Source organism: Levilinea saccharolytica (assembly GCF_001306035.1).
GTDB classification, from domain to species: Bacteria; Chloroflexota; Anaerolineae; order Anaerolineales; family Anaerolineaceae; genus Levilinea; species Levilinea saccharolytica.
This window is the reverse complement of the sequence record NZ_LGCM01000042.1, coordinates 1-57,671: the sequence shown is the minus strand read 5'-3', so window position 1 is coordinate 57,671 and position 57,671 is coordinate 1. Positions and strand designations below refer to the sequence as shown.

Annotated in this window: 51 protein-coding genes (1 of these 51 running past the window's edge); 37 read left to right on the top strand and 14 right to left on the bottom strand. The window is 62.0% G+C overall.

What is annotated here, in order from left to right; genetic code table 11:
- A protein-coding gene (locus tag ADN01_RS12330) for a helicase-associated domain-containing protein (RefSeq protein WP_062417583.1) crosses the window boundary here: on the bottom strand, positions 1-965 show its 5' portion. The gene continues 661 nt to the left of window position 1, outside the view; the window shows 965 of its 1,626 coding nt (coding positions 1-965); its start codon is at positions 963-965; its stop codon lies beyond the left edge, outside the window.
- 180 nt (positions 966-1,145) lie between these two features.
- Between ADN01_RS12330 and ADN01_RS12325 the strand changes: the two genes are divergently transcribed.
- The 12 genes from ADN01_RS12325 to ltaE all read left to right on the top strand — a co-directional run bounded on the left by ADN01_RS12325 (position 1,146) and on the right by ltaE (position 17,152).
- On the top strand, positions 1,146-1,961 hold the full coding sequence (locus tag ADN01_RS12325; protein WP_062417584.1) for a DUF4388 domain-containing protein: 816 nt from the start codon (positions 1,146-1,148) through the stop codon (positions 1,959-1,961).
- A 27-nt stretch (positions 1,962-1,988) separates the two neighbouring features.
- Positions 1,989-2,528, top strand: a complete 540-nt coding sequence (locus ADN01_RS12320) for a GTP-binding protein (protein WP_062417585.1) — start codon at positions 1,989-1,991, stop codon at positions 2,526-2,528.
- Positions 2,529-2,549: 21 nt separating this feature from the next.
- Entirely contained in the window at positions 2,550-3,347 is a 798-nt protein-coding gene (locus tag ADN01_RS12315; protein ID WP_075071173.1) for an alpha/beta fold hydrolase, read from the top strand.
- Entirely contained in the window at positions 3,344-3,952 is a 609-nt protein-coding gene (locus ADN01_RS12310; protein ID WP_082142678.1) for a 4-vinyl reductase, read from the top strand. Before ADN01_RS12315 ends, ADN01_RS12310 begins: the two co-directional genes overlap by 4 nt.
- Positions 3,953-3,960: 8 nt before the next feature.
- The gene (locus ADN01_RS12305) at positions 3,961-5,238 is read left to right on the top strand and encodes a DapH/DapD/GlmU-related protein (RefSeq protein WP_062417588.1); all 1,278 of its coding nucleotides are present in this window, start codon (positions 3,961-3,963) and stop codon (positions 5,236-5,238) included.
- Positions 5,239-5,418: 180 nt separating this feature from the next.
- A complete protein-coding gene (locus ADN01_RS12300; RefSeq protein ID WP_062417589.1) occupies positions 5,419-6,321 on the top strand; it encodes a GGDEF domain-containing response regulator in 903 nt (300 codons plus the stop codon).
- A 9-nt stretch (positions 6,322-6,330) separates the two neighbouring features.
- Entirely contained in the window at positions 6,331-13,263 is a 6,933-nt protein-coding gene (locus ADN01_RS12295) for a GAF domain-containing protein (protein WP_062417590.1), read from the top strand.
- Positions 13,264-13,266: 3 nt separating this feature from the next.
- Positions 13,267-13,641 (top strand): response regulator transcription factor, encoded by a 375-nt coding sequence (locus tag ADN01_RS12290; protein WP_062417591.1) that lies wholly within the window; start codon positions 13,267-13,269, stop codon positions 13,639-13,641.
- Between the two features lie 11 nt (positions 13,642-13,652).
- Positions 13,653-14,441: an alpha/beta fold hydrolase gene (locus ADN01_RS12285; protein ID WP_062417592.1), complete on the top strand. Its 789-nt coding sequence runs from the start codon at positions 13,653-13,655 to the stop codon at positions 14,439-14,441.
- Positions 14,442-14,589: 148 nt separating this feature from the next.
- Positions 14,590-15,165, top strand: a complete 576-nt coding sequence (gene lspA / locus ADN01_RS12280; protein WP_062417593.1) for a signal peptidase II — start codon at positions 14,590-14,592, stop codon at positions 15,163-15,165.
- 2 nt (positions 15,166-15,167) lie between these two features.
- Positions 15,168-16,085, top strand: coding sequence for an RluA family pseudouridine synthase (locus tag ADN01_RS12275; protein ID WP_062417594.1), 918 nt, complete (start codon positions 15,168-15,170; stop codon positions 16,083-16,085).
- A gap of 32 nt (positions 16,086-16,117) precedes the next feature.
- Entirely contained in the window at positions 16,118-17,152 is a 1,035-nt protein-coding gene (gene ltaE, locus ADN01_RS12270; RefSeq protein WP_062417595.1) for a low-specificity L-threonine aldolase, read from the top strand.
- On the opposite strand, the gene ADN01_RS12265 is transcribed toward ltaE, so the two are convergent.
- A complete protein-coding gene (locus ADN01_RS12265; protein WP_062417596.1) occupies positions 17,149-18,711 on the bottom strand; it encodes a GGDEF domain-containing protein in 1,563 nt (520 codons plus the stop codon). The two genes, ltaE and ADN01_RS12265, sit on opposite strands and share 4 nt — an antisense overlap.
- A gap of 326 nt (positions 18,712-19,037) precedes the next feature.
- On the opposite strand from ADN01_RS12265, the gene ADN01_RS12260 reads away from it, so the two are divergent.
- The 11 genes from ADN01_RS12260 (at position 19,038) to ADN01_RS12210 (ending at position 31,205) form a co-directional block, all read left to right on the top strand.
- Positions 19,038-19,874, top strand: a complete 837-nt coding sequence (locus ADN01_RS12260; protein WP_062417597.1) for a purine-nucleoside phosphorylase — start codon at positions 19,038-19,040, stop codon at positions 19,872-19,874.
- 51 nt (positions 19,875-19,925) lie between these two features.
- On the top strand, positions 19,926-20,636 hold the full coding sequence (locus ADN01_RS12255; RefSeq protein ID WP_147239000.1) for a hypothetical protein: 711 nt from the start codon (positions 19,926-19,928) through the stop codon (positions 20,634-20,636).
- Between the two features lie 9 nt (positions 20,637-20,645).
- On the top strand, positions 20,646-21,185 hold the full coding sequence (locus ADN01_RS12250) for a GNAT family N-acetyltransferase (RefSeq protein WP_062417599.1): 540 nt from the start codon (positions 20,646-20,648) through the stop codon (positions 21,183-21,185).
- 20 nt (positions 21,186-21,205) lie between these two features.
- A complete protein-coding gene (locus tag ADN01_RS12245; protein WP_062417600.1) occupies positions 21,206-23,137 on the top strand; it encodes a histidine kinase N-terminal 7TM domain-containing protein in 1,932 nt (643 codons plus the stop codon).
- A gap of 112 nt (positions 23,138-23,249) precedes the next feature.
- Positions 23,250-24,197 carry a 30S ribosomal protein S1 gene (locus ADN01_RS12240; protein ID WP_062417601.1) on the top strand — a complete coding sequence of 316 codons (948 nt, stop codon included), beginning with the start codon at positions 23,250-23,252 and terminating at the stop codon, positions 24,195-24,197.
- An 8-nt stretch (positions 24,198-24,205) separates the two neighbouring features.
- Entirely contained in the window at positions 24,206-26,428 is a 2,223-nt protein-coding gene (locus ADN01_RS12235) for a DNA translocase FtsK (protein WP_062417602.1), read from the top strand.
- A 103-nt stretch (positions 26,429-26,531) separates the two neighbouring features.
- On the top strand, positions 26,532-27,155 hold the full coding sequence (locus ADN01_RS12230; RefSeq protein ID WP_062417603.1) for a CDP-alcohol phosphatidyltransferase family protein: 624 nt from the start codon (positions 26,532-26,534) through the stop codon (positions 27,153-27,155).
- Positions 27,156-27,179: 24 nt separating this feature from the next.
- Positions 27,180-28,049 (top strand): prolipoprotein diacylglyceryl transferase, encoded by an 870-nt coding sequence (gene lgt / locus ADN01_RS12225; RefSeq protein ID WP_062417604.1) that lies wholly within the window; start codon positions 27,180-27,182, stop codon positions 28,047-28,049.
- A gap of 42 nt (positions 28,050-28,091) precedes the next feature.
- Positions 28,092-29,033, top strand: coding sequence for an ABC transporter ATP-binding protein (locus ADN01_RS12220; protein WP_062417605.1), 942 nt, complete (start codon positions 28,092-28,094; stop codon positions 29,031-29,033).
- Positions 29,026-30,441: a stage II sporulation protein M gene (locus ADN01_RS12215; protein ID WP_062417606.1), complete on the top strand. Its 1,416-nt coding sequence runs from the start codon at positions 29,026-29,028 to the stop codon at positions 30,439-30,441. The genes ADN01_RS12220 and ADN01_RS12215 overlap by 8 nt, the downstream gene beginning before the upstream one ends.
- An 11-nt stretch (positions 30,442-30,452) precedes the next feature.
- The gene (locus ADN01_RS12210) at positions 30,453-31,205 is read left to right on the top strand and encodes an MBL fold metallo-hydrolase (RefSeq protein WP_062417607.1); all 753 of its coding nucleotides are present in this window, start codon (positions 30,453-30,455) and stop codon (positions 31,203-31,205) included.
- 12 nt (positions 31,206-31,217) lie between these two features.
- On the opposite strand, the gene ADN01_RS12205 is transcribed toward ADN01_RS12210, so the two are convergent.
- Positions 31,218-31,721 (bottom strand): HNH endonuclease, encoded by a 504-nt coding sequence (locus ADN01_RS12205; RefSeq protein ID WP_062417608.1) that lies wholly within the window; start codon positions 31,719-31,721, stop codon positions 31,218-31,220.
- Positions 31,722-31,887: 166 nt separating this feature from the next.
- On the opposite strand from ADN01_RS12205, the gene ADN01_RS12200 reads away from it, so the two are divergent.
- Both ADN01_RS12200 and ADN01_RS12195 read left to right on the top strand, forming a co-directional pair.
- Positions 31,888-32,793, top strand: a complete 906-nt coding sequence (locus ADN01_RS12200; protein ID WP_062417629.1) for a TIGR01777 family oxidoreductase — start codon at positions 31,888-31,890, stop codon at positions 32,791-32,793.
- A gap of 91 nt (positions 32,794-32,884) precedes the next feature.
- Complete coding sequence (locus tag ADN01_RS12195) at positions 32,885-34,153, top strand: DUF3488 domain-containing protein (RefSeq protein WP_062417609.1); 1,269 nt, start codon at positions 32,885-32,887, stop codon at positions 34,151-34,153.
- 16 nt (positions 34,154-34,169) lie between these two features.
- Here the strand turns inward: ADN01_RS12195 and ADN01_RS12190 are convergent, their stop codons facing one another.
- The 6 genes from ADN01_RS12190 to ADN01_RS12165 all read right to left on the bottom strand — a co-directional run bounded on the left by ADN01_RS12190 (position 34,170) and on the right by ADN01_RS12165 (position 40,419).
- On the bottom strand, positions 34,170-36,806 hold the full coding sequence (locus tag ADN01_RS12190; RefSeq protein ID WP_062417610.1) for an FtsW/RodA/SpoVE family cell cycle protein: 2,637 nt from the start codon (positions 36,804-36,806) through the stop codon (positions 34,170-34,172).
- Positions 36,803-37,675 (bottom strand): S-methyl-5'-thioadenosine phosphorylase, encoded by an 873-nt coding sequence (mtnP, locus tag ADN01_RS12185; RefSeq protein ID WP_062417611.1) that lies wholly within the window; start codon positions 37,673-37,675, stop codon positions 36,803-36,805. The genes ADN01_RS12190 and mtnP overlap by 4 nt, the downstream gene beginning before the upstream one ends.
- A gap of 124 nt (positions 37,676-37,799) precedes the next feature.
- Positions 37,800-38,207, bottom strand: coding sequence for a helix-hairpin-helix domain-containing protein (locus ADN01_RS12180; RefSeq protein WP_062417612.1), 408 nt, complete (start codon positions 38,205-38,207; stop codon positions 37,800-37,802).
- Positions 38,208-38,288: 81 nt separating this feature from the next.
- Positions 38,289-38,714, bottom strand: coding sequence for an FHA domain-containing protein (locus ADN01_RS12175; RefSeq protein WP_062417613.1), 426 nt, complete (start codon positions 38,712-38,714; stop codon positions 38,289-38,291).
- Between the two features lie 6 nt (positions 38,715-38,720).
- Positions 38,721-39,503, bottom strand: a complete 783-nt coding sequence (locus ADN01_RS12170) for an FhaA domain-containing protein (protein WP_160318423.1) — start codon at positions 39,501-39,503, stop codon at positions 38,721-38,723.
- A gap of 118 nt (positions 39,504-39,621) precedes the next feature.
- Complete coding sequence (locus ADN01_RS12165) at positions 39,622-40,419, bottom strand: APH(3') family aminoglycoside O-phosphotransferase (RefSeq protein WP_075071171.1); 798 nt, start codon at positions 40,417-40,419, stop codon at positions 39,622-39,624.
- 77 nt (positions 40,420-40,496) lie between these two features.
- Here ADN01_RS12165 and ADN01_RS12160 point away from each other — a divergent pair, with 77 nt between their 5' ends.
- Positions 40,497-40,910: an archease gene (locus tag ADN01_RS12160; RefSeq protein ID WP_062417615.1), complete on the top strand. Its 414-nt coding sequence runs from the start codon at positions 40,497-40,499 to the stop codon at positions 40,908-40,910.
- Between the two features lie 19 nt (positions 40,911-40,929).
- The gene (locus ADN01_RS12155; protein ID WP_062417616.1) at positions 40,930-42,381 is read left to right on the top strand and encodes an RtcB family protein; all 1,452 of its coding nucleotides are present in this window, start codon (positions 40,930-40,932) and stop codon (positions 42,379-42,381) included.
- Here ADN01_RS12155 and ADN01_RS12150 read toward each other — a convergent pair.
- Together ADN01_RS12150 and ADN01_RS12145 are read right to left on the bottom strand one after the other, a co-directional pair.
- Positions 42,378-42,863, bottom strand: a complete 486-nt coding sequence (locus ADN01_RS12150) for a YbaK/EbsC family protein (protein ID WP_062417617.1) — start codon at positions 42,861-42,863, stop codon at positions 42,378-42,380. The genes ADN01_RS12155 and ADN01_RS12150 overlap by 4 nt on opposite strands.
- Entirely contained in the window at positions 42,860-43,948 is a 1,089-nt protein-coding gene (locus ADN01_RS12145) for a CehA/McbA family metallohydrolase (RefSeq protein WP_062417618.1), read from the bottom strand. The genes ADN01_RS12150 and ADN01_RS12145 overlap by 4 nt, the downstream gene beginning before the upstream one ends.
- A gap of 99 nt (positions 43,949-44,047) precedes the next feature.
- On the opposite strand from ADN01_RS12145, the gene secG reads away from it, so the two are divergent.
- From secG to ADN01_RS12095, 10 genes are all read left to right on the top strand, one after another.
- A complete protein-coding gene (gene secG / locus ADN01_RS12140) occupies positions 44,048-44,248 on the top strand; it encodes a preprotein translocase subunit SecG (protein ID WP_236691014.1) in 201 nt (66 codons plus the stop codon).
- Positions 44,249-44,332: 84 nt separating this feature from the next.
- Positions 44,333-46,000, top strand: coding sequence for an ABC transporter substrate-binding protein (locus ADN01_RS12135; RefSeq protein WP_062417619.1), 1,668 nt, complete (start codon positions 44,333-44,335; stop codon positions 45,998-46,000).
- 29 nt (positions 46,001-46,029) lie between these two features.
- On the top strand, positions 46,030-46,620 hold the full coding sequence (locus ADN01_RS12130) for a hypothetical protein (RefSeq protein WP_062417620.1): 591 nt from the start codon (positions 46,030-46,032) through the stop codon (positions 46,618-46,620).
- Positions 46,617-47,165, top strand: coding sequence for a cob(I)yrinic acid a,c-diamide adenosyltransferase (locus ADN01_RS12125; protein WP_062417621.1), 549 nt, complete (start codon positions 46,617-46,619; stop codon positions 47,163-47,165). The genes ADN01_RS12130 and ADN01_RS12125 overlap by 4 nt, the downstream gene beginning before the upstream one ends.
- 7 nt (positions 47,166-47,172) lie before the next feature.
- A complete protein-coding gene (locus tag ADN01_RS12120; protein ID WP_062417622.1) occupies positions 47,173-47,901 on the top strand; it encodes a DUF554 domain-containing protein in 729 nt (242 codons plus the stop codon).
- Between the two features lie 117 nt (positions 47,902-48,018).
- On the top strand, positions 48,019-51,606 hold the full coding sequence (gene nifJ, locus ADN01_RS12115) for a pyruvate:ferredoxin (flavodoxin) oxidoreductase (protein WP_062417623.1): 3,588 nt from the start codon (positions 48,019-48,021) through the stop codon (positions 51,604-51,606).
- Between the two features lie 329 nt (positions 51,607-51,935).
- Positions 51,936-53,150: an ABC transporter substrate-binding protein gene (locus ADN01_RS12110; protein ID WP_062417624.1), complete on the top strand. Its 1,215-nt coding sequence runs from the start codon at positions 51,936-51,938 to the stop codon at positions 53,148-53,150.
- Between the two features lie 12 nt (positions 53,151-53,162).
- The gene (locus ADN01_RS12105; protein ID WP_082142682.1) at positions 53,163-54,053 is read left to right on the top strand and encodes an ABC transporter permease; all 891 of its coding nucleotides are present in this window, start codon (positions 53,163-53,165) and stop codon (positions 54,051-54,053) included.
- Complete coding sequence (locus ADN01_RS12100; protein ID WP_062417626.1) at positions 54,050-54,829, top strand: ABC transporter permease; 780 nt, start codon at positions 54,050-54,052, stop codon at positions 54,827-54,829. Before ADN01_RS12105 ends, ADN01_RS12100 begins: the two co-directional genes overlap by 4 nt.
- A gap of 16 nt (positions 54,830-54,845) precedes the next feature.
- The gene (locus ADN01_RS12095) at positions 54,846-55,904 is read left to right on the top strand and encodes an ABC transporter ATP-binding protein (RefSeq protein WP_062417627.1); all 1,059 of its coding nucleotides are present in this window, start codon (positions 54,846-54,848) and stop codon (positions 55,902-55,904) included.
- 92 nt (positions 55,905-55,996) lie between these two features.
- On the opposite strand, the gene eutL is transcribed toward ADN01_RS12095, so the two are convergent.
- The 3 genes from eutL to ADN01_RS19660 all read right to left on the bottom strand — a co-directional run.
- A complete protein-coding gene (gene eutL / locus ADN01_RS12090) occupies positions 55,997-56,653 on the bottom strand; it encodes an ethanolamine utilization microcompartment protein EutL (protein WP_113918842.1) in 657 nt (218 codons plus the stop codon).
- Between the two features lie 11 nt (positions 56,654-56,664).
- Positions 56,665-57,444: an ethanolamine ammonia-lyase subunit EutC gene (gene eutC / locus ADN01_RS12085; RefSeq protein WP_075071170.1), complete on the bottom strand. Its 780-nt coding sequence runs from the start codon at positions 57,442-57,444 to the stop codon at positions 56,665-56,667.
- On the bottom strand, positions 57,437-57,671 hold a 235-nt coding region (locus tag ADN01_RS19660), incomplete at its 5' end, for a hypothetical protein (protein ID WP_160318422.1). The genes eutC and ADN01_RS19660, both read right to left, overlap by 8 nt.

Sequence of the window (57,671 nt, the reverse complement as noted above, 5' to 3'; positions counted from 1 at the left end):
AGATATTCGCTGCTGTTGTTCAGGCGCACAAACCACGAGTCGTAATCCCCGGCGGGGCGCTGGAAATCGGGATGTTGTTCGCGCACGGCGCTGATGAAGGCCGGCAGCGACCACCAGGTACCCTGCGGCAGGCGGCTGAGCAGGTTGAGCAGGGTCTGGCGGGTCTGGCGGGGGTGGTTCTGCCATTCGCCTTCAAACACCAACCCCGGCGTCAGGCGCAGTTCATTGAGGGTGTCGCTTTGCATCCAGGCCCGCACCAGCATGGCCAGCGCTTCGCCGCGGCCGGCTTCCAGGAAGGCGCGAGTGGGCTCCGGCAGGGGCTGGCCGTGCGCATCCAACAGGCCGGCGGTGTTGAGCAGCGCCTGAAGAAAGGCCGCGGAGACGCGGTCGGGGCGGTCGCTGTATTTTTGGCCCCTGCGCCGCGCGGCCAAAAAGGTGGTGGCGTCGTCCAGGATTTTATCTTTGGCGGGGCGGGCGAAGGCGCTTTCGCCCGGCGAGGCAGGGCGGCCCAGCGGGGGGCTTTCCTTGGGGGTCAGGCGGGGCAGCAGCTCCAGCAGGTCGTCGGGGATGTAGGCGTATTCTTGGGGTTCGGGCGGGCGGTTGAAGAAGCCTTTGGCCACCAACCCGCGGTACCAGAGAATCTCGGTGGGGGATTGGGGGTTCAGATCGGGCCGTTCACGGTCGCGGCGGCCGGCGCCCATGATGCGCAGCTCGCCAAAGCGGCGGGTGAAGAGCGCCCAGGGCTGCGAACCTTCGGATTCCAGCAGGGCGTAGAGGGCGCGGTAGGCCTCGGGTGGCAGAGTCTCGATCACCTCGCGGATGGCGGAGCGGTCGAGCATGGCGCGCATCAGGCGCGGCAAAGCGGTGGGCGCATCGGGGGCTTCTAACTCGATGCCCCAGCCCTGCGCCACCATTTTCAGAAAGCCTAAGTCGTGCCCTTGCAGGGCGTGTTCCAGGTCTGGCATACCGTATTGATTATACCAATGCGTCTGCGGAGGGGCTGATCTCACTTCTTGCAACTTTGTCGGTTGAAAAGTGGAAAAAAACTAACCGATTAGCTAATTGATAAGTCAGATTAATTGACTTGACCCCAGGGGTCGGGTATAATCTGCCATAGTTGTATCTCGTCCACTCCAGAGGCGGCTATGGCGCTTAAAGGCAATCTGCGCGATTTTACCATCACCCAGCTTTTGAATCTTGTCAATTTAGCCAAGAAAACCGGCAACCTGGTGGTTGAAGGCCCAGGCGAAGTGGCTCAGATTAATTTTCGCGACGGCAAACTGGCCTTTGCGCAGCTTGCGCATGAGGACAGCAGCCTGGCGGCCATTTTGCAGCGCAACAGCAAGATTTCGGTCAGCCAGTACAAGCTGCTCAAAGAGCGTGCGGCGCGCATGACCGATAAGGAGCTGGGCATTCTGCTGATCAACGCGGGCTATGTGACCCAGGAAGATATCATCGCCAGCCTGCAGCAGTATTTCATCAGTGTGCTGCGCCGTCTGTTCACCTGGGTGGAAGGCATCTTTCATTTTGAGCAGGACGCGCGCCCGCCGGACGACAAAATTGCCCTGCGCATTGACCTGGAAAATTTGATCATTGAAGGCTCGCGCCAGATGCGCGAGTGGGAACAGCTTCAGGAAGAAATCCCCAGTCTGGACATGGCCTTGAAGTTCACCGATCGGCCGGGGACCAACATTCGCAACGTGAACCTGAGCGTAGAAGAGTGGCGGGTGGTGCAGTATGTGAACCCGCAAAACAGTATGCGCCAGATTGCGAAAGCCTCAAAACTGAACGATTTGGAAATCCGCCGGGTGGTGTACAGCCTGCTGCAGGCTGGTCTGGTCGAGGTGGTGCGCGTGGGTGCGCCCAGCGTGACCATTTCGGGGCGCATGTTCCCCACCCAGGACCGCGAAGAGCAAAAGTCGCTGGTCAACCGTTTGATTACCCGTATTCGTTCGATGTAAATTACCCGCTTCAGAAGGATTCTGCCCATGCAAACGGTAAAAATCGTGGTCACTGGCCCCTTTAGTTCTGGTAAGACAGAATTTATTCGCTGTGTCAGTGAAATTGATGTGGTTTCCACAGAGCGCAAGATTACGGCTGAGGCGGAAAAAATTAAAGATTCGACCACTGTTGCGATGGACTTCGGCCGCATCACGGTGGATGACGACCTGGTGCTGTACCTGTTTGGCACGCCGGGGCAGAAGCGCTTCGATTTTATGTGGGAGATCCTTTCGGAAGGGATGTTGGGGTTCATCGTGATGGTGGACAGCACCCGCCCCGAAACCTTCCGCGAAGCCCGCAGCATTTTGGAGACCTTCCGCGCCTATGCGCCCACCCCCTATGTGGTGGCGGCTAACAAGCAGGATTGCAAAGACGCCTGGGAAGTGGATGATATGCGCGTGGCGCTGCGTCTGGATTCCAAGGTCAAATTCTTGCCCTGCGTGGCCACCGACAAAGAATCGGTCAAGAAGGTTCTGTTGGAGCTGCTCTATTCGATCCTGGCGGAAATGGACGCGGGGGGAGCCTGAGGTTGAGGGGATGGTGACTGAGTGTCATCCATAACGACAGATCAAGGCATTCTGCATTACGAAGTATTTGGACGGGGGCGCCCCGTCATCCTGCTGCACGGATGGCTGGGTTCCTGGTCGTTGTGGCATGAAACCATGACCTACCTGGGTCAGTACTACCGCACCTATGCGCTGGATTTTTGGGGGTTTGGCGAATCGGACAACAAGCGCAGCACTTACCGCGTGAAAGACTTTGTCAGCCTGGTGGATCAATTTATGGAGCAGATGGGAATTCTGTCTGCGCCGTTGGTGGGGCACAGCATGGGCGGCACGGTGAGCCTGTCGGTGGCCTTGCAGCATCCCAACCGCGTGCAGAAGGTGACCATCATCGGCTCGCCGATTGTGGGGTCCTCGCTGGCCTTCCCGCTGAAGCTGGCGGGGCGCCGGCCAATTGCTTTTCTGCTCTTCACCTTTTTCCCGGCCTTCCGGCTGGCCATGCGCTTTGCCTCTCCGTACATTTGCAGCGCGCCCAATTTCCCAGAGATGATGGACCGCGATCTTTCGAGGACTTCGTTGGAATCCTTCCTGCTCAGTATCGCCTCGCTGCGCCGCACCGATCTGCGCCCCGACCTCAAACGGCTGCGCATCCCGGTGATGGGCATGTTTGGGGACCGCGACAACATCGTCAGCCCCAAGCAGTGGATGGCGCTGCAGGCGGGGGTTCCCTACGCGCGCATTGAGCGCTTCAAGAAGGCTGGTCATTTCATTATGATGGATGAACCTGAGTCCTGCCGCACCAAACTGAAGGACTTTTTAGATACCCCGGTGAACACGCTATGAGCCGAGATGCCTGCACATCGGGTTGTTTACAGCCAGTTGGACGGATGGTGCTGGACGGAGTGCAGGAGATTGTGGGGCGGGTTGGGCTGGTGGCGGTCTTAAACCTGGCAAACCTGAGCCATCTCTCTGACCCGGCGGCTGCCTTGAAAGGCACCGATTTGCGCGCGCTGCGGCGCGCTTTGGAAGATTTGTACGGCCGCCGCGGCGGGCGGGGGGTGCTGCTGCGCTCTGGGCGGGCGGCTTTTCGTCCCTTCTTAGACCATTTTGGCGAGGAACTGCATTTAACCCAGACGGAATTTCGCCTGCAGCCAGCGCCGGTGCGCATTCAGGCCGGCCTGGAGGCGATCACAGGCGTGTTGTCGCAGGTGGGCAGCAGTCCGCTGGATTTTACGGAAACCCCTGACGCCTGGGTGTGGACGCAGCGCGGCTGCTGGTGGTGCCACCCGTCAGAAAGCCAGGAGCCGGTGTGTCAGTTCGCGGTAGGGCTGCTGCAAGAGTATCTCAATTGGGCCAGCGGCAAGGTGTACCATGTGGAAGAGACCGCCTGCAAGGGCACCGGCGCCGAGGCGTGCGTCTTCCATATCTCCAAACATCCCCTGGATTGAGGCTGCGGATGCTGAAAATCATCCTACAAAGCAAACGTTCCATCCGCCCATTCAACGAACCCGCGCGCGATCTGCGCATTCAAAACAAGCCCTTATGGCTGCTGCAGCGCGACGTGCTTTATCCGTATGTGACCCGCGAGGTGGAGCTGCCCGAAGGCTCGCCGCTGCCGCAGGTGAAAGACGCTTGCCTGGTTTACCGCGACAACCTGTTTTTTGACGAATTTTATATCCAGGCCTTTTTAGAAGAAGCTCGCAAGCGCAAGCGCCCTTCGCGGGCGGCTTTTTCGTTGGATGACCCCGCCTTTCGCGAACACTGCCTGCCGCTGTCGCTGTCGTACACGCCGGTGGGCGGCCTGTATCTGGCGGATATGTGGTATTACCCCAACGGCCCCGAAGCCGACGCGGCGCCTTTGGTGATTGATTTGCAGGCGCGTGAGATCGGCTATTATCACGTGCCCACCTACATGGCCACCGGTCAGGGCGACCTGGTGTATCAGGTTCCCCTGCGCAGTTTGATGGCGATTGATTCGTGGGTGCATATTTTCATCATTGACACCGTATTCGGTCTGTTTGGCCGCGGGGCGCGTTTTGAAAACCGCCTGAACACCGACCTGGGCTTTAAGCTGGGCGTGTTGGCGGCGGCGCTGTATGAGGGTAAGCAGCTGCTGGAATGTTCTAAGGTGGTCCAAATCGGAAAAAACTGTGTGATTGACCCATCGGCGGTGATCCACGGGCCCACCACCATCGGCAACAACGTCACGGTGGGGGCGGGGGCGGTGATTGAGAACTGCATCATCGGCGATAACGTCAACGTTTCGCAGGGCTGCCAGCTGATGCTTTCGGTGGTGGGCGACGGGACGTTTTTGCCCTTCCGCGCGGCGCTGTTTATGACTTCCATTATGGACAACAGCATGGTGGCGCAAAATACCTGTCTGCAAATGTGCGTGGTGGGGCGCAATTCCTTCATTGGGGCGGGCAGCACCTTCACCGATTTCAACCTGCTGTCGGCGGGGATCAAGGCTCGGGATGGGAATGGGGTCTTGAAAGACGCCAACCGGCCCGTGTTGGGCGGCTGTGTGGGGCATAATTGCCGCATCGGGGCGGGCATGATCATCTACCCCGCGCGCACGATTGAATCGGATGTGGTGCTGGCGGCCTCGGCACAGCGCCGGGTGATTGACCGCGATGTGCATTACGAAGACAGCGATCACCATACCATGCGCGGGTCGGTGAATCATCCGCGTTTATACCCGCGCCCCGGCGAAAAGAGCATGGAATCCTGGTGATTGGGGCGCTTCATAACAAAGTTGTAAACCCATTTGCCCTCGTCTCCAATAGGTAAGATTTCATTATGACGATATAATATTAACGGGCCGCTGTCTATCCGCGGCCTGGCCAAAGGCCGCCTGGGAGCTGGCCTGCGGCGGTTGGAATCATATGCACATCCGTTTTTGAGGGAGGCCTTGATGAGTAAAGCCCGCCTAATGATCGTGGAAGACGACCCTGATATTTCAAACATGCTTCGAATTTACTTCAACGGCCAGGGCTACGATGTGGACCTTGCCCAGCGCGGCTCGGAAGCGTTGGAGAAAACCCGACAGGTGATGCCGCACCTGATCGTCCTGGATATCATGCTCCCGGATATTGACGGTTATGAGGTGTGCCGCACCCTGCGCACCAACACGCGCACCAGCCATATCCCGGTCATCTTTTTGACCCAAAAAGATGAGCGCAGCGATAAACTGCAGGGCCTGGAACTGGGCGCGGACGATTACATCACCAAGCCCTTTGATATTGAAGAGCTGAAACTGCGCGTGCAAAACGCCATTGCCCGCGCCGAGCGCGAAAGCCTGACGGACCCGCAATCGGGTTTGCCCGCGGGGCGCCTGATCGAAGATCAACTGCGCCGCCTGATTCGCCAAAAGGGCTGGGCTTTTATGGATCTGCGCATCAATTATTTCGATGCGTTTAAGGATGTGTACGGATTCATCGCCGCCAACGACGTGCTGCGGTTTGCGGGTATGCTTCTGGGCGAGGTGGTGGACACCCTGGGCACGGCCAACGATTTTATCGGTCACGCGGGCGGGGACAATTTTGTGATCATGACTTCCGAGACCACGGCGGGCGAAATTCGCCAACAGCTCAAGACCCGCTTCAACGAGGAAGTGCAGTCGCATTACAACTTTATGGATCGCCAACAGGGCTTCATGATGGCCCCTGATGACAGCGGCAAAATGGAAAAAAGCCCACTGATGAGTCTGGCGGTGGGGCTGGTGAGTCCTTCCACCCACACCTTTGCCGACATTCGCGAAATCACCGAAATTGCCGCGGAGGAACGCCGCCTGGATGCGGCTGCTTCCAACGGCTAAGGATCGCTCATGCCTGGTTTCGATCCATTCAGCCTGGGGATCGTCGTCGGTCTTTTGGGTCTTGCCTTCTGGGTATTAACGCGCCTGACTGCGCGTTCTATTCCCCGTCTGCGCCCCATGCCTCCTTCTGACGCCGCCCCAACGGTGGATGAGACCCTTTCTTCTCACACAGATCTGGTATTTGTGGTGCTGCCGGGGGGGCGGCTGGCTTCCTTCAACAGCGCGGCGCGCGAGGCCTTGCAGCTTTCGGAGGGGGAAACGCCCAGCCTGGAACGGGTGGCGCGCGCCATACGCCCGCAGGACGCTTTTCTCAGCCTGTGCGGGGCCGAGGGACAATCGCCCCTGGTGGTGAACGGGCGCCCTATGGTGGGCACATCGTACCGCCTGCCCCTTGCGCCCGAGGCAGCCGTGGTGGTGACGCTGCGCGCGCCTGAAAGCGGCGCAGCCCTGGCTGACGCCTCACCCAATCTCACCTCAGAGACCCTGCAAACCTATATTGATCTGACCCGCGCGATGGCCTCCAGCTTGGATTTGCAGGAAACCCTGCGGGCCGTGCTGGTGGAGATTCGCCGCGTGCTGCCCGCCGATTTTTCGGAAGTGGCGGTATGGGAGGCGGAGATGGAGGCCTTGCGCCCCTACCGCCTGACCGGGATTGTGCCGCAGGAATTTCAGCTGGAACGGATGGACGACTGCATCGCGGTGGGCGAAGGCCTGGCCGGGCAGGTGGCGCGCACCATGCAGGCGGTGGTCGGCCCTGAGATGGACGCCGCCGAAGGCCGTCCTTCGATGATGGAAGTCGGGGGACTTTTGGCGCGGGCGTGGATGAGCGTGCCGCTGATTGTGGGACAGGAATTCTTGGGCACGCTGACCCTGGCCAGTCTGAACGAAGGCGAGTATCAGAAGGATGATCTGGATCTGCTGCGCTTGCTGGGGGATCAGGCGGCGGTGGCCGTGCACAACGCTTTGCTCTATCGGATGGAGCAGCATCGCGCTAACGAGCTGAACGGCCTGGCCCAACTGGCCCAGGCGTTTTCCTCGGCGCGCGATTCGCAGACGCTGTTCACCAACCTGGTGCAAAGCATTGCCCCGCTGGTGGCGGTGGATATCCTCGGCTTTTTGCTCTACAACGAAAGTCAGCGCAGCCTGGAGGGGCAGGTTCCCTTCTACGGCCTGCCGCCGCAGTTCCTGGAGCTGTACAAGGTGAGGGTGAACCCTGGCAGCCCGCTGGAAGCGGCCTTGCTGGCCCAGGATATCATTCTGAGCGAAAACGCAGCCGAAGACCCCAACTGGGCGCGGCTGGAACTGGAACGCCTTTCGCAGGGGGCCAGCCTGCGCGAGACGGCCCTGGTTCCGCTGGTGACCGGCGGGCGCATGTTGGGTTATTTGCAGGCATCCAACCACAGCGGCGGGCAGGCGGTGTTCTCGCAGGATGAAATGCACTTGCTGACCATCATCGCCAATCAGGTGGCGCCGATTTTGGAAAATGCCGGCCTGATGCACCTGTCGCGCCAGCGCGCCCAGCGCGCCGAGGGGCTGCGGCGCATCGCCAGCCTGACCTCTTCGGCGGCCACGTTGGATGAAATCCTCAAGTTCTCCTTGCAGGAGCTTGCACATCTCCTGCATGCACAGGTAGGCGCGGTGTTCCTGCTCAACGCGGACCGCACCAGCCTGCTGCTGCACAAAGATTCAGCCTACGGAACCCAAAAACGCCTCCAGGAGCGCAGCATCAGCCTGACGGCGGACGATCCGCAGTTCCCCTTCACCGTTTCGGCCAGCCTGCACCCCACCCTGTTGGAGCTGCTGGAAATCGGCCAAAAGCCCATCATCCCCTTCTACCGCCAGTTCTTCCAGACCCTGGATATTGTCTCCGCGGTGGTGGTGCCTTTAGTGGTGCGCGATGAAGGCATTGGCGAGCTGTGGCTGGGCAGCACCGCGGCCAATTTCTTTGACCGCGGCGATATGCAGGTGGTTTCCACCGCGGCGGGGCAGTTGGCCGGGGTGGTGGAACAGAGCTATTTGGTGACGCAGACCGATGAAAGCCTGCGCCACCGGGTGGAGCAGCTGACGGCGCTGATGCGCATCAGCCGCGAATTGAGCACCTCGCTGGACCTGGAATCGATTTTACGGCTGGTGTTGGAAGAAGCCCTGCGCACCGCGCACGCCAATGCAGGCGGGGTGCTGCTCTTTGATCTGGAGCGCGGCCCCGAGACGGATACCGTGCTGTACGCCGTGGGAGAACCCCCGCGGGCAGATGACCCCCTGGTGCGGCGGGCCTTGGCCAGCGAGCAGCCGGTGGTGGTGGCCGATTGGGATGCAGCGGAATTGCCCCCGGCGCGCGAGGGCAGCGCATCAGCCCTGGCCGTGCCGCTGCGCGTGAACCAACAGCAGTCGGGGGTGATTGCCCTGTTTGCCGAGCGGGTGGGGTTCTTTGACCCCTCCGCGGTGGAAATTGTGCAGTCGCTGGCCGCGCAGGCCTCCATCGCCCTGAGCAATGCTTTCCAATTTGAATCCCAACTGCGGCGCGGTGAACTGCTGAAACGCGAAGTGGACACCCTGAACAAGCTCTTCCAGGTGTTCCAGGCGCTGCGCACCAACGGCTCGTTGGAAGAAAATTTGCGGGTGATCGCCGCGGCCATCACCGAAACCACGCCCTTCGAGGTGGTGTTAATCAGTGTGTACGACGCCGCCGCCCACGCCCTGCGGCGGGTGAGCGGGGTGGGCTTCACCGATGCCGCCTGGCAGGACCTGACCGCGCAGCAGCAGCCCTGGGAGGGGTTGAGCGTGCTTTTAGACCCAAGCTACAAAATTGGCAACGCTTATTACATCCCCTCGGATCAGCGTCCGGTGATTCCTGAGGATGTGCACGTGCTGCGGGTTACCCCGGCCGTGGGGCAGCGCCAAAAGGGCCTGTGGAACCCAGAAGACTTTTTGCTGCTGCCCATGTACGACAACCAGGGCCAGCCGCTGGGCTTGATCAGCCTGGATTCTCCGCGCGACGGTTTGCAGCCCGACCAGCCCACTTTGCAGGCTCTGGAGCTTTTCGCTTTGCAGGTGGCGCTGACCCTGGAGTCATATTACGGCGTGGAGAAGCTGCAAAGCGAAGCCAGCGCCCTGGAGATCGCCCGCAGCCGCGCGGCGCAGGCCGCCCAGGCCGCGCGCGCCAATTTGCCCATGCTGCTGCGCCGCCAGCTTTCGCAAACCCTGTCCATTCAGAACCTGGAGCGTCAGATCCATCAGACGCGCACGGGTATGGAATTGGCGGTGATGTCCAGCCGCCAGCCCAACGCTCAGGCCGTGCTCAAGACCATGGCCCGCGAGATTTTGGCGCGCTTCAACCTGCAAACCGTCTTGATCGCCGAGGCGGCTGCTGGCGGCCCGCGCCTGGCCGAGGTGATCGGCACGGTTCCGGCAGGGGTCAACCCCGACGCGCTTTTTGGGCAGCGCAACCCGCTGCGCCAGATTTTGGAAGACGGCAGCATTTTGCTGGTGTCCGACCGCAGCACCCACAACACCTGGAAAAACGCCCCGCTGCTGAACGCGTTGGAAGCTCGCAGCCTGATTGGCCTGCCCATTCGCGTGGGCGAAGGCCGCCAGGCGGCGCTGCTGGCGGTGGGAACCCAGCCGCTGCCGCCTTTTGGGCCGGAAGATCACCAGCTGTTCTCGCAGCTCACCAGTCAGGTCGAAATCGCTTTACAGAATTTGCAGTATCTGGCCGACACACGGCGGCGTGTGGATGAGCTGGACCGTCTGCTCGATTTCAGCCGCCGCCTGGGCAGTTTGGACCCCAATTCCATTTTGGACGTGCTGGCCGAGACGATTTTGCGCGTGCTGCCCAGCGCCAACGCCGCCTGGGTGGGGCTGTGGGACGCGAAGGATCAAACGTTGAATGTGCGTGCGGCTCAGGGCTATGCGGACTCTGGCCGCTTGAAGACGCTGCGCTTTACGGTGGATGCGGAGCAGCGCGAAAACGCCCCGTTGCCGGTGCGCGCCTTCCTCTCGCGCCAAACCCAGCGCGCGGCAGAAATGCGGCTGGCCCAAGATTACAACCTGGGGCCGGAAGATCTGCTGACCTACCGCAAGGCCATTGGCGAACGGCTGCCGCTTTCCAGCCTGGTGGTGCCGCTGCTGCGGGGTGATCAGGCCCTGGGGGTGCTGGTGATTGACAATTTCACCCGCTCTGAGGCCTTCAGCGCGGACGATCAGGTCTTTACCGAGTCATTGGGCCAACAGGCTGCCCTGGCGTTAGAAAACGCACGCCTGTTCGTTTCGGCAGAAGAACGCGCGGCGCAACTGATGGCCTTGAATCAGGTTTCGGGCGCGCTGGCTTCCAACCTGCAAAGCGAAGACCTCATCACCACCCTGCTAGGGCATCTGCGCAAGGTGCTGCCCTTTGACACGGCCACCCTATGGCTGCGCAATGGGGAGCAGCTTTCGGTGGCGGCGGCGCAGGGTTTTGCAGATGACGCCCGTCAGGTGGGCCTTTCGGTGGATATTCAGGACAGCCGCCTCTTCCAGGAGATGATCGCCACCGGGCAGGCTTTGTGCGTGCCGGATGTGCGCCTGGATGAGCGTTTCCCCAGCTTGATTGAGCCGGATTACCTTTCGTGGGTGGGCATCCCCCTGGTGGCCAAAGGCCAACTGGTGGGGGCGATTGCCCTGGAAAAAGCCGAAGCGGATTATTACAGCGCCGATCAGGTGCGAGCGGCCACCACCTTCGCCAGCCAGGCGGCCATTTCGCTGGAAAATGCGCGCCTGTTTGAGGAAAGCGAACGGCGCGCGGGCGAGCTGGATCAGCGCTCGCGGCGCCTGGCCATGCTGAACCGCTTCTCCTTTGACCTGGGAGGCGCTCTGGATTTGGATACGGTGCTGGAGGTGACGGCCCGCCAACTGCAGGACGCTTTGGGCGCCGAGTGGGTTTCGGCGGTTCTGCTGGGGGCCAAGGGCGAATTGAGCCTGAGCATGGAGCTGCCCGGCGGGGTGGGCGCGCTGCCGCTGGCTCTGCCGCGCCTGCCCTTGTTTGAACGTCTGGCGGATTCGCGCGGGATTTTCACCTGCGCAGATGTGCACACGGAGCGCGATTTGCAGCCGCTGACCGCCAGACACTTTGAGCCGCGCGGCCTGAAGGCCCTCATGGCCCTGCCGCTGCTGGCGGGCAGTAATCTGTACGGGTGGATGTGGGTGCAAAAGCAGGAAGTGTACCGCTTCAGCCTGCCAGAAATTGACCTGGGACGCACCGTCACCAACCAGGCGGCCCTGGCCATGCAAAACGCGCGCCTGTTCGCTGAAACCCGGCGGTTGACCGAAGATTTGGAACGGCGTGTGGAAGAGCGCACCGCCGAGATGATGCGCGAGCACCAGAACACGCAAACCCTGTTGAGCATTATCACCGAGCTTTCCGCCAGCCTGGACCTGCGCCATGTGCTCACGCGCACCCTGGGCGTTCTAAACGACTCGCTGGGCGCCGAACAAAGCCTGATTCTGCTGACCACCAGCCCCACCATTTACCGCGCCGGGGCGGACGGGATCAGCTCCGCTGACGGTTTGCTGGAGAAAGAATTGTCCCGCTGGGTGATGCGCCACCGTGCGCCTGCCCTGGTGGACGATTTGCCCAACGACGCCCGCTGGAGCAGCACAGGCGGCCCGCAGGCCCCTTACCGCAGCGTGGTGGCCGTTCCGCTGATTTTAGGTGAAGAAATTTCCGGCACACTGCTCATGCTGCACCGCCAGGAAGCCTTCTTTATGGTGGAGCAGGTATCGCTGGTAGAAGCGGTGGCCCGCCAGGTGGGCGTGACCCTGGGCAACGCCGAGCTGTTTAACCTCATTCGCGATCAGGCCGAAAACATGGGCTCCATGCTGCGCGACCAGCAAATCGCCGCCACGCGTTCCCGCGCCATTTTGGAAGCGGTGGCCGACGGTGTGCTGGTGACGGACGAAAGCGGCAAGATATCGCTCTTCAACCTTTCGGCTCAGCGCATTTTGGGCATGGACAGCGCGCAGGTGGTGGGAAAGAGCCTGGATCAGTTTACCGGCCTGTTTGGCAAGGCAGCCCAGAGCTGGATGCAAACCATCCGCGCCTGGTCGGATCACCCCTATCAATACCAGAACGAAATGTTCGCCGAGCAGATCGAGCTGGACGATGGGCGCGTGGTGGCGGTGCACTTGGCGGCGGTCATTTACCGCGAAGAATTCCTGGGTACGGTGTCCATTTTCCGCGACATCACCCACGAAGTGCAGGTAGACCGCCTGAAATCGGAATTTGTGGCCAATGTCAGCCATGAACTGCGCACGCCCATGACCTCGATCAAGGGCTATGTGGACATCATGCTGATGGGCGCGGCGGGCGCGGTGAACGATAAGCAGCGCCATTTCCTGGAAATTGTGCGCAGCAACACCGAGCGGCTGAGCGTGCTGGTCAACGATTTATTGGATATCTCGCGCATTGAATCGGGCCGGGTGACGCTGAATTTCCGGGCGGTGAACTTGCGCGAGGTGGCAGAGGACGTGGACGCGGATATTCGCCGCCGGTCGCGCGAAGAAAATAAGGCGATGGAATTTGTGTACGAGATCCCAGACGATCTGCCGCTGGTGCGGGGCGATTTGGAACGCGTGCGCCAGGTGTTGGGCAACCTGGTGACCAACGGCTATAACTACACCCCCGCGGGCGGTTTGGTGACGGTGCAGATGCGCCCAGTGGATCAAGGGGTGCAGGTGGATGTGACCGACAACGGCATTGGGATTGCCCCCAAAGATCAGGGGCGGATTTTTGAACGGTTCTACCGCGGCGAAGACCCGCTGGTTTTGGCCACAGCCGGAACGGGGCTGGGGCTGTCGCTTTCCAAGACGATCATCGAGATGCATCATGGACGCATTTGGTTTTCCAGCCAGCCTGGAAATGGCAGCACCTTCAGCTTTCTGCTGCCGGTGTTTACGCAAGAGGAATAACGAATGGCAAAAATATTAATTGCAGAAGATGAACCCGATATTCGCGATTTGATCTCTTTTACCTTGCAGTTTGCCGGGCATGACGTGGTGGCGGTGGGTAACGGGGCCGAGGCCCTGGAAGCGGCCCCCGGCGTGATGCCGGATTTGATTTTGATGGATGTGCGCATGCCGCGCATGACCGGTTACGAAGCCTGCGCGGCCATGAAACTGGACGAGCGCATCAAGCACATTCCGGTGGTGTTTTTATCGGCCAAGGGGCAGGATGCGGAAATTCAAAACGGCCTGGAAGCGGGCGCTTCGGAATATTTGCTTAAGCCCTTTGCGCCGGATGAATTGACCCAGCGCGTGAGCGAACTGTTATCCATGTACGGCAAGTAAACGGGAGCGGCATGAGCGTTATTGTGGTGGACCGCGAGATCGTGCATTACGAGGTGCTGGGCAGGGGCCGGCCTCTGATCTTTTTGCACGGTTGGGTCGGCTCCTGGCGCTATTGGATCCCGGTGATGCAGGCGGCGGCCATTCAATACCGCGCCTATGCTTTGGATCTATGGGGTTTTGGGGATTCGGCCAAATCCGCCAGCCGCTACACGCTGGAAGGTCAGGTTTCGCTGCTGGACAATTTCTTATTGGAGCTGGGCATTGGCCGCGTGGCCTTGGTGGGGCACGGGTTGGGGGCTTTTGTGGCCCTTTTATACGCAGCGCGTTTCCCAGAGGTGGTGGATCGGGTCATGGCGGTGAGCTACCCGATGGATGAGGCCAGCATCAACCCGCGCCTGCGCACCAGTCCCCCGCCAGTGTTGGCTGAGTGGCTTTTGGGACGCACTCCCGAAACGGAACCCGCCCGCGCGGATGCCCCCAAAACCGACCCTCAGGCGCTGACCGCCTCGTTCAATGCGCTGGCTTCTGTCAATTTCAAAGCGCTGTGGGGGCAATCTACCACGGCCTGTTTGCTGGTGCACGGCAATAACGACGCGGCGGTGACAGCCCCATCCCTGGAGCAGCTGGCAGCCTTGCCAGAGAAAACCCACACGGTGTTGTTTGATGAATCGGGCCATTTCCCCATGTTGGATGAGAGCAACAAATTTAACCGCCTGATGGTGGACTTTTTGACCTTGAATTCGGGGGAAAGCCCGCGGCAGCTGCAATTGAAAGAAGAGTGGAAGCGGCGCGTGCGCTGAGCGGGCCAGGTTCAGGGGCGAGACGGCTGGCGGGGGATGCGGCGGGGGAGGATGCCTCCGCTTTTTTTGACGCTGTGAGCCGGGCAGATTCCCGCGCCTTTAAAAATCGAGTACAATCAGGGGCACATGCTGACCGCGGAGGCTGGGTTTGAAACGATATTTACGGGATTATGGTTTTTTGTTTGGGCTGGCAGGGGTGGTGATCGCTCTGGATCAGTGGACCAAATGGTTGGTGCGCAGCAACCTGGAGATGGGTGAAATTTGGATGCCGTGGAGCGCGCTTTCACCGTATGCGCGCATTGTGCATTGGTATAACACCGGTGTGGCCCTGGGCATGTTCCAGGATCAGAACCCGCTGTTTGCCGCTTTAGCGGCGCTGGTGATCATCGGCATCATTTATTACTTTCCGCAAATTCCGGCCAAAGATTGGCCTTTGCGCCTGGCGCTGGGGCTGATGGCGGGCGGGGCGGCTGGGAACATGATTGACCGCCTGACGGTGGGGCATGTGACCGATTTTCTCTCGGTGGGCAACTTCCCGGTGTTCAACGTGGCTGATTCCAGCATCACCGTGGGGGTGGTGGTGCTGATCCTTGGGGTGTGGGCGGATGACCGCCGGGCGCGCCGGCTGGAAAAGCAGCGGCTGGCCGCGGAACAAAGCGCCGCGGAAGCGGCTTTGGCTGAGCAAAATTCGCAAAATTCGATTGAGCAAGGCCCGGTGGTGTAAATATGGGACTGCATACCTTCACCTGCCTTTCAGGCCAGGAAACCCGCCTGGATAAATTTTTGGCCGAACGGATGCCGGAATTGAGCCGCTCGCGCATTCAGGCGTTGATCCGCGAAGGGCTGGTGAGCGTGGATGAGGCCGCGGTGAGCAAACCCGGCCTGGTGCTGGAAGCGGGGCAAACCGTGGGGATGTACGTGCCTGCGGCGGAGCCGAGCGGCCTGACCCCCGAAGATATCCCTTTGGATGTGGTGTTTGAAAACGATGATTTGATGGTGATCAACAAGCCCGCGGGCATGGTGGTGCACCCGGCGGCCGGGCACAGCTCCGGCACGCTGGTGCACGCGGCCCTGGCGCACGCCCCGGGCATGGAAGGCATCGGCGGCGAGGTGCGCCCGGGGGTGGTTCACCGCCTGGATAAGGACACCTCCGGTTTGATCTTGATGGCCAAAAATGACCGCACCCATCAATGGCTGCAAAACCAGTTTCGCAGCCGCAAGGTGCACAAGACTTATCTGGCGCTGACCGACGGCGCGCCGCCGACCCCCAGCGGGCGGGTAGATGCGCCCATCGGACGCGACCCCAGCCACCGCAAGCGCATGGCGGTGGTGGCCCCGGGCAAGGGGCGCGAGGCCGTGACGGAATATTTTGTGCGTGAAACCCTGGGGGGGTACTGCCTGGTGGAAGCGCACCCGCTGACCGGCCGCACCCATCAGATCCGCCTGCACCTGGCCTTTTTGGGCTGCCCCATTGTGGGCGATACAGTGTACGGCCACCGCCACCCCACCCTGCCCCTGGAACGACATTTTCTGCATGCCTACCGTTTGTCGGTGGTGCTGCCCGGCGAACGAAGCCCGCGAATTTTTGAGGCCGCGCTGCCGCCCGAATTGGAGACGGTTTTACAATCCCTGCGGCGCGCCTGAACCCCCTACCCCCAACTGCATCAGGAGCTGCTATGGAAATCGTTGACCTGCGTTCGGATACCGTCACCCAACCTACCCCGGCCATGCGCGAAGCCATGGCCAAAGCTGAAGTGGGCGACGACGTTTTTGGCGAAGACCCCACCCTGAACCGTCTGGAAGCCCTGGCGGCGCAGCGCGTGGGTCACGAGGCGGGCCTGTTCGTGCCTTCGGGGACGATGGGCAATCTAGCGGCGGTGCTGGCACACTGTCAGCGCGGGGATGAGGCCGTGATGGGCCATTTGGCGCACACCTTTTTGTTTGAGGCGGGCGGCATTTCGGCCCTGGGGGGCGTGTTTGCCCATACCCTGCCAAACCAGCCGGACGGCACGCTGCGCCTGGAGGATATTCAGGCGGCGGTGCGGCCGGATGACCCCCACCACCCGATTTCGCGCCTGGTGATTCTGGAAAACACTCAAAACCGCTGCGGCGGGGCGGTGCTTTCGGCGGAATATACGCGGCAGGCGGCTGAGCTGGCCCATGCCAACGGCATGAAGCTGCATTTGGACGGGGCGCGCCTGTTCAACGCGGCGGCGGCCCTGGGCGTTCCCGCTTCGGATCTGGCCGCTCCTGCGGATTCGGTGACCTTTTGCCTGAGCAAGGGCCTGTGCGCGCCGGTGGGTTCGGTGCTGTGCGGCTCGGCGGAGTTCATCCGCGCGGCGCGCCGCATTCGCAAGCAGTTGGGCGGCGGCATGCGCCAGGCGGGCGTTTTGGGCGCAGCGGGGCTGGTGGCCCTGGAGCAGATGACGGAACGCTTGAGCGAAGATCACCGCCGGGCGCAGGCTTTGGCCGCTGGGCTCGGCCGTATCCCCGGCCTGGTGTTGGACACAGAGCACCCCGCCAGCAACATGGTGTTTGCCAATCTGGCCGCGGGGGTCACCGACAACGCGGCGCAGGTGGTGGAACGCCTGCGGCAGCAGGGCGTGAAGGTGGGGGCGGTGGGCGCGCGGCGCTTCCGCATGGTGACGCATTATTGGATTACCGATGAGGGGGTGGAACGGGCGGTGAAGGCCTTCGGCAGCGCGCTTTAGTGGGACGGGCGCTGTTTGGGCGCGATTTCAGTCGTATGAATATGAGCATGGGGCGGGGCCGCAACCTGGTCTCGCCCATTTTCTTTGGCATGGTACAGGCGTTTATCCGCCAGATCAATCAGCGCGTACATTTCCTGGGTCTCTTCGGGGAAGGTGGAGATGCCCTGGCTGATGGTGGGTGGAGCCACCGGTTGACCGGTGCGGTCCAGCACCTGGACGGCGCGCAGCGAATTGCGCAGGCGGTGGGCTACCGCATTGGCCTGAGATCCGTGGGCGTTGGGCAGGGCGATGATGAATTCCTCGCCGCCCCAGCGGCCGACCAGATCGGTGGACTTGATGTTGGAGAGGATGCATTGGGCCAGCGAGGTAAGCACACGATCGCCGACCAGATGACCGAACTGGTCGTTGTACTGCTTGAAATGGTCAATATCCAGCATGATGATGCTCACCGGCTGTCGCAGGCTGCAGGCGGTTTGCAGCAGGCCGCCCAGCTCGGACAGGAAGGTGTAATGGTTTAAGGTGCCGGTGAGCGAATCAAGGCGGGACTGCTGTTCCACCTGAGAATGGTGGCGGGCGTTATCAATGGCCATGGAGGCCTGTTGGGCGATGTTTTCCAGCAGCTCCAAATCTCTCTGCGTGAAGGCGCTGTCGGTGTAGGAGGCCACGGCCACCACCCCAAAGGCTTCGCCGTCGTGCTCCATGGGTGCGCCCATCCAGCTTTGACTGAGGCGCGCCTTCCCCACGGTTTTCAATTCGATCCCAATCTTTTTGGCGTCCGCGGCCCCATGCCGGAGCAGGATGGAGCGGTTATTGCGCACCACATAGCCGGACAGGCTGTCGTGGATGGGGACATGCGTGGGCGGGAAGAATTCGCCGCCGTCGTAGAGCAGTTCCAGGCGAATGTCATCGTTTTGCTTCACGCCGATGTAGTAGGTATCGGCCTGCAGCGCGCTTTGGATGGCGGTGGACATCATCTCGAACACTTCGGAAATTTCGATGGATGAAGACAAGCTGCTGGCCACATCGTTGAGGGTACGCATGCGGCGCAGGTGGTGGTTGATGATGTTCACCATGCGCGAGACGGTTTCAATAATGATGATGCCCAGGATGGGCACGGAAAGGACCCAACCCCACACCGTCAGCCCCCCCAACTGGGTGAGATGGCCAGAAAAGATGGACAGCAGCAGGGTGGAGGTGAGGATAAAGGTGTAGCCAGGCAGGCGGCCAAACAGGATGGTGGTGCCCAGGGTGAAGGTGATGAGCACCAGCAGGGCGAACTCCTGGATATAGACCGGCCCCAGCAGGACGGTGGTGGAAACCGCCACGCCGTTGAAGATGGGCAGCAGCCAGCGCAGACTCTTAAAATAGGGAGTAACGGGGATAATCCAGAAATAAAACACCAGGCTGTAAATGGACCCCAACACCCCCAAAAGCACATTAAAGATGCGCTGCTGGGCGTTGAGCGACGGATCGAAGCCCGTCATCAGGCATAGGATGAGCAGCCCTTCCGAAATGAGGATGACGGGCAAGATCAGCAGCCGCAGTTCATCTGTGCTCAATCGGAAAGGATCACCGCTGTTTTTTAGCCCTGGAAGGGATGATTGCTCAGCCTTTTGGGGAATATTTCCATTCATAACCAAATTTTAACCTTTTTGGTGGGGAAATGTGCAAACAATATTGCAAAGTGCGAAAAAATTGCCCGCGGAATGGTTGAAACAGCCGTCCTTCTGCACACAGAGGATTGCAACGATCGTGCCACAACCTGTTGGATCGGGCCTGCGCGGGGCGGGGTGTGCGCATATCTGTTATAATTCCTATGCTCTTATTTGCACAAACAGCTTTCTTTACCGTGTTTCAGTTTGAGAAGATTGGAGGAACCGCGCAGATGGAACTATTTTTGACTCTGGAACAAATTGACGAAGCGGCACAGGCCGTGCGCAGCCGTTTAAAAGAACTTCCCCAGGTGGGTATGATTTTGGGAACCGGCCTGGGTGAATTGGGGGATGCGGTGGAGGATGCGGTATATGTGCCTTATCCTGAGATTCCGCATTGGCCGACCAGCACCGTGCAGGGACACAAAGGCCGCCTGGTGATTGGCCGCCTGGCGGGCAAGCAAGTGATGGTTTTGCAGGGGCGGGCGCACTATTACGAAGGCTATTCCATGTCGCAGGTGACGCTGTGCGTGCGCGTGATGCAGCGCCTGGGCGTGCAGACCCTGTTTGTCACCAACGCCGCCGGGGCGATTGACCCCAGCTATTTGCCGGGGGATCTGATGCTGATCAAAGATCATCTGTCTTTGATTGCCATGACCGGCCCCAACCCGCTGCGCGGCCCCAATTTGCCCGAGCTGGGCGAGCGCTTCCCGGATATGAGCCAGCCTTACGACCCGGCCTTGCGCAAAATTGCCCTGGAAGTGGCCAAAGAGAGCGGCGTGCCGATGCACGAGGGCGTGTATGCCTCGCTGTCGGGGCCGTCCTTCGAGACCCCTGCGGATCTGCGCTTCCTGCACATCATCGGCGCGCACGCTGTGGGCATGTCCACCGTGCCGGAAGTGATTGTGGCGCGTCACAACCGTATGCGCGTGCTGGGCATTTCGGGCATCAGCAACAAAGCCAATTTGGACGGTTCGACCGAGACCACCCACGAAGAGGTGTTGGAGGCCGGGCGGGTGCTGGTGCCGCGCTTGAAGGCGGTGGTTTTGGGCGTTTTGGAACGCATGTAATCCAGGGCCCCGCCCATTCTGTGGGTGGGGCAGGTCATCTCGCGCTGCCTTATGGATGATATTTTCAATCTCCTCGAAAATTACGAGGTGGTCATTTACGTCGTGCTGGGTTTGGCGGCGTTATTTCCGCTGCGCCGGGCTTACCTGGTGTGGCAGGAGTACCGCGCGGCCCAGTTTGGCCTGGAGCGGGAACTGGCCCAGCGGCGCATCACCGCTTCGCTGGCGATGTTTTTTTTGCTTTCGCTGCTGATTGCGGCCGAGTTTTTCCTGGCGTCATTTGTGATTCCGGCGCGTCCCAAGCCAGTGATGCTGGCCACGCCCACGTTGGATTTGCTGACAACGCCTGAATCCGCGGCGGCCGCAGGCCCCACCGCCGAAGCCCTGGCAGGCGCGCCCGCGGCCCCGGCTGCCCCGGCTGCCACGGCGGCGCCCCCCGCTGAGGGCTGCATCCCTGGGCAGTTGGAATGGACCTTGCCGCAAAACGGGGATGAGATCTCGGGTCTGGTGGAGCTGCGCGGCACCATCACGGTGGGCAACCTGGGCTTTTACAAGTATGAGTTCTCTCAGCCGGGCAGCGACAGCTGGGTGACGATTGCGGCGGGCAATCAGCCCCTGCAAGATCAGCCCCTGGGCGGGGTGTGGAATACCGCCGATTTGATCCCTGGCGATTACCTGCTGCGGCTGGTGGTGACGGATAACCAAAACCAACCTTTCCCGATTTGCCAGATCACCATCCGGGTGGTAGCCCCGGAGGAAGATTAGAGGAGCGCTATGCCCGAAATTGAAATTCGCCCTGCGGTTCCTGCCGATTTGCCGGTGTTGGCTGGTCTGGGCCACAGCTACGAGACCCAATATGTATGGCAGATGGATCGAAATGTGGAAGATGGGCAAACGTTGGTGAATTTCCGCGAAGTGCGTCTGCCGCGTTCGGTGAAGGTGGATTACCCCTACGCGCGCACGGTTTTGGCGGATGAATGGGGCCAGCAGGCCGTGGTGATGGTGGCGGTGATTGGCTCGGAAGCCGTGGGGTATTTGCGGATTAAAGACCGTTTGATCCCCAATACCGCCTGGGTGACGGATTTGGTGGTGAAACCGCAGCTCCGCCGTCAGGGGATTGCCAGCGGGCTGATTCTGGCCGGGCAAGATTGGTCAGCCCAGCGCGGTCTGCGGCGCTTTATGCTTGAGATGCAGTCAAAGAATTACCCGGCTATTTGCCTGGCGCGAAAATTGCGCTTTGAGTTCTCTGGTTACCACGATCATTTTTACGCCAACCAGGATATCGCCTTATTCTTCAGCCGCTTCCTGCGCTAACAGGGAGCGAGGGCAGGGCTTTGCTTTTGAACTTAACCGCCTGGCTACTTGCCTTTTTTCGTACCACCAGCCAAATTCTCACCGCTGGCATTGCCATCACCGCCTTTGCGCTGCTGCTGTATGCCCTGGCGTTCAACTTACGCGACCGGGTGGCGCGCTCTTTTGCGGCGATTCTGGTGTGCGTCATTGTGGTTTTCACTGGTGAGGCCATCGGCTCTACCACCGGACAGACCTCCTGGCTGAGCTTTTGGCTGCACTTCCAATGGGTAGGAATCATCTTCCTCCCGCCTGCTTATCTGTATTTTTCAGATGCGCTGTTGGCCACCACTGGCAAACCCAGCCGTTGGCGGCGTTTTTGGGCGGTTCGCATTTCGTACCTGATCTCGGCAGGTTTCCTTTTTTTCCTGGTGATCGGCGTACTGTTAGGCCCGGTGGTCAATACCGACCAGCCCGCGCCCCATTTGCAGCGCACCTTTTGGACGGACGTCTTCACCCTGTATTACCTGGGCATCACCGCCCTGTCATGGATCAATTTCATCCGTGCCTACCGCCGCACCACGACCCCCACCAGCCAGCGGCGCATGGGTTACCTGCTGTTGGGCGCGGTGGCGCCCACGGTGGGCTCCTTCCCGTTTCTGCTGTTTGGCTCCGAACTGGTGGCCCAGCACCCGCTGTTCTTCTGGTCTTTTTCGGCCCTCAGCAACCTGGTGTTGGGCGGGCTGGTGGTGGTGATGGCGTACTCGGTGGCCTTCTTTGGGGTGTCGTGGCCGGATCGGGCGGTGAAAAGCCGTCTGTTCAAATGGATTCTGCGCGGGCCGGTGAGCGCCAGCCTGACCCTGGGCATCACCACGGTGGTGCGGCGGGCCGGGGAGTTGTTTGGGCAGAATTACACCCCCTTGGTGCCCATCCTGATGGTGGTCACCATTTTGGTCTTCCAGTATTTGATCACGGTGTTCAGCCCGTGGTGGGAGCGGGTGCTTTTTTCGGGCCAGGAGCGCGAAGACCTGAGCGTGCTGCGGCGGCTGGAAGACCACTTTATGACCCAAAACGACCTGACCCAGTTCTTAGAAATGATCCTGGCGGCGGTCTGCGACCGGCTGCAGGCCAGCGGGGCCATGCTGGCGGTGATGGAAGGGGGCGAACTGGATTGGCTGGTGCGGGTGGGCAACGCTCAGGATATGGCTACGCCGCCGGCTGAGGCTTTACAGGAGCGTTGGGGTCAAAACGGGGTGTCCCTGGAAACCTTTCAATGGGGGCCCCATTTGATTGTGCCCCTGGAGAATGATTCGCTGATGGGTCTGATGGTGGTGGCCAACACCGACCGTGCCAGTTTGGATCGGGAAGAGGTCTTTGGGCTGAACCTGCTGGTGGAGCGCGCGGCTTTGGCCCTGCACGACCGGCGCAGTTTGCAGCAGATTTTGGGCGGTTTGCAGACCCTGTCTTCGGATATGGACATGATCCAGCGCATGCGCGCGGTGGGGCGCTATGACGGCTCGGTGCTGCTGCAATTGGATGTGCCGGAGGTGTCGCCCGACCTGGCTCAGTCTGTGAAAGAAGCCCTGACGCATTATTGGGGCGGGCCGAAGCTGACCGAAAGCGCACTGGTGAACCTGAAAGTGGTGCAGGATTCGCTGGATACCTACGACGGCAACCGCGCCAACGCCGTGCGGGGGGTGCTGCGCGAGGCGATTGAGCGCGTGCGCCCTGAAGGGGAGCGGCGCTTTACGGGTGAATGGATCCTGTATAATATCCTGGAGATGAAATTCCTGGAGGGCCGTAAGGTGCGCGAGGTGGCCATGCGTCTGGCCATGTCGGAGGCTGATTTGTACCGCAAGCAGCGCGTGGCCATTGAGGCTGTGGCGCGGGCGGTGACCGAAATGGAAGCCCTGGCGCGGGTGGAAATGCCCGAAACAGAAAATCTGACCCCCCAAAACCCCCCAGATTCAGAGTAGTTACAAAATCCACTAGCGTTTCATTGTAAAATTGTTATAAAATAAATGATAGGCGATTTGTTTCTTCCCATCCTTAGAGATCTTTGCAGGCCTTCCCAGGGGAGGTGAATACATGTTGTTTAAGCGCACCGATGTCCGCGCTGAAGATCAAGCACCAGACTTAGATGAAGGTTGGTGGGCGTCAGTATTAGCGGATGAGGACACATTTTCAGCAACCCGTGCGGAAGCGCAGAGCCGTTCGCAGACGAATGGGATGGCTTCAGTAGATTGGGATCATGTTCAAGATCTTTTTGAACAGGACGAGATCATCACCCTTCAGGTGACGGGTTACAACCGCGGCGGCCTATTGGTTCAGGGAGAATTGATGCAGGGCTTCGTGCCCGTATCGCACCTGATTGATGTGCCGACCACGCTGTCGGAAGACGAGCGTCAAAACCGTCTGGCGGGCTATGTGGGCCGCACCCTGGATCTGAAAGTGATCGAGTGTGAGCCGTCGCTGGAGCGGATTGTGCTTTCGGAGCGGGCCGCTTTGGCCGGAGAAGGCCGCCGCAAGCAGCTGTTCCAATCGCTGCGGGTGGGCCAACGCGTTCAGGGGCATGTGACCAACGTGACCGATTTCGGCGTATTCGTGGATTTGGGCGGGGTGGAAGGCCTGATCCATGTGTCGGAGCTTTCCTGGGGCCGCGTGCAGCACCCTGGGGATATCTGCGTCATCGGCGATCCGGTGGAGACCCTGGTTCTGCAGGTGTGCGAGGAGACTTCGCGCGTGGCGCTCAGCCTGAAGCAGCTCACCGCTAACCCGTGGGAACACATGACCGAAGTTCACCACCCCGGTGAGGTTGTTCCGGCGGAGGTGACCGCCATCATGCGCTTTGGGGCCTTTGCGCGCCTGCCTGAAGGCGTGGAGGGTCTCATCCACATTTCTTCGATCACGCTCCCCGAAGGGATCAAAAATCTGGAATACTACCTGCACGTCGGCCAGCCGGTGCAAGTGCGCATTTTGCATGTGGATGCCAACCGCCGCCGCCTGGGGCTGGGATTGGTGAGCCTTTTGGAATGAGAGCACCCGTGCCGGAGGAACCCCGTTCGCCGCGGAAAAAGCGCGGCGGCGAACCTGCCGCAGTGCCTGAACCGCAAGACCGCTGGCTGGATAAAGCCGCGGGCTTTTGGCTGCGCCTGGACCGCTTTGGCAGCGACCTGGCGGGGGTGGGGCTGCTGCTGCTGGCTTTGCTGACCCTTTTGGGCCTGGTGAGCCTGACCCACGGGGTGGTGATTGATTTTTGGATCGGGCTGCTGCGCCGCTGGCTGGGCTGGGGCGCTTTCCTGGTCATTTTGGCCGCCGGTTTCGGCGGCGTTTTGCTGTTGTGGCGCGGAGACCCGCCCCTGCGGCGGCTGCCTTTGGGGCGCGTGCTTTCGCTGGAAGGGTTGGTTTTCACCCTGCTGGCGCTGGCTGCGCTGGTGGGGGGGCGTTCTTTAGAGCGCGCGGATTTGGGGCTGGACGGCGGCCTGGTGGGCTGGGGGCTGGCGGAGCTGGCGCGCCTGGCGCTGCCGGGGCCGCTGGACGCGGTGGTGCTGGTGCTGCTGGCGCTGCTGTTTGCGGCGCACGCCCTGGGAGGGCTGGCCTGGCTGAGCCGCCGCATTGAAAGCTGGCTGGCTCAGGACGCGCCGGAAGAATTCCTGGCGGCCGAAGAACCCGCCCAGGCTTCCCCAACCCTGGAGCCTGTGCCGGATGCACCGGACAAACCGCAGCGCGGCAAACGCAGCGGGCCGAAACCGGTGATGGTGAAGCCGGTGGCGCGGGTGGAGCGCAGCCCCAATTTGCCCCCGCTGGATTTGCTGATCCCCGATCAAGATTCACGGCCGGATGAGGGCCAGATTCATCATTCGGCCCAGTTGATTGAGCAGACCCTGGCCGAATTTGGTATTCCGGCGCGGGTGGTGGGTTTTCGCGTGGGGCCCACCGTGACCCAATACGCGGTGGAACCCGGGTTTGTGGATAAGATCGGCCCCGACGGCGCCCCTCAGCGCCAGAAGGTGCGCGTTTCGCAGATTTCTGGGCTGGCCAAAGACCTGGCTTTGCGCCTTTCGGCGGAACGGCTGCGCATTGAGGCGCCGGTGCCGGGGCAGTCTTTCGTGGGGGTGGAAGTGCCCAATGCCCACAGCGCCATGGTGCGCCTGCGTTCCCTGCTGGAAACGCCCGCCATGCAGCGCATGACCGCCCCGTTGGCTTTGGCCCTGGGGCGGGATGTCTCGGGGCAGCCGGTGCTGGCGGATCTCTCGCGCATGCCGCACATGCTGGTGGCGGGGACGACCGGTTCGGGCAAATCGGTGTGCATCGCCGCCATCGCCACCTGTTTGGTGATGAACAACTCGCCGGAGCAGCTGCGTTTGGCCATGTTGGACCCCAAGATGGTGGAGCTGATCCGCTTTAAGGGCCTGCCGCACCTGCTGGGGACGGTGGAAACCGAGACGGAGCGCATGTTGGGGGTGCTGCGTTGGGCGCTGCAGGAGATGGACGCGCGCTACCGCCTGTTGGAAGCCAACCGCGTGCGCGACCTGGAGGGGTACAACCAGCGCGCTTTGCGCCACAAGGAACCCACCCTGCCGCGCATTGTAATTTTGATTGACGAGCTGGCGGATTTGATGATGTCGGCTCCAGAGCAGACCGAAGGGGCCATTGTGCGCCTGGCGCAGCTGGCCCGCGCGGTGGGCATTCACCTGGTGGTGGCCACGCAGCGCCCCAGCACGGATGTGGTGACGGGGCTGATTAAGGCCAATTTCCCGGCGCGCATCGCCTTCACGGTGGCCTCGGCGGTGGATTCCCGCGTGATTTTGGACGTGAACGGCGCCGAGACGCTGCTGGGGCACGGTGATATGCTCTTCCTAAACCCGGAAGTGGGCACGCCCACCCGCGCTCAGGGGGTCATTTTGACCGACGCGGAGATGGATCAGGTGATTGCCTTCTGGCAGCGCAGCATTCCGCCTTCGGAGGAAGCTGCCCCCTGGGAAGAACTGCTGCAGGAGGCCGAAGAAGAGGGGGGCGACGCCCTGGTGAAACAGGCCATCGAGGTCATTCGCCGCTCGCAGCACGCCAGCACCTCCATGCTTCAGCGCCGCCTGCGCATCGGCTATCCGCGCGCGGCGCGGCTGATGGAAGAGTTGGAGGCTTTGGGGGTGGTGGGGCCGGCCCAACCCGGCGGGCGCGAGCGCGAGGTCTTGATGAGTCCCGATGATGAAATTGACCTGGACGGCTCAGCGCGGGATGGGTATGACGGCGAGGACGAGGATTGAGCCGGGCAAGGTTGAGCCTCTCGCTTGACAGTTTGCCTGGGGTAAGATAGCATAAGAAGGCTGGCTTTGGCCGGCGTTTACCCTTTTTGCGACGGAGCTAGACTTGGAACAGGCAGTGAAGAAAGAAGAGCCGAAGACTGTTACAGACTATGCGCGGGCGATTTTTAAGGGGGCATTTCTGCCGATCGCGGTGTTTTTGAACCGCCTGGGAATCAAACCGAATACCATCACGATTTTGGGCCTGGTGGGGCATGTGGGCGGGGCGGTTTTGGCAGCCCTGGGGTACATGACCTGGGCGGGCTTGCTGCTGTTGGTGATGGCGCCTTTTGATTTCTTAGACGGCACTATGGCGCGCCTGCGCGGAGAATCCTCCAACTTTGGCGCCTTTGTTGACTCGGTGACCGACCGCTATTCAGAATTCTTTATCCTGGGCGGCCTGCTGGTGTATTTCCTGGAGCATGCCAACCGCGAAGGGGCCATGCTGGTTTATTTGGCGGCGGCGGGGTCGCTGTTGGTTTCGTATATTCGCGGGCGAGCCGAGGCCCTGGGCTATGACGCCAAGATCGGCATCCTTTCCCGCCTGGAGCGCTACATCGTTCTCATCCCGGGTCTGGTCTTTAATATTCCGGTGGCGGCTTTGTGGGTCATCGCGGTGCTGTCAAATGTGACCGCTGTCCAACGCATCCTGCATGTCCGCCGTCAGGCGCATGCCGCGCGCACGAATTAATTCTTTATTTCTGAGGGTAGCCCTGTGACTCGTGAAGGTTTTTCTATCGGCCCGTTGTTCATCCATTTTTACGGTGTGATCATCATGCTGGGGGCGTTGGCGGCAGCCTGGTTGACCGCCTGGCGCGCCAAGAAAGCTGGCGTGGATTCGGAAAAAGTGTGGGATATGCTCCCCTGGGCGCTGCTGGGCGGCGTTTTGGGGGCGCGCATCTGGCACATTTTAACCCCCCCGGCCTCGATGGTGGAACGCGGCTACACCACCTGGTATTATCTGACCCACCCGCTGGATATGCTCATGATCTGGAACGGCGGCCTGGGGATCCCCGGCGCAGTCATCGGCGGGGCCATCGCGGTGTACATTTTCTGCCGCCGCAACAAGCTGAGCTTTTTGCAGTGGACCGATTTTATCGCCCCGGGGCTGGCCCTGGCGCAGGCCGTGGGACGCTGGGGAAATTATGTCAATCAGGAATTGTACGGCGGGCCTTCCAACCTGCCCTGGGCGATTTTCATTGAGCCGCGCTACCGCCTGCCAGACTTTGCCAATGTGGAATATTACCACCCGCTGTTTTTCTATGAAATGCTGTGGAATTTGCTGAATATGGGCGTGCTGCTGTGGGTGGGTGCGCGTTTTGCACAGCGCCTGCGTAAGGGTGAGATTTTCTTCCTTTACTTGATTATCTACCCTGTGGGACGCTTTTTCCTGGAGTATTTGCGGCTGGATCCTTCTCCGGTCGCTGGCTTAAACGCTAACCAAACCCTGATGGCCATCACGGCTCTGTCTTCGCTGGCATTCATCCTGCTGCGTCGGCAGCTGTTTCCGGTGGAACCGGAAGAAGTTCAGGACGAGGCGGGCGACGACGAACCATTGGAGCCGGCCGCGGAGGCAGACGCCTAGACCGTTTGCCCTGTGGGGCGGCCCAAGAAAGAGGGTTGCCGGATGATCCTGGCAGAGGATCTTACCAAGCATTTTGACGATTTTGTGGCCGTTAATGGTATCTCTTTAGACGTGCCTACCGGGCGGGTGATGGTGGTTTTAGGCCCGAATGGGGCTGGAAAAACCACCACCGTGCGCATGTTGACCAGCATCCTGACGCCCACCCGCGGAAGAGCGCTGGTGGCGGGGTTTGATGTGGTGCGGCAGGCCCATGAGGTGCGGCGGGTGGTGGGGGTGCTGACCGAACATCACGGCCTGTATGGGCGCATGAACGCGCATGAATACCTGGAGTTTTACGGCAATTTATACGGCCTGAGCAGCCGCGAGGCGCGCCGCCGCAGCGATGCACTCCTGGAGCAGTTTGGCCTGGCTTCGGCAGGCAAGAAGCGCCTGGGGGAATATTCCAAAGGCATGCGCCAAAAGCTGGCCCTGGTGCGCGCCCTGCTGCACGAGCCGCCCGTTCTGCTGCTGGATGAACCCACCTCAGCCATGGACCCCGAAAGCGCGCGCATGGTGCGCGACGCCATTCACACCCTGCGCTCCAGCGAGCGCACCATTTTGCTGTGTACCCACAACCTGCTGGAAGCCGAAGAGCTGGCCGATCAGGTGGCCATCATCCGCGCCGGGCGCATCATCCGCACCGGCACGCCGGAAAACCTGAAGCGCGAACTGCTGGGGGCGCCGGAATTTGAGGCGCGCCTGGGCAGCAGCCTGAATGGTTGGACGCCGGATGGGCTGCCGGAGGGCGTGCATTTGACCGGGCAGGGCGAAAACTGGCTGCGCTTTGGCGTGGAAGCGCCGGATGCGGCCAACCCCAGGCTGCTGCGCCGCCTGTTGGAGGAACGTCTGGCGGTGGTGGCCTTCTCCGAAGTGCCGCGCAGCCTGGAACAAGCCTACTTGGAGGCCGTTGCCCAAGAAAACCGCCAGGAGGCCGCCCGTGTTTAAGCGTTTATACCCTGCTCTGGTGATCACCCGCCGCGAAGTGCGCGACCAGCTGCGCGACTGGCGCATCATCTTCCCGGTGTTGGGCCTGACGGTCTTTTTCCCCTTCCTGATGAACTTCACCGCCCAGCAGATGTTGGGCTTTGTCAACCGCTACGGGGCCACCATCATCGGTGAGCGCCTGGTGCCCTTCTTGCTGATGATCGTGGGCTTCTTCCCCATCTCGGTATCGCTGGTGATCGCCCTGGAAACCTTTGTGGGCGAGAAAGAGCGCGGCAGCATTGAGCCCCTGCTCAATACGCCCCTGGAAGACTGGCAGCTGTATTTGGGCAAGCTGCTGGCGGCCACCATCCCGCCCCTCTTGTCCAGCTTTTTGGGCATGTCGGTGTACCTGGCGGGTCTGGTGATTGGGGGGGTGCCCCTGCCGCCGCTGCAAGTGCTGTTCCAGATCTTCTCGCTGACGGTGGTGCAGGCGGTGATGATGGTGGCGGGGGCGGTGGTGGTTTCCTCCCAGGCCACCTCGGTGCGCTCGGCCAATTTGCTCTCCAGCTTCATCATCATCCCGGTGGCGCTGCTCATTCAGGGCGAGTCGGTGGTGATGTTTTGGGGCGATTACACCACCCTGTGGTGGGCGGTGGGGGGGCTGTTGGTGCTGACGGTGCTGCTGGTGCGGGTGGGCACGGCCCATTTTCAGCGCGAGGAGCTTTTGGGCCGCGAAATTGATGTGCTCAATGTGAAATGGATGTGGCGCGTCTTCCGGCGGGAATTTACCGGCGGGGCGGCGCATTTTGGCATGTGGCTGACGCGCAGCCTGCCGCGCGCGTTGCGCGATATGCGCGTGGGCATCTGGGTGGCGGCGGGGCTGGCAGTTGCCGGGGTGGCCATCGGCCTGAGCATTGTGCCGCGCTTTTTCCTGACGCTGAACGTTGCGGATATGGACCAGATGGGCGGCCGCCTGCAAGACCTGTTGGACCTGTGGTCTTTGGCGGGGGCGGCGCCGGTGATGGCCATTTTCTGGCAGAATATGCGCGTGCTGCTGTTGGCCTCGGTGGTGGGGGCTTTTACCCTGGGTATTCTGGGGGTTTTACCCCTCATGGCTTCCACCGCGGCGGTGGGGTATCTGTACGGGCTGCTGGTCTCCAACGGCTTTCCGCCGCTGACCTTTGTGATGCTGATCCTGCCGCACGCCGTGCTGGAAATCCCCGCGGCGGTGCTGGCCACGGCGGCGGTGATCCACGCGGGGGCACGCCTGGCCACGCCGGATTCATCCAAAACTGTGGGCGAGGTGGGTTTGGCGGCTTTTGCAAACTGGTGTAAGATCATGGTAGGGGTGGTCATTCCGCTGCTGATCATCGCCGCGGGAATTGAATCCTGGCTTACCCCGCGCCTGGCGCTCTTATTCTTCCGCTAAGAGGAGAGGGTATGGGTAAGATCATTGTCCTGGGATCCGCAAATGCGGTGGCGGGGTTGGAGCAAGAAAACACGCACCTGCTGTTCACTGCGGGCGAACGCGTGGTGCTGGTGGATTGCGGCAGCAGTCCTATTCCGCGCCTGCGCCGGCTGGGGGTAGACCCGCTGCGGCTGACCGATTTGATTTTGACCCATTTCCACCCCGATCATGTGGCGGGTGCGCCGCTGCTCTTGATGGATCTGTGGCTGCTGGGGCGCCGCGAACCGCTGCATGTGTACGGGTTAGCGGATGTGACCGACCGCCTGCAGGCCATGATGGATCTGTACAACTGGAAGCGCTGGCCAGATTTTTACCCGGTGGTGTTCCACGTCTTGCCGGCCGAGGAAATGACGCCGGTGGTGGCTGACGCGGCCCTGTCGGTGTGGGCGTCGCCGGTGCGCCATCTCATCCCCACGGTGGGGCTGCGCGTACTGTTCCATGCCAGCGGCAAGGCGGCAGCCTATTCCTGCGACACCGAGCCTTGCCCGGCGGTGGTGGGCCTGGCCAGCGGGGCGCAGTTACTGCTGCACGAATCGGCGGGCCAGCAAACCGGCCATTCCTCCCCCGCGCAGGCAGGCGAAACCGCGCGCCAGGCCGGGGTGGAGGCGCTGTATTTGATCCATTACGATACCACCCTGGAAGAAGCCGAGCTGACCGCGGCGGCGGCTGAGACGTTCGGCAAGCCGGTGCAGCTGGCGAAAGACTTTATGGAGTTTGAGCTGTAATTTGGGGGGCGGTTACCAGCCGTTCAAGTAGGGTTCCCACTCGAAATATTCTTTTAAATGCCTACCAAAAATATACAGGGCAGAGGCCGGCGGCTCCTTGGGCGGGCGCAGCAGGGTCATGCCCGATTCCTCCAGGGTGCGGCCCCCCTTGCGGTGGTTGCAGGCGGCGCAGGCCGTGACCACGTTGGTCCACGTCTGGCGGCCTCCCAAACGGCGCGGGAAGATGTGATCAATGGTCATCTCACCGCCGGTGCGACCGCAGTATTGGCAGGTGTGGGCGTCGCGCCGGAAGACTTCGCGCCGCGTCAGCTTGACGGTGGGGCGGGGGCGGTGGATCATCTTATCCAGGCGGATAATGGAGGGGCGGGGGAAGGCGTTGCGCGCAGTTTTAATACTCCCGCGACCGTTTACCACCAGTGAGGCTTTTTCGGCCAGGAGAAGCCCGACCGCACGCCGCATATCGCAGACGTTGATCGGTTCGTAATTGGCGTTGAGTACCAATACCGCTTCATCCATCGCAGCACCCTTGGAAGGATTATAGCACGACTTGAGGCGGCAGCAATTTGCCCCCTGCGGCAACCTTACACAAAGCGTTGAGCCGTTTCTGCCTTTGGGGATACAATCAAGGCAGGTCAACCGCCTTAAAGCGGCTGAATGAGTCTGAAAAGCGGAGGGTATGAACATGCGCGTATTGATCCTGGGCGGGAGCGGCCTGATTGGGCAGGCCTTTGTGCGGCGGCTGGTGGAGCGCGGCGATGCGGTGACGGTGCTCAGCCGCAATCCGGAGCGGGTGCGGCTTCCGGCGGGGGCGCAGGCCGCCGCCTGGGATGGGCACACGCCCCAGGGCTGGGTGCATTGGCTGGAAGAGGCCGATGCGCTGGTGAACCTGGCGGGCGAGAATATCGGCGCGGGCCGGTGGAACGCCGAGCGCAAAGCGCGCATCCGCCAAAGCCGCGTGGACAGCGGCCAGGCGCTGGTGCGCGCGCTGGAACAGGCCCAAAAACGCCCTGGGCTGCTGCTGCAAGCCTCGGCGGTGGGCTACTACGGCGTGAAAAGCCAGGACGTGCTGACCGAGGAAGCCCCCGCGGGGGAGGATTATCTCTCCTCGGTGTGCGTGGATTGGGAGCATTCCACCCAGGCGGCTGAGGCTTTGGGCGTGCGGCGGGTGCTGCTGCGCACCGGGCTGGTGCTGACGGCTACCGGCGGGGCGCTGGAACGGCTGCTGCTGCCCTTCCGCCTGTTCATCGGCGGCCCGCTGGGCAGCGGCCAGCAGTGGTGGCCGTGGATCTCGCTGCGCGATCAGGTGGAAGCCATGCTCTTCTTGCTGGATCATCCCCAGGCCAGCGGGCCGTTTAACCTGACCGCCCCGCAGCCGGTGACCATGAGTGATTTTGGCCGCACCCTGGCACGCGTGTTAGGGCGGCCCTATTGGCTGCCTGTGCCTGCCTTTGCCTTGCGCCTGCTGCTGGGTGAGATGAGCACCCTGGTGCTGGATGGGCAGCGAGCGGTTCCGGCGCGGCTGCTGCAATTGGGCTACACCTTCCGCCAGCCCGATTTGAGTGCGGCCCTGCGCGAAGCCCTGGGCTGATCCCCCCTTTTTCGGCTCTACTTCCGGCCCAAGCCTGTACGGTTAAGGTACAATTGGGCCGGATGATTTTTAACCGAAAGGGACGACCCGCATGAAAAAAACGACCGTACAGGCGCTGACCGCGCTGGCTTTGGCGCTGTTGATTCTTCTGGCCTTAGACCGCCTGACCAACCGATTGGATGTGGTGGAAGGCCACGCCTGGGATTTTGTGTATTACATTGATATGGCTGAGAACGGCGTGTGGGGCAACCCCAACCTGGCCGCGCCTTACGCTTACCGCTTTATTACCCCGCTGCTGGCTCGCGGGCTGAATCAGCTTTTGGGGACGCCCACCTTTGTGGGCTTTAAGCTGCTGGCTTACGGCGGGCTGCTGACGGCCCTGTGGGGGGTGTATTTTGTGGCGCGCAAGCTGGGGGCTGGCTTTTGGGCGGCTCTGGTGGTCATGTCCATCCCGGCGGGGGCCTTGTTTAACGTCAAATTCCTGCTGTTTGATTTTTACCGCCCCGACCAGCTGGCCTACCCGCTGTTGGTGTTCGCCATTTTGGCGCTGATGTACCGCAAACCGACGCTGGCCGTGTCTTTGGGCGTGCTTGGCCTGCTCATCCGCGAGTATTTGATCATCCCCATCGCCATCGCCCTGTTTTTGTGGGCGCGGGAATGGTGGGCGAACCGCAAGGATGTGCGCCCCCTGGTGTGGATGGGCCTGACGGCGGCGGGGACGCTTTTGGTGCTGGCGCTGCCGCGCTGGCTGATCCCCATCACCATGACCCAGCAAATTTTGGACCCCTTCAACGATCCCCAATTTCTAAAGACCCTCTTCGGCATGCCGCTGAACTGGAAACGCAACTATAACTACGTCTTCAACCTGGCGGCGTATTGGATGCCGCTGCTGATTCTGGCCACCCCGGGGCGGCTGCGGCGCGCCTGGCAGGGGCTGGGGGCCTACCGCCCGTGGATCTGGATTTACCTGGGGGTCAATTTGCTGGGGATGATGTACGGCGGCACGGATATGATGCGCTACGCGACCTTCTTCTTCATCCCGCAGGCGTTTTTTATCAGCCTGATTTTGCAGGACCGCGAACAGCCGGTGCATGTGTATGAGGTGCTCTATCTGTGGGGCGCGCTGGTGATCTTCAACCGTCTGCTGTTCCAATTTCCCATTTGGGATTTCAACGCCTATCTGGATTTCTACGCCGGGTATGGGGACGTGATCACGCGCGGGTCGGCCCTGCGCTGGGCGGAATGGCTGGGGCTGACCGGCCTGGGGGCGGCGCTGCGCGAGGTGTGGCTGCGCTCTGCCAGCCTGCGCGAAATGACGCTGACAGCCCTGGTGGAACGCCTGCCCGCCTGGTCGCGCTGAAATTCGCAGGTAAAAACTACGGCTGAGTTGGGCTGCTGCTGAGGGTGGTGGGGTTCAACGTGGCCTGGAGCATTTCGCGCACGATGTGCGCGGCGGCGGCGGGGTTGTCTTCTTCAATCACCACGGCCAGGGCCAGGGGTGAACCCTGCCAGCGGGCCACGGTTCCGCCCAGGCCCCAGGTGACGGTTTGCTCTGGGCTGGCGGCACGGGCCACGCTCATCCACAGGGGCAGATCGGTGAGGGCCAGCCGGGCGGAGATATCCTGAACGGGCTGCGACGGCAGGGCTTCGCGGGTGGGGCCGCTGGGTAAAATCACCCAGCCTTCGGCGGGGGTGTTCACCGCCACCGTCAGACGCGGGGCGGGGGTGCGCCCGTCGGCGCTCAGGCTGGCTGCCGCCAGGGCCATTTGCAGGGGAGAAACGCGTAGGGATGCGGTTTGCAGCGGCTGTGCCGCATCCTGCACCGGCGGGACGGCCACATTCAACGGCAGATCGGGGGCTTCGGCCCAACCCAGATCACGGTACAGATTGCTGACCGCGGTGGGGGCGAGCAGCTCTTCCAGGGCAGCGGCGGCTTCGGGGCAGCCCGCCGAGACCACGTGTTCCCAGTTGAGATCCCCTGTGGGGGGCAGGGCACATTCCAAAATTGCCGAATTGGAGCGGTTGGCGAAGGCCCCCGGCAGGGCGGGCAGCGGCCCGCGCCCCGCGGCGGCGGTGAGCAGGAAGGGGTTGACGGCGGCTCCGAGGGGATAGGTTCCCTGCACGGCGCGGTTGAAGAGGGGGGCAGAGGGGTCCTGCCGCCAGGTGTCCCAATCGCTGTCCAGGCGGTTGAAATCGGCGTAGGGGTGTGAGGCCATCGCCAGGATTTCACCGGTCTGCGCGTTCATCAACACCAGCGCGCCGCGGTGTTCGCCCAGCAGGCGGTCCGCTTCGGCCTGCAAGGCTCGATCTAGGCTCAGGCGCACATCCAGACCCGGGGGACGCTGAGCGTAGAGCATCTGGTTGGTTTGAATCTCGGAGGTGGGAACGCCCTGTAAGCCGCGCAGATAGGGGTTGAGGGCGGCTTCCAGCCCGGAGAGGCCATAGAGGGGGTGCGCATAGCCGGTGACGAGACTCAGGGAGGGTACGTTGATCTGGCGGCGGTAGCTGCCGGGGCTGCCCACATCGGCCACCAGCGCCTGCCCCGAACGGTCTAAGAGCCGTCCGCGTCCCACAAAGCGGTCCAAAATGGCCTGGCGGGGGTTATCGGCGCGGGTGCTGAGGGGAGCGGCGCGCACCAGCGCCCACCAGCCTGCCCCCAGGGCCAGCACGGTCAGCGCGCCCACCATGCCCAGGGCCAACAGGCGGTAGGGGGCGGGCTTGGGCAGCGGCGCCGGTTCAAGCTCGGCGGGGCTGCTGATGAGAATGAGAATCAGCAGGATGATGAACGAAGTTAACAGGGAAGAGCCGCCGTAGGAGACATACGGCAGGGTAACGCCGGTGAGGGGCAGGGCGCGCAGGTTGCCGCCGATGATGAGGATGGACTGTACGCCGATGTAGGCGCTGAGACCGGCGGCCAGATAACGCTGGTAATTGGACGGGGCGTGCAGCGCGGCGCGCAGGCCGCGGGAGACGAACAGACCCACCACCGCCAGCAGACCCAGGCTGCCCGCCAACCCCATTTCTTCGGCGATAGCGGCGAAGATAAAATCGGAATGGGCCACTGGAACCAGACCTGGGCTGCCCAGGCCGGGGCCGCTGCCCATCAGGCTGCCCGCGGCGACGGCCATAATGGACTGCACAATTTGGAAGGAGCGCCCGGAGGGGTCGGCCCAGGGATTTAACCAGGCGGCCATGCGCGTCTGGATGACATCAAACAGCAGCGAGCCCAACACCGCCGCCGCCAACACCACCCCCACCGCGGCGGCCATCACCCGCGCACGGCCGGAGGCCAGATACAGGATCAGGAAATACAGGGTCAGGAAGATCAGCGCGGTGCCCAGGTCGCGCTGAGCCAGCAGCAGGGCCAGCGCGGCGCCGGTGAGCACCAGGGTGGGGGAAAGCAGCGACACCCAATTGAACTTGAGCCACAGGGCGTCGGCCAGATAGGCCGAAAGGTACACCACCAGCAGCAGCTTGAGCGGCTCGGAAGGCTGCAAATACACCCCGCAGCAGCCCAGCCATAATTCCGGCCCGGCCCCGGCAGGATAGACGCCGATGAAGAAGGTCAGCGCGGTGAGCAGCAGTCCGCTGGTCAGCCACAGGTATTTATAGCGGCGCAGCAGGCGCAGCGGTTCGGGGATGCGCAGGCCGAGGGCAAACACCCCGCCAGAAATGGCCAGCCAAAGGGTCTGGCGCAGACCAAACTGGGGTTCCAGGCGCCAGATGGTCATCAGTCCCCAGCCCGTCAGCAGGGCGGCGGCCGGCAGCAGGTAGGGGTCGCGGTCAGGGAGCTGACGCAGCAGCAGGCGGTGGAGCAGGGCAAAGGTGGACACCCACACGGCCACCCCCAGCCAGTGCGCCCAACGCAGCTCAGCCTGCCAGGTGTGCAGGCGCACGGCGGGGGCCAGGGTGAGGGCGGCGGCGTAGAGGAACACAAACCCGGCCGCCAGCAGCATCAGGCGGCTTTGGGTTTGGTCTCGCGGCGAGACGCTTTGCGGGAAGAGGTGGTTCACGGCTCCAGGTATTTGCCCACCAGCAGGGCCAGGCGCTGGCGCGTTTCCGGCGGGATGTGACTGGGGTTGGTGATGAGGGCTTTCTCCAGGCTGCTTTCACACCCGCAGGTCGGTTCGGCGTCTAAGGACTCCAGCAGGGAGAGGATGGCTTCCTGAACGATGTGCAGGCTGCGGTGCAGGGTCTGGATGACCATTTCCACCGAAACGGGCTCTTCGCTTTGATGCCAGACATCGTAATCGGTGACGTGGGCGATGGTGGCATAGCACAGCCCGGCTTCGCGCGCCAAGAAGGCTTCGGGGCAGGCGGTCATGCCGATGAGAGATACGCCCCACGAGCGGAACAGATGCGATTCGGCGCGGGTAGAAAAACGCGGGCCTTCGATCGTGACCAGGGTGCCGCCCTGGTGGGTCATGGCATCGGTGCTGGAGATGGCCTGGTAGGTCAGCTCGGAAAAGTCGGGGCAGAAGGGATCCGGCACGCCCACATGGGCCACCAAACCCTCGCCGAAGAAGCTGCTGGCGCGTTTACGGGTGAAATCAATCAGCTGGTTGGGGACGATGAGGTGGCCGGGGGCGTAATCTTCGCGCAGCGAGCCGACAGCGCTGACGCCCAGGACGCGGCGCACGCCCAGGGATTTGAGGGCGTAGATATTGGCGCGGTAGTTGACCTCGGTGGGGGTGAGGGTGTGCCCCAGGCCGTGGCGGGCCAAAAAGGCCACGCGCTTGCCCGCCAGGGTTCCGGTGATGACGGGCGCGCTGGGCGCGCCAAAGGGGGTTTCGACCTCCACCTGGGCGGTGTCGGTGAGGCCGGGGAACTGATATAAACCGGAACCGCCAATAATGCCTAAGACTGGGCTGTTTTCAGACATGCAGGTTCTCCTTTGGTCAAGATGCGCGAATCATAGCACAGAGGAAAACGATCCGCCAGAGCGTGAATTTCGCGGGCGGTTTTCCTTCAGCCGGAACCGGATCGGACGGCGAGAGGGGGGCAGATCAGACTACGCGCCCGCCTTTCAGACTGTCCTGGTAGGTTTTCAGGGCTTCCAGGTCGCCCGCGGCGGCCAGGCGGGCCTGTTCAGGCCAGGTGGTCGGGTCGGCAATGCGCAGTTTGGCCTCGTCCAATATGGCCTGCAGGCGGCTGACATCCGCCTGGGCCAGGTCGGCAAAGGTGTGAATGCCGGCGGCGTGGCAGAGCTGGTTGATCTTGGGACCGATGCCTTCGATGAGGGTTAAGTCATCTTCGACGGGGGCGGCTTCGGCTTCTACGCTGAGGGGGGCGGCGCTGCGCGTGGGCAAAGCCGGCAGGGTGGGTGGTTCCGCGGGGGGCTGCTGCTTATCGCGGAAAAACCACCACAGGAAAACCAGGATGAGGACCAGCAAACCCAACCAAAAGAACAGCATAGGAAACCTCCTGAGCCTGTATGGGTACGATGATTCTATTATAGTGAGATTACGGGGAAATGAGGCCAGCTTTTCCGGCGGTTAATGGGGGGCAATGGTGACCAGCAAGCGCAGTTGACCGGCCCGCAGCTCGTCGCCAGAGATCATCACCGTGGGGGTGGTGATTTTTTCATCGTTGAGGAAAGAGCCGTTGGTAGAATTGAGGTCCTCGGCCCACCATTGATTGTGGTGGTAGCTGAGGCGCAGGTGGTGGGCGGAGATGGTGTCATCCAGCAGGGGCACATCGCAGGTGGGGTCGCGCCCCAGGGTGATTTCCATGACGGCGAAGGTGTAGGTTTTGGCTTCACCAAACTGCTCCTGCAGGGTCAGCTCGGGGATTTTGCGCACAGAGACGATCTGGCTGGTGAGGCGCAGTTCGCGCCACAGGGTGATGAAGGCCCAGCCCAGGAAGGCATATAAGGCCAGGGCCAACAGAACGCGCAGGACTAAGACCACCACAGCCGCCATGATTTTTTACTCCGTGATCGGGCGGGGCAGCACAGGCAGCTGCCCGGTATCGCCCTTGTGCTGGGGCACGTCTTCGCCGTAAATCACCGGTACGCCCGCCAGCGAGATGACATCCCCCGGCTTGAGGGTGTATTGGGTGATGCGGTTGCTGTTGACGTAGGTGCCGCCGGTGGAGTTGAGGTCAAAGAGCACATAGTGGCCGCGCACGGCGCGCAGTTGAGCGTGGCTGCGCGAGACGCGCGGGTCGTCAATCACCAGATGGTTATCCAGGCGGCGGCCGATGTTGATCACCGGCAGGCGCAATGGGAAGGTGCGCGTTCCGTCAATGATCAGGAAGGCATTGGCGGGGCGGGGATCCTGGGTTTCGGGCTCGGCGGCAGCAGGGGCGATGGAAATGACCGCGGTAGAGCCGGTGGCCTCTTGCGGATAGGCGGCTTCCACGCGGAAATCGCCGCTGGTCAGCTGCGGGTCGGCTTGCAGGCGCAGGTTGGGGGCTGCTGGAAAGTATAAATCGGTCTGGCTGACGGCCTCTTGCAGCGCACCGCTGAGGGCGTCCAACATTCCCTGGCGCTCCTGCCAGTAGGGCAGGTCTTCGGGGGGCAGGTGCAGGGTGAAAAGGTTGGGGGCGGCCTCCGGCTGGGATTCAGAAGCCTGCATGGCGCCCTGAATGGCCTCGGCCAGGCGGTTGGCCAGCGAGATGTCACGGCGGTTCCCCGGCAGAAGCACGGCGCTGCTGCCTTCGATGAACTCGCGCAAACGACTTTCGATGAGATCCAAGGATGTTTTCATACCGGCTTGTGCTACCTGCTGGGGCGGGAACCAGGAAAAATTCGGACGCAGAAAGGCTCTGAAAACGCCGGAGAAATCCCCAACACCCGGGGCGCGCATGGTTCGGCGGTGATGAGGCTCAGAACAGCTCGTCTAACCAAATGTAATACCTTATTTTATCCCAATCTGGTTCGATTTCAAGCCATTTAAAAAACAGATCCAGGGGTTCCCGGCGGCCGCCGCAGGTGTGCTGAAGGGAACGCACGCACAGGGCAATATCCAACCAGGGGTCGGCCACCCCGCTCCTGCCGACATCAATAAAGCCGCTGATACGCCCGCCGCGGACCAATAGATTTTCTCTACCCAGGTCGCCGTGGGTGAAGCCCCATTCTTCCGGCGGCCGGTGGGTTTGCAGGTGCGCAGCCAGGGACTCGGCATCGGCAAAGGGGGTGTCGGCTTCCCAGTCGGTGCGCTCCACGTCCGTCAGTTGGCGCGCCAACAAAACTTCCAGCTCCTGCAGGCGCTGATCCAGGCCGTACGGGTAGGGGCAGTCCGCGATGCTGACAGAGCGCAAAAGCTGGACGGCCTCGGCGTAGTGCCGCGCCAACCGTTCTGGGTCAGGCTGCTGACGCTGATCTTCGCAAACCGCGGTGCCTTCTGCCGCGCTCATCAGCAGGAACCGGACGCCGGCGTATTCCTCGTAATGCAGCACCTCCGGCACGGGCAGCCGGTCCTGTAACCACAGCAGCAGGTCTTTCTCGCGCTCCACATCGTAGGAGGTGCCCTGGCAGCGCCGGTCGGAGGTTTTGAGGTACAGAGTCGGCTGGCGGCCGGTGAGGGCATACACGCGGGCGGGAGACTGGCCGCGGGAGTCGGGCGTCCGCTGGTACCCGCGCAGGAGGGCGCTCAATTGTTTGGAAAGGGTTAAATCCGGCACGGCAGGCGACTCTCTTTGCGGGTGAGGTGGGCGCGCTCCCGCGGAGGGAAGGCGCGCGGCGTATAATTATACTGAAGATGAACACGATCGCTGAGGGTTTTGAAGAAATTGCACACACGGCCGACCTGAGCCTGCACGTTTGGGGGGCAGATTTGGGGGGTCTTCTGCGCGCCGCGGCGCGGGGCCTATACGCGCTGATGGGGGTGCGCTGGGCGGCGGGCCCGCGCCAGGAAGCGGAACTGGTTTTGCAGGCGGAGGACGCCGAAAGCCTGCTGGTGCAGTTTCTGGCCGAGCTGCTCTACCGTTGTGAGGTGGAAAGCACGGTGTTTGACGACCTGACGCTGACCGTGGAGGGCGGCACGCTGCGGGCGGTGCTGCGCGGCAGCCCGGCGGCTGCGGTGGGCAGGAGGGTTAAAGCGGTGACGTACCACGCTCTGGAGGTGCGCCCCACCCCGCGCGGGCTGGAGGCGACCCTGGTGCTGGACGTTTGAGTTAAAAAAGGAGGCGGCCGTGGTCACAATTCATGATTTGACGCCGGTCAGCGAATTCGAATGGGAGATTCCGGCGGATGCGCGTAAGGGCATGCGCGTGGGGGTGCGCCTGTTCGCCACGCGGCGCCTGCTGGAGGCCGTGCTGAAAGATAACGCCGTGCAGCAGGCCGTTAACGCGGCCTCTTTGCCCGGGCTGGCCGGGCCGGTGGTGGTGATGCCCGACATGCACCAGGGCTACGGCTTCCCCATCGGTGGGGTGGCTGCCACCGCCCTGCCGGACGGGGTCATCTCGCCGGGGGGCATTGGCTACGACATCAACTGCGGGGTGCGGCTGATGGCCTCAGCGGTGCCGCTGGAGGCGGCGCAGCCCTACCTGGAGCGGCTGGTCACGGCCCTGGATCAGCACTGCCCCAGCGGGGTGGGCACCGCGGGCAGTTTGCGGCTGAGCGATGCCGATCTGGAAAAGGTGTGCCGTTTGGGGGCGGGCTGGGCGCAGCAGCGCGGCTGGGCCACCGAGATGGACCTGCGGCGCTGTGAGGACGGCGGCTGTTTGCCGGAGGCCGACCCTGCGTCTGTCAGCCCGCGGGCACGTGAAAGGGGCCGCACGCAACTGGGCACGCTGGGGGCGGGCAACCATTTCATCGAGGTGGGGGTGGTGGAAGATGTGTACGATCTGGAAGCCGCCCAGGCGATGGGCCTGGAGCCGGGCTGCCTGACGCTGATGATCCACTGCGGTTCGCGCGGTTTTGGCCACCAGATCTGCACGGATGCGGTGCAGAGCCTGCAAGGGGCGGTGCGCCGCTACGGCATTTCCATCCCTGACCGGGAACTGGTGTGCGCTCCGTTGGATTCACCCGAGGGCCGCGCCTATTTGGGGGCGATGCGTTCCGCGGCCAATTACGCCTTTGCCAACCGCCAGATCCTGGCGCATCAGGCGCGGCTGGCCTTTGAAGCGGCTTTGGCGGGGGTGGTGCGCAATTTTCACCTGCACCTGGTGTACGACATCACCCACAACATCGCCAAGCTGGAAACGCACACCCTGAATGGGCGGGCGCAGCGCGTGTGCGTGCACCGCAAAGGGGCCACGCGCGCCTTTGGCCCCGGCAGCCCAGATCTGCCGCCGGAATACGCCCACACCGGCCAGCCGGTTCTGGTTCCGGGCAGCATGGGAACGGGCTCCTGGGTGCTGGCGGGCACGGCGGAGAGCATGGAGCGTTCGTACGCGTCCAGCTGCCACGGGGCTGGGCGGGTCTTCAGCCGCAGCCAGGCCAAGCGCGAAATTCGCGGCGAGGCCCTGCTGCGCGCCCTGGAAAAGCAGGGCATTCAGGTGCGGGCGGGTTCGATGGGCGGACTGGCCGAAGAAGCCCCCCAGGCCTATAAGGATGTGGATGAGGTGGTGCGCACGGTGTGCGGCGCCGGCATCACGCGCAAGGTGGCGCGGCTGCGGCCTGTGGCGGTAGTCAAAGGCTAGTCTGCGGGGGGGCGGGTGCTGATGGGGGCCAGGCGGGCGCGGGTCAGGCTGACCAGGGCGTCCACCGGCAGGCGCAGATTCAGCCCGCGCTGCCCGCCGGAGATGTGAATCTGGCCGTGGGTCTGGGCGGATTCGTCCAGGAGCACGGTGAAACCTTTTTGGAGCAGGGCCAGGGGAGAGATTCCGCCCGCCTGCAGGCCGGTGATCTGCTCGGCCTCGCGCTGGGTGGGGATGTGCACCTTTTTCTCGCCCACCAGGGCGGCGATGGCTTTCAGATCGGCTTCGGCATCCCCAGGGATGACCGCCAGGATGGGTTTGGCGGGTTTGGCCCGCACCACCACAATGGTCTTAAACACAATTTGCGGGGGGACGCCCAGCAGGGCGGCGGTTTCCAGCGCGCCGATCTTTTCGGGGGGCAGTTCAAAGGCGGTGTAAGCGATCTTGCGGCTGTCGAGCAGGCGGGTGACATTGTTGGTGATCATGAGACCCTCGCGCGGGGGTGCGGGGCGCGCACGTAGATGGGGTTGCTGAAGATCCAGCCGCGGCGTTTGCCCAGAAAATCCAGATAGGCTTCCACGCGGTAGGCCCCCGGCTGGCTGGCGATGAAGGAGCAAATCTCCTGCCCGCGCCAGGCTTTGACCGGCTTGCCGTTGCACAGCAAACGGCAGTAGGCCGGGGCTGGCAGGCGAATTTGGAAGGTGATGCTGCCATGCAGGGGGATTTCTTCGCCCAGCGTGGCAACGGCGTTGAGCCCCTGAGCGGTGAAGCGGAAGCCGTGGGTGGGGTGGGGCAGGTCGTAACCAATGAAGGAACGCCCAGCGCGCAGGGCGTCGTAGATCATGCGCCGGTCTTCGAGCAGGTTCTCGCCCAGGGGGCGGGGGGTGAGCAGGTGGTTGTTGATGGCGCGGAAGTGAAACTCGTAGGGGTAGATGACGCGGTGCAGGGGGCCCATGTGCATGTGCAGGGCGTGCGCGTCCGAGCCGCCCACGGCGGTCAGCCGGCGTCCCTGGCTGAGCAGTTCATCATATTTGGCCAGGGTTTGGGGCAGGGGGGCATGCGCCAGGTATTGAGGGAACAGGGCATAAAAAACGGCTTGCAGACGCGAATGCGCCACGCTTTTCAGCTCGCTCAGTCCATTCCACAGCTCAAAACCGGTGTAGCCTTCCACATCCCAGGCCACCCAGGAGATATCATCCTCGCCAAACGCCGGCATGGCTGGATCCCAGGGGTGAGCGATGAAAGACAGCCCCCCGGCTTGTTCCACCTGACGAATCAGGTTCTGGGGGTCGGGAGCAAAGGTGGTCATCTCGCGGTTGGCGCCAAACACCAGCAGGTGGTTCTTTTGGGGCTGGCGGGTGCGGTCGTGCACCTCTTCTCCGGCGATGAGCAGCATGCGCCGCCCGTTAGCCGAGCGGTAGCCGTCTACGCCGTTGACCCATACATTGTGATCGGTGACGATGACGGCGTCAATGCCGGCGCGTAAGGCCGCCTGGGCGATATCCTCATGGCTGCCGGAGCCGTCAGAATAGGTGGTGTGCATGTGGAGGTTGAGGGTGAGTTCGTGCATACGCGGTTGACGATTCCCATATAAAGACAGTATAATCAGGCCTGCTTGTAGAACCTCAGGAGGCTATCTGTGAATATTTCGGGATACTTTGATATCGCATTGATTATAACGTCAATCGCCCTGATCGTCAGCGTGATCTTGCAGAACAAGGGTGTGGGTCTGGGCTCGTTGGCGGGCGGCGATTCGGGCACAGTGTTCACGGCTCGGCGCGGGATTGAAAAGACGCTCTTCTACATCACCATTGGCTTGAGCGCGCTGTTCTTCATTCTGACGCTGGTCACGGTGATCCTCAGTAAATAACTTGATCGTCCGATTGAATCACACAGGGAGACTCGACGAGGGCTTCTCACCCGCAGGGGGGACAGCCCTCTTTCGTATTCCGCTATGAAAAAGCTACGCTGGCAACTGATCATCATATTCCTGACCGGCCTGCTGGTCGGTATTTTGCTGTTGGCAGACCAGCCCGGCGGTCCGGTCACCAGTCTGACCCCGCAGCCTGCCCGCGGCGGTGTGTATACCGAGGCGCTGATCGGTTCGCTGCAGCGCCTGAACCCGGTGCTGGATTATGCTAACCCGGTGGATCGCGAGGTGAACCGCCTGATCTTCAGCGGGCTGGTGCGCTTTGATGCGCGCGGTGTGCCTGTGCCGGACCTGGCGGAGACCTACGGCATCGCCAAAGACGGCACGGTGTACAACTTTGCCCTCAAGCCGAACCTGCGCTGGCACGACGGCGAGCCGGTCACCGCGGACGACGTGGTTTTCACCATTGATCTGATCCGCACCGGCGGCGAATGGGTTCCGGAGGACATCCGCAGCTTCTGGGAAGAGATTGACGTCATTGTGCTCAGCGACACGGATTTGCAGTTCCGCCTGCCGGAGCCGTTTGCGCCCTTCCTGGACTACCTGGCCTTTGGCATCTTGCCCCAGCACATTTTGGGCGGCAAAACGCTGGAGCAGGTGGTGAACGAACCCTTCAATTTGCAGCCGGTGGGCACCGGCCCCTACCGCTTTGACCAACTGGTGGTGGAGGACGGCAAGATCACGGGTGTGATGCTGAAGGCCAACGAGCTGTATTACGAACAGCCTCCCTTCATTGAACAGTTTATCTTCCGCTACTACCCCGATTCCGCGGCGGCTTTGCAGGCTTACCGCAACGAGGTGGTGCAGGGGATCGGCTACGTTTCGCCGGATGTGCTGCCGCAGGTGTTGGCCGAGCCGGATTTGGCGGTGTATTCCGGCCGTCAGCCGCAGCTTTCGATGGTGCTGTTCAACCACAAAGACCCTGAAGTGGCCTTTTTTGAGGATAAGGAAGTGCGCCAGGCCCTGCTGAAAGGCACCAACCGCCAATGGCTGGTGGACCGCCTGTTGGGCTCGCAGGCCATCGTGGCCGATGGGCCGATTATGCCGGGAACCTGGGCCTATTACGATAATTTGCCGCACATTGATTTCGACGTGGAAGCGGCGCGCGCCCAGCTGAAGCGGGCCGGGTATGTGGAACCGGCGGAAGGCGACCCCATCCGCCAGAAGGACGGCCGCGCGCTCAGCTTTACCCTGCTGTACCCCGATACCGAATTGCACCGTCAAATTGCCGAGGTGATTCAGAAGAACTGGGGCGATTTGCAGGTGGACGTGAAGCTGGAGGCGGTGGCCTACGACCAGCTGGTGAATGAGCGCCTGGCCAACCGTGAATTTCAGGCGGCCCTGGTGGATTTGAACCTGACCCGCTCGCCCGACCCTGACCCCTATCCCTTCTGGGATCAGGCGCAGGCCACCGGCGGGCAGAATTATTCCCAGTGGGATAACCGCAACGCCAGCGAGTACCTGGAACAGGCGCGCGTGACCGCCGATTTGGGCGAGCGCGCCCGGCTGTACCGCAATTTTCAGGTAGTGTTCAGCGATGAAACCCCCGCGCTGACCCTGTATTACCCGGTGTACACCTACGCGGTGGACCGCGGGGTACAGGGGGTGCAGATGGGGCCGCTGTTTGACAGCAGCGACCGCTTTGCCACGGCCGCGAAGTGGTTCATGCAGGCTACGGTGGGCGGGCAATAATCTTCAGCGGGTGAGATGGGAGGGGAAGCATGGCGGCTTGGTGGGATCAAGACTTGCTCGTGGTGCGCGCGGCGGCGTATGAGCTGAAAGAATATTTGCTCGGGCGCACCTTGTATTGGCCGCTGTACGGCGCAAAAGCCCACGACGGCTTGCCCAGCCGCATCCAACGGCTGACCCCCGGCACGCTGATGTATAGCCAGCGGCGTTTGCTGGCGGCGCCCTTACCCGCGGCGGAACAGGCCCAGGCAGATGCCTGGAACGAGACGGTGGCTGCCACGCGCGAGGCCTGGAAAAGCCATTGGATTCAGAAATCCACCCAGGAATTTGCGGCCCGCCTGCGGCTGTGGCAGGCAGAGCTGCAGGAGCTGTTGGCCGAACCGCCGCGTTCACCCCAGACGTATGCCTTTGCGGTGCAGTGGCGCTGCTTGTTGGATCTGCTGGCAGACGAGATCCCCGCGGATACGCCCAACCTGACGGTGCTGACGGGGTTGGATCACCGGCTGCGGTTGGCGGGCCAGCCCGGCAGCTTCGTTTGGGCTGCGGTCCTGCAGCCGGCCTTTGACCCGCAGCGTTTTTGGTATCTCTACTTTCAAGTGCATCAGGCGGCAACACCCTCATGACCCGTTTTTACACACGCAAAGGCGATGACGGCACCACGGGCGTTTTGGGCCCGGGGCGGGTTTCCAAGACGGATGCGCGCATGGAAGCCCTGGGCAGCGTGGACGAGGCTTCGGCGGCCCTGGGCATGGTGCGCAGTTTTGCCCTGGGGCAAGACACCGCCGCGCTGGTGATGCAGGCGCAGCGCGACCTGTATGGGCTGATGGGTGAGGTGGCCGCCACCCCTGAAAACGCCGAGACCTTCCGGGCCATCACCCCCCAGCGGGTGGCCTGGCTGGAGGCGCAGATTGATGCGCTCAGCGCGCAGGTGAGTCTGCCGCGCGAATTTATTGTGCCGGGGGATACGCGCCCTGGAGCTTTTTTGGCTTTGGCGCGCACGGTGGTGCGCCGGGCTGAACGGCGCGTGGCCGTGCTGGTGGAAGCCGGGGAACTGCAAAACCCCGAGCTGCTGCGCTATTTGAACCGCTTGTCTTCATTATGTTTTGTGTTGGAGTTATACGAATCTCAGGCGGCGGGCCGCGCTGGCCCGACGCTGGCCAAAGATTAAGGATGGTATGACAGGTACTTTATTAAATACGGCTGCGGTGGTGTTGGGGGGTGTTTTGGGTACAGTCTTGGGCGACCGGCTTCCTGTGCGTTTTCGGCAAACGGTGATTTCGGGTTTGGGCCTTTTTACGCTGTTATACGGCGTGCAGATGTTCCTGAAGACACAAAATTCGATGCTGGTGCTCGCCAGCGTGCTGGTGGGGGCGGTGTTGGGCGAGTGGTGGCAGATTGAAAAAGGGCTGGAATGGATCGGCAAGGCCCTGGAGCGGCGCTTTATGCCCGCCGAGGACGGCTCCGGCGCGGTATCGGGGCAGTCGCGCTTTTTGCGCGGGTTCATGACGGCCTCGCTGGTCTTCTGCGTGGGGCCGGTGGCCATTTTAGGCTCGATTCAAGACGGCCTAACCGGCGATATCAGCCTGCTGGCGATCAAATCGGCCCTGGACCTGGTGATGGCGCTGGCCTTTTCGGCTTCGCTGGGGGTGGGTGTGGCTTTCTCCGCGTTGATCATTCTGGCCTATCAGGGCGGGCTGAGCCTGCTGGCGGCCCAGGCCCAAACGCTGGTGACGGCGCCGATGATGACCGAGATGACGGCGGTGGGGGGCGTGCTGCTGGTGGCGGTGGCGGTGAGCGGGATTTTGGAGCTGCGGCCGGTGCGCACCGGCAACATGCTGCCGTCGCTGATCGTGGCCCCGTTGGCGGTGGCGGTGATGGCGCTCTTGGGGGTGACTCTGCCTTAAGCTGGCAAAATTGCGGGGAACAATCCGGGCTGGGTCATGATATAATGGATGTATCGTATACCATATATCTTTGACCCGGCCTGATTTTTTGTATTCCCCTTTCTCCCCGGAGGATCCATGACAACTGAAAAGACAGTAACCGTTGATGCCAATGAGGCAACTGCTTATGTTGCCTACCGCACGAACGAGGTCATCGCCATTTATCCCATTACGCCCTCCTCCGGGATGGGCGAGCTTTCGGATGAGTGGGCGGCGGCGAACATCCCCAATGTGTGGGGCAGCGTGCCCCTGGTGGCTGAAATGCAGGCCGAAGGTGGGGCGGCGGGCGCGGTGCACGGCTCGCTGCAGACCGGTGCGCTGACCACCACCTTCACCGCCTCGCAGGGCCTGCTGTTGATGATCCCCAACATGTATAAGATCGCCGGTGAATTGACCTCGACGGTCTTTCACGTTTCGGCGCGGGCGCTTTCGTATCAGGCCATTTCCATCTACGGCGATCATTCGGATGTGATGGCCACGCGGGCCACGGGTTTTGCCCTGATGGCTTCGCGCTCGGTGCAGGAAGCCCACGATATGGCGCTGATCTGCCAGGCAGCCACGCTGCGGGCGCGGGTTCCCTTCCTGCACTTCTTTGACGGCTTCCGCACCTCGCATGAGGTCAACAAAATCACCCTGATCCCCGAAGATGTGATGCGCACAATGATGGATCCGGCTTTGGTGGCGGCCCACCGCACGCGGGCCTTAAACCCGGAGCGGGCCTTCATCCGCGGCACACTGCAAAACCAGGACGTGTATTTCCAGGGACGCGAGTCGGTCAACCCGTTTTACGCGGCTTGCCCAGAGCATGTGCAGGCGGCCATGGATCAATTTGCGGCGCTCACGGGCCGCGCCTATCACCTGTTTGATTACGCCGGTGCGCCGGATGCGGAGCGGGTGATTGTGATCATGGGTTCGGGTGCCGAGACGGCCGAAGAGACGGCGCGCGTTCTGGCGGCGCGGGGCGAGAAGGTGGGCGTGTTGACGGTGCATTTGTTCCGGCCCTTCTCCATCGCGCATTTCATCCAGGCTCTGCCGTCCACGGTGCGCACCCTGGCGGTGTTGGACCGCACCAAAGAGGCCGGTTCCAGCGGCGAGCCGCTCTACCTGGATGTGGTGGCGGCAGTGCAGGAAGCCGCGGCCGAAGGCACGAGCCCCTTTGTTAATCCTCCGCGGATTTTGGGCGGGCGCTACGGCCTGGCCTCGAAAGAATTTACGCCGGGCATGGTGCAGGGCATTTTTGCCGAGATGGCCAAAGCCAAACCCAAGAACCATTTCACTGTGGGCATTCACGACGACGTCAGCCACACCAGCCTGAGCTATGACCCCACCTTCTCCATTGAGGGGGACGAGACGGTGCGCTGCGTGTTCTTTGGCCTGGGCGCGGACGGCACGGTGGGCGCCAACAAGAACTCCATCAAGATCATCAGCGAAGAGGGCGGCAATTTTGGTCAGGGCTACTTTGTGTACGATTCCAAGAAGTCCGGCTCGGTGACCGTTTCGCATCTGCGCTTTGGCCCCAAGCCCATTCGCGCCCCCTATCTGATCGGGGAAGGCGACGCCAATTTTGTGGCCTGCCATAACTTCTCCTTCCTGGAGCGCTTTGACATGCTCAAGTATTCCCGCCCGGGCAGCGTGTTCCTGCTGAACAGCCTGTACGGGCCGGAAGCGGTGTGGGATCACCTGCCGCGCGAGGTGCAGCAGGCGTTGGTGGAAAAGAAACTGAAATTCTACGTGATTGACGCGCACCATGTGGCCGAGGCGTCGGGCATGGGCAGCCGCATCAACACCATCATGCAGACCTGCTTCTTCGCCATCAGCGGCGTGCTGCCGCGGGAGGAGGCCATCGCCCAGATCAAGAAATCCATCAAGAAGACCTACGGCAAGCGCGGCGAAACGGTGGTGCGGCAGAACTTTGAGGCGGTGGACAACACCCTTTCGAACCTGAAGGAAGTGGCTGTTCCGGCGCAGGTGAGCAGCGCGTTTGGCATGCGCGCGGCCATGTCTGAATCGGCCCCGGCCTATGTGCGCGAGGTGTTGGGCGAAATTTTGATCAACAACGGCGACGCCCTGCCGGTGAGCAGGATGTCGGCGGACGGCACCTACCCCTCCGGTACGGCCCAGTATGAAAAGCGCAATATCGCGCTGGAAATTCCCACCTGGGCTTCGGAACTGTGCATTCAATGCGGCAAGTGCGCTTTGGTGTGCCCGCACGCCAGCATCCGCATGAAGGTGTATGCGCCGGAGGCTTTGGCGGGCGCGCCAGAGACCTTCCGCTCGATGGACGCCAATTTCAAAGAATTCCCGGGGATGCGCTTCACCATTCAGGTGGCGCCCGAAGACTGCACAGGCTGCGGCCTGTGCGTGGAAGTCTGCCCGGCCAAAGATAAGGCACAGACGGGGCGCAAGGCCCTGAACATGGCCCCGCAGCCGCCCCTGCGCGAGACGGAGCGGGCGAACTGGGAGTTCTTCCTGCAGCTGCCGGAGGCGGACCGCACGGCCTTCCAACCCACCACGGTGAAAAATTCTCAGCTGCTCCAGCCGCTGTTTGAGTTCTCGGGGGCTTGCGCGGGCTGCGGCGAAACGCCGTATGTCAAGCTGGTCTCGCAGCTCTTCGGCGACCGCGCCATCATCGCCAACGCCACGGGCTGCTCCTCGGTGTACGGCGGCAGCCTGCCCACCACGCCGTGGTCGGCCAACCGCGACGGACGCGGCCCGGCCTGGTCGAACTCGTTGTTTGAGGATAACGCCGAATTTGGCCTGGGCATGCGCCTTTCGGTGGAAAAGCAGAACGGCTTTGCCCGCGAACTGGTGAAACAGCTGGCCGGTGAAATTGGCACGGTGCTGGCCGACGGACTTTTGGGAGCGGAGCAGAGCACGGAAAGCGGCCTGCGCGCCCAACGGGAACGCGTGGCGGCCTTGAAAGATCGGCTGGTGATGATGAAAGACCCGCGGGCAGGCATGCTGATGGGCGTGGCGGATGCGCTGATCCGCAAGAGTGTGTGGCTCATCGGCGGCGACGGTTGGGCCTACGACATCGGCTACGGCGGTTTGGACCACGTGCTGGCCAGCCCCTACAACATCAACGCTCTGGTGCTGGACACCGAAGTGTATTCCAACACCGGCGGGCAGGCTTCTAAAGCTACGCCGCGCGCGGCGGTGGCCAAATTTGCCGCCAGCGGCAAAGGCATGGGCAAGAAAGACCTGGGCATGATCGCCATGTCTTACGGGCATATCTATGTGGCGCGGGTGGCGCTGGGGGCCAACGACGCGCAGGCGCTGCGGGCTTTCCTGGAAGCGGATGCCTATGACGGCCCGTCTTTGATCATCGCCTATTCGCACTGCATCGCCCACGGCATTGACATGAAAGAGGGCCTCCAGCAGCAAAAACTGGCCGTACAGGCCGGGGTTTGGCCGCTGTACCGCTTCAACCCGGCTCTGGCGCGCGAGGGCAAACCGCCGCTGGCGATTGATTCCAAGGCGCCGACTATTCCGGTGGAAGATTATGCCTACCGCGAAACGCGCTACCGCATGCTGACCATCAGCAACGAGGCCCGCGCCGAAGAGCTGATGCAGGCGGCCAATGAGGATGCGCGCTTCCGCTGGGAGCGGCTGCAAAAGCTGGCGGCAGCTTACGCTGAGTTGAGCGCGCTGACCAGCGAATCCTAGTTCTTGATTAGGGTGTGATACTGGAATTCTGCCTCGCCTCCACCGAGGCGGGGCAGAATTTCCGGATCGGAGTATGATCATCCTCATATATCGGTTGCATAATGGGCATTTTGGGGTTAATATTAGGGTATCCTCTCTGCGGGATGTGGGTGTTTTAAAGGGAGGTCCGTACAAACGGATGAACCCTATCCCCTGGTGATACCCTTGAAACATTCAAGGAGGTGATCCCCCGAAGCCGAAAAATCAAACGTATTCCGTTCTAGCAGCCCGCTGAGGCTGCGCCTTCAATGTTCAACCTTTAGATTCGTTCGGAAAGAGAAGAGAACCTTATGAAAAAGAACTTGTTGGTCACGCTGAGTTTGCTGGTGATGGTGGCGATGGTTTTGGCCGCCTGCACCCCCGCTGCAACCCCTGCCCCGGCTGAACCTGCCGCCCCGGCTGCCCCGGCTGAACCCGCTGCCCCCGCCGAACCGGCTGCTCCCGCCGAACCGGCTGCTCCGGCTGCTGAAGCCACCGGCATGGATGCTCTGATCGCTGCGGCCAAAGCCGAAGGCGAGCTGACCGTCATCGCTCTGCCCCGCGACTGGGCGAACTATGGCGAAATGATTGACACCTTCTCCGCGAAATACGGGATCAAGGTTAATGAACTGGACCCCAACGCCGGCTCCGGCGATGAACTCCAGGCCATTCGCGCCAACAAAGACAACAAAGGCCCCCAGGCTCCGGACGTGATTGACGTGGGTCTGTCCTTTGGCCCCATCGCCAAAGACGAAGGGCTGATCACCCCCTACAAAGTGGCCACCTGGGATTCGATCCCCGAGAATTTGAAAGACGCTGAAGGCTACTGGTACGGCGATTATTACGGCGTGCTGGCGTTCGAAATCAACAAGAGCGCTGTCACCGATCTGCCCAAAGACTGGGCTGACCTGCTGGATCCCAAGTACAACGGTCAGGTAGCCCTGGGCGGCGACCCCCGCACCTCCAACATGGCGATCCTGTCCATCGCGGCTGCGGCGCTGGCCAACGGCGGCAAGATCGAAGAACCCCAGGCTGGCCTGGATTACTTTGACAAGATGAACAAAGCCGGCAATTTCGTCCCGGTCATCGCCAAACCCGGCACGATTGCTTCCGGCGAAACCCCCATCGCCATGATGTGGGACTACCTGGCCCTGGCCGACCGCGACAGCTTTGCGGCCAACCCGGAAATCGAAGTGGTCATCCCCAAGAGCGGTGTGGTTGCGGGCGTGTACGTTCAGGCCATCAGCGCCTATGCCCCGCACCCGAATGCGGCCAAGTTGTGGATGGAATTCCTCTACTCGGATGAAGGTCAGAATATTTGGCTGAAGGGCTATGTGCACCCCATTCGCTACAACGACATGGTTGCGCGCAATGTGGTCCCGGCTGAACTGGCCGCCAAACTGCCTCCGGCGGAATACTACGCCACGGCCGTGTTCCCCACCCTGGAACAGCAGGATGCGCTGAAGGCTGCTGTTGCCGAAGGTTGGGACAAGGTTGTGGGCGTCGAAGTCAAAGCCGCCCCGTAAATGGGATCCGGAATGAAATCAAAGCAGCAAGGGGACGCGCCTCTGGCGCGTCCCTCCCTTCCCAAAATCAACTGGAACTGGCTGGGGGTTATGCCGTTTTTTCTCTTCGCGCTGCTGTTCCTCATTCTGCCCGCCAGTTCCCTTTTTGTCGGTAGTTTTCAGGATAATCAGGGCCAGTTTACGTTTAACAACATCAAGAACCTGTTCACACCCTATATTCTGAATTCTTACAAACTGACCATTCAGGTCAGCCTGGTGACGGCGGTCGGCGGAGCCTTATTTGGCTTCCTGATGGCGTATGCCGTCACCCTGGGCGGGCTGCCGCGCTGGCTGCGCACCGCTCTGACCACCTTTTCTGGGGTTGCCAGCAACTTCGCGGGCGTGCCCCTGGCCTTCGCCTTCATTTCCACCCTGGGGCGTGTGGGTCTGGTGACGGTGATCCTGAAATCCTTAGGGATCAATATTTACCAGCAAGGCTTCAATCTGTACTCCTTTTGGGGCTTATGCCTCACCTACATGTACTTCCAATTCCCGCTTATGGTGCTGATCATCAGCCCGTCGTTGGATGGGCTGCGGCGCGAGTGGCGGGAAGCCTGTGAGAATTTGGGCGGCTCTTCGTGGCATTACTGGCGGCATGTGGCTTTGCCCATCCTGACCCCGGCGCTCATTTCCACCACGATTCTGCTGTTTGGCAACAGCTTTGGTGCCTACGCCACCGCCTATGCCCTGACGGGCGGCTCCTTGAACCTGGTGCCCATCATCATCGGTGCGCAGATTCGCGGCGATGTGCTGCACGACACCGGCCTGGGCTATGCTTTGGCCCTGGGCATGGTGGTGATCATGGGCGCCAGCATTTTGGGCTACACTGTTCTGCAAAACCGTGCGTCGAGGTGGCTGCGATGAAACGCTCTCGCTTTTGGTCCTGGTTGTGGATTGGCCTGGGCATCCTGTACTTTTTCATCCCGCTGCTGGCCACGCTCAACTTCTCGCTGCGTATGAAGAAAGACGTAATCAGCCTGATGGCGTATGAAAAGGTGCTGGCTGACCCTGGGTTTGTCAAATCATTCACCTTTTCGGCGGAGATGGCCTTTTTCACTATTTTGGCCAGCATGATCCTGATCGTCCCCACGGCCTATTGGGTGCATCTGCGGCTGCCGCAGGCCAAGCCGATTGTGGAGTTTATCACCTTACTGCCCTTCGTTATCCCCGCGATCGTGTTGGTCTTCGGCCTGATCCGTATTTTCAGCCGCCCTCCGTTTGTGTTGACCGCCAGTCCGGCGTTGTTGGTGGCAGGTTATGTGGTGCTGTCTTTTCCCTACATGTATCGAGCGGTGGATAACGGCCTGCGTGCCATGGACGTGCGCTCACTCACTGAGGCAGCCCAGTCTCTGGGGGCGGGGTGGGGGACCATTCTGCTGAAGGTGATCTTCCCCAACCTGAAGGTGGCTTTGCTGAGCGGCACGTTCCTGACCTTTGCCATTGTCATCGGCGAGCTGACTCTGGCTTCGCTGTTGGCCTGGCCTGCGCTGGGGCCGTACATGGCCTTATTAGGACAAAACCGCGCCTATGAACCAGCGGCGCTGGCAATTATGTCCTTTGCCCTCACCTGGGGCATGATTGGCCTGATCCAGGTCTTTACCCGCGGAACGTCTGGGACGGCCCTGGGCGGTATGAAATAGCACAACGAGGTCCCTCATGGCATTTTTAGAGATTAACAACGTCAACAAACGCTTTGGCCAGTTCGTCGCTGTCGAAGATTTTAACCTCAAGGTGGAGCGGGGGGAATTTGTCTCTTTCCTGGGTCCCAGCGGCTGCGGCAAGACCACCACGCTGCGCATGGTGGCCGGGTTTGAAATGCCGACGGAAGGCGAGATTTTGATCAGCGGCGCAGACGTGACCCATAAGCCGCCGAACCAGCGCAATGTGGGTATGGTGTTCCAAAGCTACGCCCTGTTCCCCAACATGACGGTGGCGGATAACATCGGTTTTGGGCTGAAGGTGGCGCGTAAGGGTAAAGATGAGATCGCCAAAGTGGTGGATGAAATGCTGGCGCTGATCCACATGGAATCCTTCCGCCAGCGCTACCCCTACCAGATGTCGGGCGGGCAGCAGCAGCGCGTGGCCTTGGCCCGCGCCCTGGCCATTCACCCGCAGGTGCTGCTGCTGGATGAGCCGTTGTCTGCGCTGGACGCCAAAATCCGCGTGGAGCTGCGCACGGAAATCCGCGCCATTCAGCAAAAGCTGGGCATCACCACCATTTACGTCACCCACGATCAGGAAGAAGCTCTGTCGCTCTCGGACCGCATCGTGGTGATGAAAGACGGGCACATCGAGCAGGTGGGGTCGCCCTTCCAGATTTACAACTTCCCCGAAACGCCCTTTGTGGCCTCTTTCGTGGGCACGCTGAACGTGGTGGACGCCGTGGTGCGCGATCCGCAGAGCGGGGCACTGACCGTGGACGGGCAGGAGATCCAAACCGCCCAGCCGCTGTCGGTTTCCGCAGGCCAGACGGTGCGCATCGCCGTGCGGCCCGAAATGCTGCGCATGACCGCCAACAGCGGCAGCGGCGGCACCAACGAGCTGAGCGGCACGGTGGACACGGTGACCTTCTTGGGCTCGATCGTGCGCGTGCAGGTGCGGCTGGAAAAGAGCAAGCTGTTCTTTGATATGTTCAACAATCCGCACCTGGTTCCCCCTCAGGTGGGAGAAAAATTGACCGTGTATTTCCCGCGCGAGGCCTGCCTGGTGGTGTAAGCGGCTAGCGCGGCAGTCTGCACGGACAAGAACGCACCCCTGAGTGATTTCAGGGGCGCGTTCTTTTTTTCTGGTGATGTTCCGGCAGCGGATCAGTATTCGATGGGGCGCCGCGCGACTTCGAGGACGGCATCCTGAAAGGCCAGGGCAGCAGCCTGACAGGCCGACTGTGTGCCGGTGAGCACTGCGCCCATGAAGTTGGTTTCGGAGGGCGGGGGGGTGTACGACGCCAACTGCACATCCGCGGCTTTGAGGGCCGCATCCAGCCCGTAGACGCCCTCCAGCGGGGGGGCGATCAGATAGGCGATGGGCGAGCCGACAGGCACGCCGCACAGCTGCGACAGGTAGCGGCCGGTCTGTGAGATGACGTGGGGGAAGAAGGCGATGGTGCCCTCGGCGTTGGCGCTGTACCACAGGGCGCGGGTGCTGAGATAGCGCAGGGCGGCGTCTAAACCGGCGCGCACCTCGGCGGGGTTGGGCCCGGCGAGCAGGGCGATGATCTCGCCCGAAAGCGGGCCGGAGGCGTGGCGCGCGCCCGCGTAAAACGAATGGGCGTAGACGACTTCCACATCGGCCATTTTGGTGGCCTCGTCAATGGAGACGTAGGTGGCGTCGTCGTTATCGGCGGTCAGCAGCCCCAGGCTGCGCTGATCGGGCCGCAGCCCCAACTGGCGGGCGTATTCGGGGGCCACGCTGGGGATCAGGCGGACTGCCAGAGCGTTGGCGGGGATGGGGTCTAAAATGGCCATGCGCACCTTCCTCACTGTTCCAGCAGCTTGAGCTTGACGCCGGCTGCCTGGTGTTGGATCATTTTCTGCGCCATCTGCACGGCGAAGGCCCCGGCTTCGAGGGGGTTGGTGCCGCCGCCGTCGTAGATATTGCAGATGACGTCCCGCTCGGCATCGGTGTGTCCGGACTGCGGGCGGTAGGCCATGTAGGCGCTCATCGATTCAGCCCGCCCCAGGCCGGGACGCTCGCCGATGAGCAGGATGAGCACGTCGGGGTGCAGCAGGTCGCCGATGTCGTTCATCACGCCCACGCGGCAGAACTGGATGAAGAAAGGCGTGCCCAGGCTGAGCCCTGCCTGGCGAAACCCAGCCTCCAGCACGGGCATGATCTTGCGCAAATTGGCCTCCACGGCCGCGGCGCTGAGGCCGTCGCCGACGCAGATCTGCACGTTGGGGTTCTTGACACAGTGCTGGCTGATCTGGGCGCGGGCCTCGTCGCTGAGCTGGCGGCCCAGATCGGGGCGCAGCAGGTATTCGGCTTTGCCGCCGGTGACGCGGGTCTGCACGCGCAGGAGTTTGAACTCGTCCAAGAGCTGCGGGTCCACGTCGCGCAGCAGAGCGTCCTGAGTCACGGCCAGATCGGCTTGAAAGAGCACCAGCGAGCGGGTGCGCACGCGCGGCCCGGCGCGCCCCACGCCGATGCGGGCGGTGGTGGCGTTCATCAGGGCAGTTAGGCCCTCGGCGTCCAGCGGGCGGTCAATGCCCGGCTCGGCGCGGGCTTCGTCGCTGGTGGGGTCGGGCAGGTCAATCACCAGACCGCCGGATGCCGCCGCGGTGGGGGCCGCGGGACTGCGCCGTGCTCAAGGTCAACCACCTCAGCCTGACCTTCCCCGGTGAACGCGAAGGGCTGCGCGCCTTGCGGTCTCCGGCCATGTTCTGACCGATGAGGTCCACCACATAAGTGGCTTCCGAGTGGTCGTCCGCAGCCTCAAACAGCACCAGCCGCTCCCCTGACCCGCGGTCGGTAAAAAGGTGCTTG

Coding starts and splice junctions, on each gene's coding strand:
- ADN01_RS12325 (WP_062417584.1), top strand. CDS start 1,146: ATGGCGCTTAAAGGCAATCTGCGCGATTTTACCATCACCCAGCTTTTG.
- ADN01_RS12320 (WP_062417585.1), top strand. CDS start 1,989: ATGCAAACGGTAAAAATCGTGGTCACTGGCCCCTTTAGTTCTGGTAAG.
- ADN01_RS12310 (WP_082142678.1), top strand. CDS start 3,344: ATGAGCCGAGATGCCTGCACATCGGGTTGTTTACAGCCAGTTGGACGG.
- ADN01_RS12305 (WP_062417588.1), top strand. CDS start 3,961: ATGCTGAAAATCATCCTACAAAGCAAACGTTCCATCCGCCCATTCAAC.
- ADN01_RS12300 (WP_062417589.1), top strand. CDS start 5,419: ATGAGTAAAGCCCGCCTAATGATCGTGGAAGACGACCCTGATATTTCA.
- ADN01_RS12295 (WP_062417590.1), top strand. CDS start 6,331: ATGCCTGGTTTCGATCCATTCAGCCTGGGGATCGTCGTCGGTCTTTTG.
- ADN01_RS12290 (WP_062417591.1), top strand. CDS start 13,267: ATGGCAAAAATATTAATTGCAGAAGATGAACCCGATATTCGCGATTTG.
- ADN01_RS12285 (WP_062417592.1), top strand. CDS start 13,653: ATGAGCGTTATTGTGGTGGACCGCGAGATCGTGCATTACGAGGTGCTG.
- ADN01_RS12275 (WP_062417594.1), top strand. CDS start 15,168: ATGGGACTGCATACCTTCACCTGCCTTTCAGGCCAGGAAACCCGCCTG.
- ltaE (WP_062417595.1), top strand. CDS start 16,118: ATGGAAATCGTTGACCTGCGTTCGGATACCGTCACCCAACCTACCCCG.
- ADN01_RS12260 (WP_062417597.1), top strand. CDS start 19,038: ATGGAACTATTTTTGACTCTGGAACAAATTGACGAAGCGGCACAGGCC.
- ADN01_RS12255 (WP_147239000.1), top strand. CDS start 19,926: ATGGATGATATTTTCAATCTCCTCGAAAATTACGAGGTGGTCATTTAC.
- ADN01_RS12250 (WP_062417599.1), top strand. CDS start 20,646: ATGCCCGAAATTGAAATTCGCCCTGCGGTTCCTGCCGATTTGCCGGTG.
- ADN01_RS12240 (WP_062417601.1), top strand. CDS start 23,250: ATGTTGTTTAAGCGCACCGATGTCCGCGCTGAAGATCAAGCACCAGAC.
- ADN01_RS12220 (WP_062417605.1), top strand. CDS start 28,092: ATGATCCTGGCAGAGGATCTTACCAAGCATTTTGACGATTTTGTGGCC.
- ADN01_RS12210 (WP_062417607.1), top strand. CDS start 30,453: ATGGGTAAGATCATTGTCCTGGGATCCGCAAATGCGGTGGCGGGGTTG.
- ADN01_RS12205 (WP_062417608.1), bottom strand. CDS start 31,721: ATGGATGAAGCGGTATTGGTACTCAACGCCAATTACGAACCGATCAAC.
- ADN01_RS12200 (WP_062417629.1), top strand. CDS start 31,888: ATGCGCGTATTGATCCTGGGCGGGAGCGGCCTGATTGGGCAGGCCTTT.
- ADN01_RS12195 (WP_062417609.1), top strand. CDS start 32,885: ATGAAAAAAACGACCGTACAGGCGCTGACCGCGCTGGCTTTGGCGCTG.
- mtnP (WP_062417611.1), bottom strand. CDS start 37,675: ATGTCTGAAAACAGCCCAGTCTTAGGCATTATTGGCGGTTCCGGTTTA.
- ADN01_RS12180 (WP_062417612.1), bottom strand. CDS start 38,207: ATGCTGTTCTTTTGGTTGGGTTTGCTGGTCCTCATCCTGGTTTTCCTG.
- ADN01_RS12175 (WP_062417613.1), bottom strand. CDS start 38,714: ATGGCGGCTGTGGTGGTCTTAGTCCTGCGCGTTCTGTTGGCCCTGGCC.
- ADN01_RS12170 (WP_160318423.1), bottom strand. CDS start 39,503: ATGAAAACATCCTTGGATCTCATCGAAAGTCGTTTGCGCGAGTTCATC.
- ADN01_RS12160 (WP_062417615.1), top strand. CDS start 40,497: ATGAACACGATCGCTGAGGGTTTTGAAGAAATTGCACACACGGCCGAC.
- ADN01_RS12150 (WP_062417617.1), bottom strand. CDS start 42,863: ATGATCACCAACAATGTCACCCGCCTGCTCGACAGCCGCAAGATCGCT.
- ADN01_RS12145 (WP_062417618.1), bottom strand. CDS start 43,948: ATGCACGAACTCACCCTCAACCTCCACATGCACACCACCTATTCTGAC.
- ADN01_RS12135 (WP_062417619.1), top strand. CDS start 44,333: ATGAAAAAGCTACGCTGGCAACTGATCATCATATTCCTGACCGGCCTG.
- ADN01_RS12130 (WP_062417620.1), top strand. CDS start 46,030: ATGGCGGCTTGGTGGGATCAAGACTTGCTCGTGGTGCGCGCGGCGGCG.
- ADN01_RS12125 (WP_062417621.1), top strand. CDS start 46,617: ATGACCCGTTTTTACACACGCAAAGGCGATGACGGCACCACGGGCGTT.
- ADN01_RS12120 (WP_062417622.1), top strand. CDS start 47,173: ATGACAGGTACTTTATTAAATACGGCTGCGGTGGTGTTGGGGGGTGTT.
- nifJ (WP_062417623.1), top strand. CDS start 48,019: ATGACAACTGAAAAGACAGTAACCGTTGATGCCAATGAGGCAACTGCT.
- ADN01_RS12110 (WP_062417624.1), top strand. CDS start 51,936: ATGAAAAAGAACTTGTTGGTCACGCTGAGTTTGCTGGTGATGGTGGCG.
- ADN01_RS12105 (WP_082142682.1), top strand. CDS start 53,163: ATGAAATCAAAGCAGCAAGGGGACGCGCCTCTGGCGCGTCCCTCCCTT.
- ADN01_RS12100 (WP_062417626.1), top strand. CDS start 54,050: ATGAAACGCTCTCGCTTTTGGTCCTGGTTGTGGATTGGCCTGGGCATC.
- ADN01_RS12095 (WP_062417627.1), top strand. CDS start 54,846: ATGGCATTTTTAGAGATTAACAACGTCAACAAACGCTTTGGCCAGTTC.
- eutL (WP_113918842.1), bottom strand. CDS start 56,653: ATGGCCATTTTAGACCCCATCCCCGCCAACGCTCTGGCAGTCCGCCTG.